The organism is Actinomadura rugatobispora, assembly GCF_055379765.1.
This window is the reverse complement of record NZ_AP029191.1, coordinates 5,617,122-5,672,880: the sequence shown is the minus strand read 5'-3', so window position 1 is coordinate 5,672,880 and position 55,759 is coordinate 5,617,122. Positions and strand designations below refer to the sequence as shown.

General features: G+C 71.9%; 54 protein-coding genes (1 of these 54 running past the window's edge). 24 read left to right on the top strand and 30 right to left on the bottom strand.

Annotation, left to right across the window (positions count from 1 at the left end):
* Positions 1–47: 47 nt before the first annotated feature.
* Together ACZ466_RS25305 and ACZ466_RS25300 are read right to left on the bottom strand one after the other, a co-directional pair.
* Complete coding sequence (locus ACZ466_RS25305) at positions 48–1,256, bottom strand: hypothetical protein (protein WP_378281552.1); 1,209 nt, start codon at positions 1,254–1,256, stop codon at positions 48–50.
* Between the two features lie 22 nt (positions 1,257–1,278).
* The gene (locus ACZ466_RS25300) at positions 1,279–1,695 is read right to left on the bottom strand and encodes an ATP-binding protein (protein WP_378281553.1); all 417 of its coding nucleotides are present in this window, start codon (positions 1,693–1,695) and stop codon (positions 1,279–1,281) included.
* Between the two features lie 124 nt (positions 1,696–1,819).
* On the opposite strand from ACZ466_RS25300, the gene ACZ466_RS25295 reads away from it, so the two are divergent.
* From ACZ466_RS25295 to ACZ466_RS25285, 3 genes are read left to right on the top strand one after another with little or no spacing between them, the layout of a single operon-like run.
* On the top strand, positions 1,820–2,668 hold the full coding sequence (locus ACZ466_RS25295) for a helix-turn-helix domain-containing protein (RefSeq protein ID WP_378281554.1): 849 nt from the start codon (positions 1,820–1,822) through the stop codon (positions 2,666–2,668).
* Positions 2,659–2,844 carry a DUF397 domain-containing protein gene (locus tag ACZ466_RS25290; protein ID WP_378281555.1) on the top strand — a complete coding sequence of 62 codons (186 nt, stop codon included), beginning with the start codon at positions 2,659–2,661 and terminating at the stop codon, positions 2,842–2,844. The genes ACZ466_RS25295 and ACZ466_RS25290 overlap by 10 nt, the downstream gene beginning before the upstream one ends.
* A gap of 15 nt (positions 2,845–2,859) precedes the next feature.
* Positions 2,860–3,036, top strand: coding sequence for a DUF397 domain-containing protein (locus tag ACZ466_RS25285; protein ID WP_378281556.1), 177 nt, complete (start codon positions 2,860–2,862; stop codon positions 3,034–3,036).
* A 164-nt stretch (positions 3,037–3,200) separates the two neighbouring features.
* On the opposite strand, the gene ACZ466_RS25280 is transcribed toward ACZ466_RS25285, so the two are convergent.
* Positions 3,201–3,566 (bottom strand): MerR family transcriptional regulator, encoded by a 366-nt coding sequence (locus ACZ466_RS25280; RefSeq protein WP_378281684.1) that lies wholly within the window; start codon positions 3,564–3,566, stop codon positions 3,201–3,203.
* 1,058 nt (positions 3,567–4,624) lie between these two features.
* On the opposite strand from ACZ466_RS25280, the gene ACZ466_RS25275 reads away from it, so the two are divergent.
* Both ACZ466_RS25275 and ACZ466_RS25270 read left to right on the top strand, forming a co-directional pair.
* A complete protein-coding gene (locus tag ACZ466_RS25275; protein ID WP_378281557.1) occupies positions 4,625–4,798 on the top strand; it encodes a hypothetical protein in 174 nt (57 codons plus the stop codon).
* Positions 4,799–4,893: 95 nt separating this feature from the next.
* Complete coding sequence (locus ACZ466_RS25270; protein WP_378281558.1) at positions 4,894–5,370, top strand: hypothetical protein; 477 nt, start codon at positions 4,894–4,896, stop codon at positions 5,368–5,370.
* Between the two features lie 303 nt (positions 5,371–5,673).
* Here ACZ466_RS25270 and ACZ466_RS25265 read toward each other — a convergent pair whose 3' ends face one another.
* Both ACZ466_RS25265 and ACZ466_RS25260 read right to left on the bottom strand, forming a co-directional pair.
* Positions 5,674–5,952 (bottom strand): hypothetical protein, encoded by a 279-nt coding sequence (locus tag ACZ466_RS25265; protein WP_378281559.1) that lies wholly within the window; start codon positions 5,950–5,952, stop codon positions 5,674–5,676.
* A gap of 12 nt (positions 5,953–5,964) precedes the next feature.
* Positions 5,965–7,347, bottom strand: a complete 1,383-nt coding sequence (locus ACZ466_RS25260) for a TRAP transporter large permease subunit (RefSeq protein ID WP_378281560.1) — start codon at positions 7,345–7,347, stop codon at positions 5,965–5,967.
* A 231-nt stretch (positions 7,348–7,578) separates the two neighbouring features.
* Here ACZ466_RS25260 and ACZ466_RS25255 point away from each other — a divergent pair, with 231 nt between their 5' ends.
* The 3 genes from ACZ466_RS25255 to ACZ466_RS25245 all read left to right on the top strand — a co-directional run bounded on the left by ACZ466_RS25255 (position 7,579) and on the right by ACZ466_RS25245 (position 10,171).
* Positions 7,579–8,328 (top strand): GntR family transcriptional regulator, encoded by a 750-nt coding sequence (locus ACZ466_RS25255; RefSeq protein ID WP_378281561.1) that lies wholly within the window; start codon positions 7,579–7,581, stop codon positions 8,326–8,328.
* 101 nt (positions 8,329–8,429) lie between these two features.
* Positions 8,430–9,818: an acyclic terpene utilization AtuA family protein gene (locus ACZ466_RS25250; RefSeq protein ID WP_378281562.1), complete on the top strand. Its 1,389-nt coding sequence runs from the start codon at positions 8,430–8,432 to the stop codon at positions 9,816–9,818.
* Positions 9,819–9,847: 29 nt separating this feature from the next.
* Positions 9,848–10,171 (top strand): DUF4387 domain-containing protein, encoded by a 324-nt coding sequence (locus tag ACZ466_RS25245; protein ID WP_378281563.1) that lies wholly within the window; start codon positions 9,848–9,850, stop codon positions 10,169–10,171.
* A gap of 166 nt (positions 10,172–10,337) precedes the next feature.
* On the opposite strand, the gene ACZ466_RS25240 is transcribed toward ACZ466_RS25245, so the two are convergent.
* The 3 genes from ACZ466_RS25240 to ACZ466_RS25230 all read right to left on the bottom strand — a co-directional run bounded on the left by ACZ466_RS25240 (position 10,338) and on the right by ACZ466_RS25230 (position 14,224).
* Positions 10,338–10,556: a hypothetical protein gene (locus tag ACZ466_RS25240; protein WP_378281564.1), complete on the bottom strand. Its 219-nt coding sequence runs from the start codon at positions 10,554–10,556 to the stop codon at positions 10,338–10,340.
* A gap of 63 nt (positions 10,557–10,619) precedes the next feature.
* Positions 10,620–11,570, bottom strand: a complete 951-nt coding sequence (locus ACZ466_RS25235) for a helix-turn-helix domain-containing protein (RefSeq protein ID WP_378281565.1) — start codon at positions 11,568–11,570, stop codon at positions 10,620–10,622.
* Between the two features lie 176 nt (positions 11,571–11,746).
* The gene (locus tag ACZ466_RS25230) at positions 11,747–14,224 is read right to left on the bottom strand and encodes an MMPL family transporter (RefSeq protein ID WP_378281566.1); all 2,478 of its coding nucleotides are present in this window, start codon (positions 14,222–14,224) and stop codon (positions 11,747–11,749) included.
* A 71-nt stretch (positions 14,225–14,295) separates the two neighbouring features.
* Between ACZ466_RS25230 and ACZ466_RS25225 the strand changes: the two genes are divergently transcribed.
* The gene (locus ACZ466_RS25225) at positions 14,296–14,949 is read left to right on the top strand and encodes a TetR family transcriptional regulator (RefSeq protein WP_378281567.1); all 654 of its coding nucleotides are present in this window, start codon (positions 14,296–14,298) and stop codon (positions 14,947–14,949) included.
* On the opposite strand, the gene ACZ466_RS25220 is transcribed toward ACZ466_RS25225, so the two are convergent.
* Entirely contained in the window at positions 14,939–16,582 is a 1,644-nt protein-coding gene (locus ACZ466_RS25220) for an IS200/IS605 family accessory protein TnpB-related protein (RefSeq protein WP_378281568.1), read from the bottom strand. The two genes, ACZ466_RS25225 and ACZ466_RS25220, sit on opposite strands and share 11 nt — an antisense overlap.
* Before the next feature lie 453 nt (positions 16,583–17,035).
* On the opposite strand from ACZ466_RS25220, the gene ACZ466_RS25215 reads away from it, so the two are divergent.
* Positions 17,036–17,377, top strand: coding sequence for a hypothetical protein (locus tag ACZ466_RS25215; protein ID WP_378281569.1), 342 nt, complete (start codon positions 17,036–17,038; stop codon positions 17,375–17,377).
* A 144-nt stretch (positions 17,378–17,521) separates the two neighbouring features.
* On the opposite strand, the gene ACZ466_RS25210 is transcribed toward ACZ466_RS25215, so the two are convergent.
* A complete protein-coding gene (locus ACZ466_RS25210) occupies positions 17,522–18,262 on the bottom strand; it encodes an alanyl-tRNA editing protein (protein ID WP_378281570.1) in 741 nt (246 codons plus the stop codon).
* Positions 18,263–18,343: 81 nt separating this feature from the next.
* On the opposite strand from ACZ466_RS25210, the gene ACZ466_RS25205 reads away from it, so the two are divergent.
* Positions 18,344–19,222: an SGNH/GDSL hydrolase family protein gene (locus tag ACZ466_RS25205; RefSeq protein ID WP_378281571.1), complete on the top strand. Its 879-nt coding sequence runs from the start codon at positions 18,344–18,346 to the stop codon at positions 19,220–19,222.
* Between the two features lie 38 nt (positions 19,223–19,260).
* Here the strand turns inward: ACZ466_RS25205 and ACZ466_RS25200 are convergent, their stop codons facing one another.
* The 4 genes from ACZ466_RS25200 to ACZ466_RS25185 all read right to left on the bottom strand — a co-directional run bounded on the left by ACZ466_RS25200 (position 19,261) and on the right by ACZ466_RS25185 (position 21,836).
* Positions 19,261–19,593, bottom strand: coding sequence for a DUF2516 family protein (locus ACZ466_RS25200; RefSeq protein ID WP_378281572.1), 333 nt, complete (start codon positions 19,591–19,593; stop codon positions 19,261–19,263).
* A 122-nt stretch (positions 19,594–19,715) separates the two neighbouring features.
* The gene (locus ACZ466_RS25195; RefSeq protein ID WP_378281573.1) at positions 19,716–20,180 is read right to left on the bottom strand and encodes a hypothetical protein; all 465 of its coding nucleotides are present in this window, start codon (positions 20,178–20,180) and stop codon (positions 19,716–19,718) included.
* Complete coding sequence (locus tag ACZ466_RS25190) at positions 20,177–20,704, bottom strand: helix-turn-helix domain-containing protein (protein ID WP_378281574.1); 528 nt, start codon at positions 20,702–20,704, stop codon at positions 20,177–20,179. The genes ACZ466_RS25195 and ACZ466_RS25190 overlap by 4 nt, the downstream gene beginning before the upstream one ends.
* A gap of 160 nt (positions 20,705–20,864) precedes the next feature.
* Entirely contained in the window at positions 20,865–21,836 is a 972-nt protein-coding gene (locus ACZ466_RS25185; RefSeq protein ID WP_378281575.1) for a neutral zinc metallopeptidase, read from the bottom strand.
* A gap of 123 nt (positions 21,837–21,959) precedes the next feature.
* Here ACZ466_RS25185 and ACZ466_RS25180 point away from each other — a divergent pair, with 123 nt between their 5' ends.
* The 5 genes from ACZ466_RS25180 (at position 21,960) to ACZ466_RS25160 (ending at position 26,430) form a co-directional block, all read left to right on the top strand.
* The gene (locus tag ACZ466_RS25180; protein ID WP_378281576.1) at positions 21,960–23,732 is read left to right on the top strand and encodes a DUF2207 domain-containing protein; all 1,773 of its coding nucleotides are present in this window, start codon (positions 21,960–21,962) and stop codon (positions 23,730–23,732) included.
* Between the two features lie 60 nt (positions 23,733–23,792).
* A complete protein-coding gene (locus tag ACZ466_RS25175) occupies positions 23,793–24,029 on the top strand; it encodes a hypothetical protein (protein ID WP_378281577.1) in 237 nt (78 codons plus the stop codon).
* Between the two features lie 65 nt (positions 24,030–24,094).
* Positions 24,095–24,808: a FadR/GntR family transcriptional regulator gene (locus tag ACZ466_RS25170; RefSeq protein WP_378281578.1), complete on the top strand. Its 714-nt coding sequence runs from the start codon at positions 24,095–24,097 to the stop codon at positions 24,806–24,808.
* Entirely contained in the window at positions 24,805–26,046 is a 1,242-nt protein-coding gene (locus ACZ466_RS25165; protein ID WP_378281579.1) for a CynX/NimT family MFS transporter, read from the top strand. The genes ACZ466_RS25170 and ACZ466_RS25165 overlap by 4 nt, the downstream gene beginning before the upstream one ends.
* Before the next feature lie 117 nt (positions 26,047–26,163).
* On the top strand, positions 26,164–26,430 hold the full coding sequence (locus tag ACZ466_RS25160) for a hypothetical protein (RefSeq protein WP_378281580.1): 267 nt from the start codon (positions 26,164–26,166) through the stop codon (positions 26,428–26,430).
* A gap of 78 nt (positions 26,431–26,508) precedes the next feature.
* On the opposite strand, the gene ACZ466_RS25155 is transcribed toward ACZ466_RS25160, so the two are convergent.
* Positions 26,509–27,336, bottom strand: coding sequence for a beta-keto acid cleavage family enzyme (locus ACZ466_RS25155; RefSeq protein ID WP_378281581.1), 828 nt, complete (start codon positions 27,334–27,336; stop codon positions 26,509–26,511).
* A 19-nt stretch (positions 27,337–27,355) separates the two neighbouring features.
* Here ACZ466_RS25155 and dtd point away from each other — a divergent pair, with 19 nt between their 5' ends.
* Positions 27,356–27,787, top strand: a complete 432-nt coding sequence (dtd, locus tag ACZ466_RS25150; RefSeq protein ID WP_378281582.1) for a D-aminoacyl-tRNA deacylase — start codon at positions 27,356–27,358, stop codon at positions 27,785–27,787.
* Here dtd and ACZ466_RS25145 read toward each other — a convergent pair.
* The 4 genes from ACZ466_RS25145 to ACZ466_RS25130 form a co-directional block, all read right to left on the bottom strand.
* The gene (locus tag ACZ466_RS25145) at positions 27,784–28,287 is read right to left on the bottom strand and encodes a hypothetical protein (protein ID WP_378281583.1); all 504 of its coding nucleotides are present in this window, start codon (positions 28,285–28,287) and stop codon (positions 27,784–27,786) included. The genes dtd and ACZ466_RS25145 overlap by 4 nt on opposite strands.
* Before the next feature lie 80 nt (positions 28,288–28,367).
* Positions 28,368–29,369, bottom strand: a complete 1,002-nt coding sequence (gene ygfZ / locus ACZ466_RS25140) for a CAF17-like 4Fe-4S cluster assembly/insertion protein YgfZ (RefSeq protein ID WP_378281584.1) — start codon at positions 29,367–29,369, stop codon at positions 28,368–28,370.
* A 39-nt stretch (positions 29,370–29,408) separates the two neighbouring features.
* Positions 29,409–29,837, bottom strand: coding sequence for a Fur family transcriptional regulator (locus ACZ466_RS25135; RefSeq protein ID WP_378281585.1), 429 nt, complete (start codon positions 29,835–29,837; stop codon positions 29,409–29,411).
* A 310-nt stretch (positions 29,838–30,147) separates the two neighbouring features.
* Positions 30,148–30,633 (bottom strand): heme-binding beta-barrel domain-containing protein, encoded by a 486-nt coding sequence (locus ACZ466_RS25130; RefSeq protein ID WP_378281586.1) that lies wholly within the window; start codon positions 30,631–30,633, stop codon positions 30,148–30,150.
* Positions 30,634–30,787: 154 nt separating this feature from the next.
* Between ACZ466_RS25130 and ACZ466_RS25125 the strand changes: the two genes are divergently transcribed.
* Both ACZ466_RS25125 and ACZ466_RS25120 read left to right on the top strand, forming a co-directional pair.
* The gene (locus ACZ466_RS25125; RefSeq protein ID WP_378281587.1) at positions 30,788–31,150 is read left to right on the top strand and encodes a DsrE family protein; all 363 of its coding nucleotides are present in this window, start codon (positions 30,788–30,790) and stop codon (positions 31,148–31,150) included.
* A 77-nt stretch (positions 31,151–31,227) separates the two neighbouring features.
* Complete coding sequence (locus ACZ466_RS25120; protein ID WP_378281588.1) at positions 31,228–32,247, top strand: TerC family protein; 1,020 nt, start codon at positions 31,228–31,230, stop codon at positions 32,245–32,247.
* Between the two features lie 31 nt (positions 32,248–32,278).
* Here ACZ466_RS25120 and ACZ466_RS25115 read toward each other — a convergent pair whose 3' ends face one another.
* Together ACZ466_RS25115 and ACZ466_RS25110 are read right to left on the bottom strand one after the other, a co-directional pair.
* Positions 32,279–33,004 carry a type 1 glutamine amidotransferase gene (locus tag ACZ466_RS25115; RefSeq protein WP_464043960.1) on the bottom strand — a complete coding sequence of 242 codons (726 nt, stop codon included), beginning with the start codon at positions 33,002–33,004 and terminating at the stop codon, positions 32,279–32,281.
* Positions 32,988–34,238 carry a Mur ligase family protein gene (locus ACZ466_RS25110; RefSeq protein WP_378281590.1) on the bottom strand — a complete coding sequence of 417 codons (1,251 nt, stop codon included), beginning with the start codon at positions 34,236–34,238 and terminating at the stop codon, positions 32,988–32,990. Before ACZ466_RS25110 ends, ACZ466_RS25115 begins: the two co-directional genes overlap by 17 nt.
* A 459-nt stretch (positions 34,239–34,697) precedes the next feature.
* On the opposite strand from ACZ466_RS25110, the gene ACZ466_RS25105 reads away from it, so the two are divergent.
* Entirely contained in the window at positions 34,698–36,029 is a 1,332-nt protein-coding gene (locus ACZ466_RS25105; RefSeq protein WP_378281591.1) for a hypothetical protein, read from the top strand.
* Positions 36,030–36,173: 144 nt separating this feature from the next.
* The gene (locus ACZ466_RS25100) at positions 36,174–37,073 is read left to right on the top strand and encodes a hypothetical protein (RefSeq protein ID WP_378281592.1); all 900 of its coding nucleotides are present in this window, start codon (positions 36,174–36,176) and stop codon (positions 37,071–37,073) included.
* A gap of 14 nt (positions 37,074–37,087) precedes the next feature.
* Here ACZ466_RS25100 and ACZ466_RS25095 read toward each other — a convergent pair whose 3' ends face one another.
* The 9 genes from ACZ466_RS25095 to ACZ466_RS25055 all read right to left on the bottom strand — a co-directional run bounded on the left by ACZ466_RS25095 (position 37,088) and on the right by ACZ466_RS25055 (position 51,351).
* Entirely contained in the window at positions 37,088–37,447 is a 360-nt protein-coding gene (locus tag ACZ466_RS25095) for a hypothetical protein (RefSeq protein ID WP_378281593.1), read from the bottom strand.
* A gap of 13 nt (positions 37,448–37,460) precedes the next feature.
* On the bottom strand, positions 37,461–39,314 hold the full coding sequence (locus ACZ466_RS25090; protein ID WP_378281594.1) for a hypothetical protein: 1,854 nt from the start codon (positions 39,312–39,314) through the stop codon (positions 37,461–37,463).
* 109 nt (positions 39,315–39,423) lie between these two features.
* Positions 39,424–42,303, bottom strand: coding sequence for an ATP-binding protein (locus tag ACZ466_RS25085; protein WP_378281595.1), 2,880 nt, complete (start codon positions 42,301–42,303; stop codon positions 39,424–39,426).
* A gap of 351 nt (positions 42,304–42,654) precedes the next feature.
* Positions 42,655–44,802, bottom strand: a complete 2,148-nt coding sequence (locus ACZ466_RS25080) for a hypothetical protein (RefSeq protein ID WP_378281685.1) — start codon at positions 44,800–44,802, stop codon at positions 42,655–42,657.
* Between the two features lie 169 nt (positions 44,803–44,971).
* A complete protein-coding gene (locus tag ACZ466_RS25075) occupies positions 44,972–46,438 on the bottom strand; it encodes a hypothetical protein (protein WP_378281596.1) in 1,467 nt (488 codons plus the stop codon).
* A 62-nt stretch (positions 46,439–46,500) separates the two neighbouring features.
* Positions 46,501–47,916: an acyltransferase family protein gene (locus tag ACZ466_RS25070; protein ID WP_378281597.1), complete on the bottom strand. Its 1,416-nt coding sequence runs from the start codon at positions 47,914–47,916 to the stop codon at positions 46,501–46,503.
* Positions 47,913–48,836 carry a glycosyltransferase gene (locus ACZ466_RS25065; RefSeq protein WP_378281598.1) on the bottom strand — a complete coding sequence of 308 codons (924 nt, stop codon included), beginning with the start codon at positions 48,834–48,836 and terminating at the stop codon, positions 47,913–47,915. The genes ACZ466_RS25070 and ACZ466_RS25065 overlap by 4 nt, the downstream gene beginning before the upstream one ends.
* The gene (locus ACZ466_RS25060; protein ID WP_378281599.1) at positions 48,829–50,019 is read right to left on the bottom strand and encodes a hypothetical protein; all 1,191 of its coding nucleotides are present in this window, start codon (positions 50,017–50,019) and stop codon (positions 48,829–48,831) included. The genes ACZ466_RS25065 and ACZ466_RS25060 overlap by 8 nt, the downstream gene beginning before the upstream one ends.
* A gap of 36 nt (positions 50,020–50,055) precedes the next feature.
* Positions 50,056–51,351, bottom strand: coding sequence for a hypothetical protein (locus tag ACZ466_RS25055; RefSeq protein ID WP_378281600.1), 1,296 nt, complete (start codon positions 51,349–51,351; stop codon positions 50,056–50,058).
* A gap of 298 nt (positions 51,352–51,649) precedes the next feature.
* On the opposite strand from ACZ466_RS25055, the gene glf reads away from it, so the two are divergent.
* The 3 genes from glf to ACZ466_RS25040 all read left to right on the top strand — a co-directional run.
* Positions 51,650–52,819 (top strand): UDP-galactopyranose mutase, encoded by a 1,170-nt coding sequence (gene glf, locus ACZ466_RS25050; RefSeq protein WP_378281601.1) that lies wholly within the window; start codon positions 51,650–51,652, stop codon positions 52,817–52,819.
* Entirely contained in the window at positions 52,816–54,843 is a 2,028-nt protein-coding gene (locus ACZ466_RS25045; protein ID WP_378281602.1) for a glycosyltransferase, read from the top strand. Before glf ends, ACZ466_RS25045 begins: the two co-directional genes overlap by 4 nt.
* 106 nt (positions 54,844–54,949) lie before the next feature.
* Positions 54,950–55,759: the 5' portion of an ABC transporter permease gene (locus tag ACZ466_RS25040; RefSeq protein ID WP_464043959.1), read on the top strand. 219 nt of this gene lie beyond the right edge of the window; only the first 810 of its 1,029 coding nucleotides appear in the window; the start codon lies at positions 54,950–54,952; the stop codon falls past the right edge of the window.

The following is a 55,759-nucleotide window of genomic DNA, read 5'->3' as shown; positions in this document are numbered from 1 at the left end:
TGCCGGGTGCACCGCGACGCTGCCAGAACACCCACCACCCCAAAAGATCAGTCAACCGCCCCGAGACCAGCATGGCCTTGGGCCAGCCAACGGTTCAGCCCGGCGGCGACCTCCTCCGGATCTCTGACCCGGAGAGCGATCCCGCGATACGGCTCGCCGCGCCGAGGGATCCAGGGAGGGCCGGTGAGCTGCCTGTCCGCCCCGAGCCTCCAGATCCAGTTGCCCCACCGCAGACGCCTTCCCGGCAGGACGATGTCCTCGCGAAAGAGCACGCTGAGGTTGAGGCGTTCGCGGAACGGGCTGAGGTCGGCGCCGCCGGATTCCGGGCGCTCACGCGCCCTCGGGATCGGGTGCACTCCGGCGATGTCCGCCCGCCGGATCCGCGCGACCTTCCAGAGCAGCACACTGTCCCAGATCAGGAAGTCGTCCTCGGACAGCCAGACGCGCGGCCGCACGAAAGCCATCCTCAGGATCTGCACCGCCACGAGGGCCAGGAGGGGAGCCACGGAGATCAGCATCCACAGGCCGGCCACCACCTCCTCGGGGTGGGGGTCGAACGCGAGTATCTCCAGCGCGATCTGAGGCGACGCCCACGTGAGCAGAGCCACAAGCGGCACGGCGGCGAGCCACAGGAGGGTCTTGGTCCGCGACCGGGCCATGGGCACCATCGTCGGCGATCCCGGTCGCGCCAGCGGGCCCCAGCGATCCCGGGTGACGAGACGGGCGACCGCGGCACGTCCCGACCGCGCGAGATCGATGAAGCGCGGTAACCGGGACCATGGAGTTTGCCGTATCACGATGGGCAGGAGCACGGCCCCCGGTACGCCGAGCAGCAAGGTGAGCATCGAGGCCCCGACCAGGGTTCCGTTGTCCGCGGAGCCGCCCACCGCGTACACGAAGTCGCGGGAATCGACGTCCAGCGCTGCGACCTGTGTGCCGCGCTCGATAGAGCCGTCGTCGACCCCCCGGAGCTCGACGCCTTGCAGCTCGACGATGCCGCTCCGGTCGGCGATGAAGGATCCGTACCACGAACATTGCGAACCCCGCGAGCAATGCAGGTAGGCGGCGATGAAAACGCCTTCGCGCCCCTCACCGTCGTTGAAACGTGCGGTCGCCTTGGAGTCGCGGACAGCCGCCCCGAGGCCGATGGCCGCCCATATCAGCATCGAGATGACCGCGAACCAGTACAGAGCCAGCGGACGGCCATGGCCTTTGGGGGCAACCATAAACAGACCCTCGCACGACAAGCCGATCACGTGAAGCGGGAAAGCGACGACGTCAGCCCTTGATTCTGGCCCAGACGACCTTGCCGCCGCCCTCGACGGGACGCACGCCCCAGGCGGCCGTGACGTCCGCGACCGTCGGCAGGCCCCGTCCGCCCGTGGCCGCGTGGTTCTCCGGCAGGACGTCGGGGAGCCGATCTCCCGCGTCGTAGACCTCGATCAGCGGACGTCCGTCGGCCCCGATCGAGAGCCGGAGGATGATCGCGCCCGCACCGTGCAGGTGGGCGTTGGTGATCAGTTCCGAGACCACCAGGCGCGCCAGGTAATGGTCGTGAATGCCCCATTCCGTGAAGATCCTGGCAGTGAATCCGCGTGCCTGGGACGGCGCCCGGTCGGTGGATTCGAGGATGAGCACGGGCGCATTCCGATCTTGGATCTCGGGCCCGGTCGCGACGTTGCGAATGTCGATCATGGTGAATGTCCCCTGAGGCGTGCCTCGTTCCAGTGATATGGCTGACATTTAAGTGACGAGAGTCTTACACTCCGTAGTAAGTGGAGGTAGTGGTGACAAACCTCGGGCGATCATCACGCCCGGTTTGCTGGCCACTTTCGAGCAGTTGGGAGATGATGAACCCGTGGCCCCTCGACAGAAGCGCGCCAATGTGTCACCGGCCCTTCGTGCCTTCGGACGGCGGTTCAAGCGGTTCCGCGAAGCGGCCGGCCTCTCTCAGGAACGCCTGGGCGTAAGGGCCAATCCAGGGAAGGGGGTCACCGGCCAGTACATCTCACAGGTCGAGGCGGGCAAGACCCGCTGCACGCGGGAGTTCGCCGAAACCATGGACCACGAACTCAACGCCAAGGGCGAGCTCATCGAACTCTGGGACGACCTCGTCACCGACGCCGCCTTCCCCATCTGGTTCGACTGGCCCCCCGTCGAGAACGAGGCCGTCCACCTGGACTCGTTCCAGGCGATGGTCATTGACGGACTACTACAGACCCCGGCCTACGCCTCGGCGCTTCTGTCTGGCGACAAGGAAGCGGCGGAAGCGCGGATCAAGCGTCAGAGCATCCTCACGCGAGAGCAGCCAGCGCCCCCCTCACTGGCGGTGCTTCTCGACGAGAACGTCCTCCATCGGGATATCGGCGGACCAGAGGTCATGCGTGACCAGCTCGAATACCTGGTCAGCCGCATCGGCCCCTTCCTCACAGTGCAGGTCGTCCCCGCCACCGGACATCTCGGTACAGCCGGAGCATTCAAAATCGCTACGCTGGAGGATCGTACGGAGGTGGCGTACGTGGAGACGTCCGCTCGCGGGCTCACCATGAGCGAACCCGAGGATCTCGCAGCCATGTCGAGAACACTCCTGCAACTTCGCTCGCTGGCACTGCCTCTGAACCAGTCGATCGATCTAATTCGTAGGACCGCGGAGGAAAAATGGAGCTGACACAGTACCGGTGGCGTAAGTCCAGCTACAGCGCCGCAAATGGCGGCGACTGCATCGAGGTCGCCGACCTCCCCACCGCCATCGGAGTCCGCGACAGCAAGGACCCCGATGGCCCTCAACTCCACATCCCCCACGACGCCTTCAAGCAGCTCACCAAGGCCATCAAGAACCTCTAGACAGAGGGGAAGCTGATGCGAATCGCATGGCGCAAGTCCAGCTACAGCGGCGGCAACGGCGGCGACTGCATCGAGGTCGCCGATCTCCCCACCACCATTGCCATCCGCGACAGCAAAGACCCCCACGGCCCCCACATCCACATCCCCCACGACGCTTTCCGGCGGTTCGCCGAGGCCATCAAGAGTCTCTGAGGCGAGGCGCGAGCGCCCCGTTCCGCGTTGAGTGCGGAGCGGGGCGTTGTCATGTCGGCGGGTTCTGGCGGTCCACCGGGCTTGCACTCAACTCAGGTTGAGTGCAAGCCGCCCAGTCGACGGCGCAGCGCCGCAACAATCCCACTTACGCCAGGGCCGACGGCCTATCGGGGTGGGTCCTGCCGGGGTGGGCGTTCCTGCCGGAGTTGGACGTTGAGGCGTTGTGCCTCGGCGAGCTGGTCTTCCAGGATGATGATGCGGCAGGCCGCCTCCAGCGCGGTGCCCTGGTCGATCAGGTCGCGGGCGCGCTGGGCCAGGCGCAGCTGGTAGCGCGAGTAGCGGCGGTGCCCGCCGGTGGAGCGTTGCGGGACGATCAGCTTGTTGGCGTCCAGGCTGCGCAGGAACGCCGGAGTGACCCCGAGCATGTCGGCGGCGCGGCCCATGCTGTAGGCCGGGTAGTCCTCATCGTCGAACTTGTCGTCGAGAGTGTCGTCTGAGTCGCCCTGCGGGGCGGGGTGGTCGCCGGCCATCTCCGGCTGGGGTGCTTTCACGAAACCTTCCGTACTGCCTGGGAACCGTGGGCGAGGTAAGCAACGAGGGCCCCGACGCCGAACCGCGGCGCCGGGGCCCAGAGGTACAACACCATCTATCCGGCCCTGAGGCCGGGCTTCTTCCGCGTCAGCCGCCCGAACGAGGGGCGGGGATGCGGGGATCGCGGTTGCGTGACCGTAGACCACCATCCCATCTGTGGAGCTGCGGTACCCGCGCGACGTGACTGGAGCCGCTTGCGGGCGATCCTGATGGCGCCGAACCCTCCCTTCCTCGACTTCACTTCGTGCTACTGCGTGTTCTTCTTGCTGCCGCGGCCCGGTGGCCGCGGGGCGGACCGGCTGCCAGAGCCCCTTGCCTTGCGTTGGCCCCGGCACGCCCGGTCCGCTCATCCATCGCTTCGGGCAGTTCGTCCTCTACCCGTATCTCATGGACTTGTTCGTCGTCGATGACAGGAACACTACCCAATCCCGGACGGAAAATCTACTCCGGTCACTGCAGAGTTTCGTAGATCACAAGACACGGATCTCTCCGTCGGACCACGCCCCGATCGCCTGCTCCGGGGATCAGGTCCTGGTCGGGCCAGCACCCGACCCGGTGGCCTCTGCGGGACCGCACGCAGCACCGCGACCTTCTCACCGAGGATCATGAGGCCGCGCAGGGCTTCGGGAGAATAAAATGCGGTCGGGCTTTGTCGGGACGGGCGCCGTGGAGGTGGCAGGCTGACCGATCTGCACCGGATCGACCTTCCCGGCCTGGTCGGCGACGAGCCGCTGGGGTTCCTCGCCACCATCGGCCTGACGACGCAGCTGATGGAGACCTGCTATCTGAGCTGGGACCCGGACGACAGGCACGCGATCCTGCACTGCCACCGGCCCGCGAGTGTCGCCGACCTGGTCGCGATACTGGTGGAGCGGCTGCGGGGTATCGGTGAGGGGCAGGCGCTGCCGCACACCCGCGGGTTCCCGATACCAGGCGGCGCGGGGCGCCGGACCCGCTGCGGGTCACGCCCGCCGGCTACCGGAAACTGTCCCGCGGCATGGGCGGATCCTGGCTGGCCGCAACGATCACCGACCAGGACACCGACGCGGCCGGCCACTGCCTGGTGAACCCGCTCATCGCCGTCCGAGGCCGGCAGACCATCGGGAGCTTCTGGTACTACCCGATGCTGGAGGTGCGGCGGGATCCCGAGCGGCGCTCACCGAAGCGCTGACCGGCTGGCGACGCGTCGAGGGCTCGGAGGGATGGCTGCTCGACCACCGCGCGTCCTACTCCACCGACCCCGGGCTGCGCGGGCCCGGTGGGAGCATGGCCGTTCCCGGTGCCACCTGGCTGGCCACGCTGGCCGTGCAGAACTTCGGCTATCCGCAGTACGGCAGCCCTGATCTGCCCCACGGCCTGCCCTCCGGCTGGTTCCGTGTCGACGGCGTGGAGGTCTTCGCCTGGCCGCTGTGGACGCTTCCCAAGGGCGACATGACCTCCGTGTGGAACGTCGGCTGGAACAACGGCGGCTGGAAGTTCGCACGGGCGTCCGGCGGCGGGCTGAAGGCCACCATCAGCCAAACGCACGGCGTCCCCGCCCCCAACTCGATCGACCACATCGTCGATCTCGACATATTCGCCATGTGCGCCGCCGCGCGCCCCCGTGGAGGCGGCCCGCTGACCCCCGTCCCCGTCATGGTGGAGCGCGTCCCCTCGGACTATTCGGAGTACTCGCCTTGGAAAGGCTGGGACTGGGACGTCCCCCACGTGGGCGAGTACCCGGGCAAGTACGGCTGGGGGTGATCCTGCGGCCTGCTGTCGGCCTGACGGCCCCGCCTCACTTCAGGTGCCGGCCTCCACCGCTCGGCGCGGGCCTCCTCGGCGGCGGCGGAACGGGGCCGGTCACCGCACCCGGGGAGCTCGATGGTGGCCGCGGCGTAGCCCTCCGCCGGGGTGGCCGAGCAGGATCAGCGGGGCCGGCGCGGACGCGAATCCGGGCGTCCACAGGATGCCGGGGATATCGCCGAGGGTGAATTCGCGCTCGAGGACACCGTCGTCGAGGCGCTGTTCGGAAGTGAATCGCAGGACGGACTCGCCGGTCAGCGGTCAGGTGGTGGACGGGTCGTCCGGTTCGGGCTCGCGGCGGTCACCCCGGGTGGTGAGTGCGTGCTCGCCGGAGACGTAGATGCTGATCAGGCCGAGGAGCACCGCGAACGCCGCGACGAGGATGCTCCAGTCGGCGATCGTGGCTCCCAGGTCGCTCAGCGCGGCGCCCGCGGAGCCGCCGACGGCGAGCGCGGCAAGGAAGACCACGGCCAGGACGGCCGCGAGCAGGGTGGCCACGAACGCCAGCGCTCCGTAGCAGATGGTGAGGGTCTTCTTCACGGTCGCTCCTGATCAGAGTCCGGCGACCGGGAGTAGCCCGGCCAGCAGGATCATGGACATCAGCAGATGGGCGCCGATCCAGATCAGCGCGACCTTGGCGGTCTTGCCGAACTCCGAGCCGGCGATGCCCATCGTGACGAACAGGCCCAGGGCCAGGGGCGGGGTCATGCCCTCCAGCGCCCCGGTCAGTGCGGGCAGCATCAGTGCGGGCAGCAGGGGGTCGGCGCCCGCGGCGGCGAAGGCGGTCACCATGGACCCGCCGAGGATCGCCACCTGCGCGGTGCCCGGCAGGACCATGCCCAGGACGCCGAAGGCCAGCGGGAGGACCACCACCAGCAGGGTCAGATCGAGGTCGAGGCCGGTGAACCAGCGCTCGATCTCCGCCTCCGCGTCCAGGCCGGCGAACGCCTCGGAGATGCTGTAGGCGAAGAAGACCGTGGCGGCGACCGGCACGACCTTGCGCAGCGAGCCGCGGAAGATCTCCAGCACCGGGCCGGGGCGCAGCCGTCCGCCCGGCAGGGACGCGCGGCCGATGAGCAGGGCGTAGGCCGCGGCGATGCCAGGGGTGAACATCAGGACGGCGGAGGAGAAGTTCTCCGCCCCGTCGGCGCCGAGCCTGGCGGCCAGCTGGTCCTCGGCCAGAAAGTCCACGACCAGCGGGATGAAGATCAGCACCGGCAGGATCAGGGCGGGCCAGCCTTCCCGCCAGGCGTCGGCGAACCGGGGCCGTTCCTCGACCGGGACCGGGGCGACCCGGGTGACCCGGCAGATCACGAACAGCACCACGAGCTTCTGGAGGAGGAACCACAGGCCGATGGTGGCGGCGCCCAGCGTCCAACCGCTCATGCTGATCTCGCCCGGGTACAGCCGGTCGAAGACGCCGTAGGAGAGGAAGATGATGCCGGCCGGGGGGATGATGTTGCCGAGCATGCTGGCCGACATCTCGATGGAGGCGGCCATGTGCGGCTTGAATCCGGCGCGCTTCATCATGGGGATCGTGAAGGCGCCCACGGCCGCGGCGTTGCCGGGGCCGCTGCCCGACAGGGAGGCCATGAACGCGCTGGCCAGCGTGGCGACATAGCCGGAGCCGCCGCGGAAGCGCCCGATCGCGGCGAGCATGATCTTCACGATCCGGCCCACGACGTCGGTGGCGTCGAAGACCACGGCCACGACCAGGAACGTGAAGATGACGTAGAACAGGCTGTCCTGCGCCGGGTGGACCAGGTACTCCCAGAGCCGTCCCCACTGGCCGGAGAGCGCCACGAGAAGCACCAGCCCGAGGGCCATGTTCTCGTACATCGGCCGCTTGAAGACGAGGAACATGACGCCGATGAAGGCGATCAGGGCGATCAGCAGCATCAGCGCATCGGGCAACCCGAACAACGCGCCTCCCACGGAACATCGAAGGTACCAGTGGTAATACTGGTTATGTCCTAATGACGGGGGGACCGTAGCACGGCACTGGGCAGCAACAAAAGACCCTTCTTGTCGACCGCAATCGTCTTCCTGTGTACCTACGGACCGCGGGTGCTCGGGATCGATGGCATCCTTGGATCGCGCAGGTCATGGTGTGGTACGAACCTCGGCCGACCGGCACGACCGGCCGAGCGGGCAAGGGAGCGGCGGTTGGACAGGGGCAGCGGGCGTCCGCTGTACGCGCAGCTGGTGGCGGATTTCCGGGAGAAGATCCGGACGGGGGAATGGCCGCCCGGCGGGCAGCTCCCCTCCGAGCGGGAGCTGTGCACCCTGTTCGCGGTCAGCCGGATCACGGTCCGCCGGGCCATCGAGATCGGCGAGCGGGAAGGGCTGCTGCACCGCGTCCACGGCGTGGGAACCTTCGCCGCCCGCGCGCCGATGGAGCAGGCGCTGGACCGCCTGCACAGCTTCGAGCAGACGCTGGCCCAGCGCGGCCTGGTGGCGTCCACCTCGGTGCACGCCGCGACCGTCACCGTCAGCGACCTCGCGCAGTCGAGCGTGCTGCGCCTGGACCCCGCCGCGCCGGTGACCAACCTGCAGCTGATCGGCCGCGGCGACGACGAGCCCATCGTGTTCTACGACAGCTACTTCCCGCCGGACGTCGGCGAGGAGATGACCGCGGCGGCCAGGCGGGCCCACGAGGCGGGCACGCCGTTCTCCACGCTGGACCTCTACCGCGACCAGGCCGGCACCAGGCCCGACCGGCTGGAGCAGGCGTTCGAGGCGATCGTGGCCGACCGGCGCCTGGCCGGACTGCTGTCGATTCCCGAAGGATGGCCGATCCTCCAGGTCACCTCGGTCATCTCCAGCGCCGGTCGGCCGGTCGAGTACCGGATCGCCTGCTACCGGGGTGACCGGTACCGGTTCGCCGTCGACCGGAGCCTGCCCGCCTTCTCCTGACCGTCCCGCACCGCCCCCGCCCTGAGCTGGGCGTACTCCCGCACGTTGACACCGGAGCGGACGTGATGCCACGCTGGCTCTGGTGGTTATAACCACTAGAGATGAGGTATTACATGCTGTCGGAACTCCGCATCGTCAGCCCCAACGGGCACCTCGGCTTCGCGCCGACCAAGGAGGAAAGCTTCCGCATCGCGGCCGCGACCCGGCCCGACTACTACTGCTGCGACTCCGGCAGCGACGACATCGGCCCCGCGGCGCTCGGCTCCGACCGCTCGGTGAGCATGTACGAGTGGCAGAAGCACGACCTGGAGTTGATGCTGCTGGCGGCGCGCGAGCAGGGCGTCCCCATGCTCGTCGGCTCGGCGGGCGACTGCGGGACCGACAGCCGCGTCGACATGTTCGTGCAGATCATCAGGGACCTCGCCGCCGAACACCGGCTTCCGCCGTTCAAGCTGGCCTACTTCTACTCCGAGGTGGGCACCGGCGACCTGCGTTCCCGGATGGACCGCGGCGTGGTCTTCGAGGGCCTGGACGGGCGCTCCGACCTGACCGCCGAAGATCTGGAAGGCACCACCCGGGCGGTGGCCGTCGCCGGGGTCCACCCGTTCCTGGAGGCACTGCGGGGTGGCGCGGACGTCATCATCGGCGGGCGGTCCAGCGACTGCGCGGTGTTCGCCGCGCCGGCGATCCACGAGGGCTTCCCGCCCGAGCACGCCTACTACCTCGGCAAGGTCCTGGAGTGCGCCTCGTTCTGCGCCGAGCCGTACGGCGCCAAGGAGAGCGTGATCGGCACCATCACCCACGAGGACGTCAAGGTGACCGCGATGGCGCCGCACCAGCGCTGCACGGTCGCCAGCGTGGCCGGGCACGCGATGTACGAGCGCTCCAACCCCCACGACGAGTACTTCGCCGGGGGCAGGCTCGACATGTCGGACTGCCGCTACGAGCAGTACGACGAGAGGACCACCCGAATCACCGGCCAGCGGTACGTCCCGGTCGACGGCGACGTCAAGGTCAAGATCGAGGGTTCGGCCTGGATGGGCGAGAAGTTCATCGGCGTCGCCGGAATCCGCGACCCCTACACGATCTCCAACATCGACACGGTGCTGGACCTGGTGCGCGGCGAGGTCGCCGCGCAGTTCGGCGGGATCGACTACCGCCTCAACTTCCGGGTGTACGGGAAGAACGGCGTCATGGGCGACCTGGAACCGGTCACCGAGATCACGTCCCACGAGCTGTGCGTGCTGGTCGAGGGGATCGCCCCGACCAGGGAACTGGCCGAGAGCGTCACCCTGATGGGCACCCGGCAGATCTTCTACGCCCGGCTGCCCGAGGTGAAGGGCACCGCGGGCACCGCGGCCTTCGTGGTCGACGAGGTACTGCCCGCCAGCCCCGCCTACGCCTGGTCCATCAACCACACGGTGCCGGTGGGCGACCCGATGGAACTGTTCACACTGAAGATCGTGGACGTCGACGGGACGGCGCGGTGACCGGCCCACTCGAGAGCGCAGGAGCGAGCATGCCCACCCGGACCCTGGCCGAGCTGGCCAAGACCATCCGCAGCAAGAACGCCGGGACCGACCGGATCACCTTCGACGTGATCTTCCCGTCCCGCGATGTGTACGAGCACGTCAAGCGCAGCGGAGCGGTGACCCGGGAGACCGTGGCGGCGCTGTTCAGGGTGCCGGACGAGCGCATCGTCGACTTCGTCACCTTCGACCCCGCGTACGCGATCAAGTTCACGCTGGCGCGCTCGGCCCCCAGCGGCAGCCCTGGCGAGGGCGACATCTTCGGCTGCCAGCAGTACCCGCCCCTCCTGGACATCGTCGTCCCGGCGCCCTGATACTCCAGTGGCAAGTCGCGATCTTCAGCGTTCTCGGGTCTGTTGTCGCGGGTAGCGGCGTATGCGGGCGCGGGCTTGGTGGCGTCGGCGCCACCGCGACCAGGACCGGCGACGGCGCCGGTCCGGGCGCGTGGCAGCGGCAGCGGTATCGCGGCCGGGATGTTCCTCAGCCCTGGGCCCGCTGGGAGAACCAGGCCGTGGCGGTCTTGGTGTTGAGGAGTGCGAGTTCGACGCCCGCGATGATGCCGACGGCGAGGGTGACCACGATCCAGGCGATGCCCGCGACGATCCAGGTGACCGTGACGGGCACGCTGAGCGCGACCGCGGCGACCACACTCCCCGGGCGCTTCACGGCGGAGCGGTCCCCCTGGGGAGTCAGGTGCATCTCTGTTCTCCTTGAAATATCAACTACTGGGCCGAGCGTAGCATCCCCGCGGCTTCGGGGGGATCATGTCGCGCGGAGGACCTCGTCCAGGAAACGGGCCGTGTCGTAGGGACTGGTCGCGGCCATGCACAGAGTGTTCATGGCGCGCAGATAGGCGTCGACGTCGGGCTGCTTGTCCAGGTAGAGGGCGCTGGTCAGGTATTCCATGAACACCACGTCCGACATGCTGGGCTCGGCGAACCGCAGGATGGTGAACGGGCGGCCCGCCGCGGCGTTGTCGACGGCCCCGAACGGCACGACCTGCAGGGTGACGTTGGGCCGGCCCGCCATGTCGATCAGGTGCCGGATCTGCCCGCGCATCACCTCGCGGCCGCCCAGCGGGCGGCGCAGCACCGCCTCGTCCAGCACCGCCCACAGCATCTGGCCGGACGAGTCGTTGAAGCGTTCCTGCCGGGTCATCTTCAACCCCACCCGGCGCCCGACCTCCTCCTCGGGGGCGTCCGGGTAGCCGAGCCGGACGACGGCGGCGGCGTACTCCTCGGTCTGCATGAGCCCGGGGACGAACTGCACCTCGTAGGTGCGCATCAGCGCGGCGGCGCCCTCCAGGCCCACGTAGGTCTCGAACCAGTCGGGCAGTACGTCGCCGTAGCGGTGCCACCAGCCGGGCGAGTTGGCCTCCCGCGCCAGTCGCAGCAGCAGGTCGCGCTCTTCGGTGTCCTCGACGCCGTAGAAGGTCAGCAGGTCGGCGACGTCCCGCTCCTTGAAGCCGACCCGGCCCAGCTCCATCCGGCTGATCTTGGAGTGCGAGCCGCGGATCTCGTATCCGGCGTCCTCGGTGGAGATCCCGCGCGCCTCGCGTAACCGGCGCAGCTGCGCGCCGAGCAGGATGCGCAGGACGGTGGGTCCGCCCTCCGTCGGAAACCCGATACGCGACTCGGCCACCGCGACGGCCCGCGTCCCGGCCGGGGCCAGGCGCACGGGCGTCAGAGCCTCGTCATCGGACGGGTGACGCATACGGGAAAGCTCGTCACCGTGCCGCATCGGGCTCCTCCTCCCCCGGTCGCCACCGCCCTCGGTCGGCGCCGGGCCCTCGAACGTTATCGCCCCCGCCTCACCCGGCGGCACCCCACCGCGTGATCGGCCCCTCCTTGCGGTCCCCCCACCAGGCCGGACGTGCAGGAAATCGACGCTCAATCGCCGGGCTCCGCATCCCTTTCGGGGGCCGTGGCGCCCACCGGGACCCTGGCCCGGCGGAGGGCGACCGGCCCCGCGTCCCGGAAGGCGAAGACGGGCCCGTCGGCCCCGCGGCCGTCGCCGTTGCGGCGCGCCGTCCACGCGTACCGCGAGGGGACCGCGGGAGGCCGCGGCTCCTCGGTGCGCTTCCTCCGGCCGGGGAACCACCAGTTGGCGTGGCCGAGCAGGCTCATCAGGGCCGGGACGAGGACCAGCCGGACGATCGTGGCGTCCACCGCCACCGCGACCGACAGGCCGAGCGACATCATCTTCACCGTCGGGTCGGGCTGGGGCATGAAGCTCAGGAACACGAAGATCATGATCAGCGCGGCGGAGGTGATGAGCCGCGCGGTGGCGGCGATGCCGGTGACCACGCTGCCGTGCGGATCGCCGCTGCGGTCGTACTCCTCCCGGATCCGCGACAGCAGGAACACCTCGTAGTCCATGGACAGGCCGAAGATCAGCGCGAACATGAACAGCGGGACGAACGACATGATCGGCGTGGCCTGGTCCACCCCGAGCAGCTGGATGCCCCAGCCCCACTGGAACACGGCCGTCACCACGCCGAACGAGGCGCCGATCGACAGCAGGTTCATCAGCGCCGCCTTGATCGGCACCAGGATCGACCGGAAGGCGATGACCAGGAGCACCAGCGCCACGCTGACGACCGCGACCACCACGGTCAGCATGCGGCCGCCGACCATGTCGGCCATGTCGATGATCGCCGGGTTCTCGCCGCCGAGGTAGACGGCCGCGCCCGGATAGGCCGCCTTGGCCGCCGGGAGCTCCACGCCCCGCAGGCGGTGCACCAGGTCGCCGGTCGCCTTGTCGTGCGGCGCCCCGGACGGGATGACCTGCACGGTCGCGGTCGTCCCGGTGATGACGGGCTCGGCGACGAACGCCACGCCCGGCACCTCCGACACCCGGCGCTTGAGGTCCTGGGCGAGCAGGACGGCCCGCCGGTCGGGTTTCTTGGTGAGGTCGGGCGCGCCCTTGACCTGCGGGGTCGTCCCCCCGGGCGGGGCGCTCGGGCTCGGGGTGGGCGAGGCGGGCCCGGTGATGCCGGACAGTCCGGTCAGCCCGGGGTCGGCGGGCTCCTCCTTCCTCTTCTCGTCCTTCTCCTTGGGCAGGGTCGGCGGCTTGACGCGCTCCGCCTGCCCCGGGACCTTGGCGACGACCACGAACGGGCTGTAGTGCCCGGCGCCGAACTCCTTCGCCACGACGTCGTAGGCCTGCCGGGCCGCCATCTGCGGCGAGGAGGTGCTGTCGGCCATCACCCCGAACCTCATGCTGAGGGTCGGGATCGCCATCACCAGCAGGAGCAGGGTGGCGACGATCGCGTACGGCCAGGCCCGCCGGTCCACATGCCGGCCCCAGCGCTCCCACCGCTGCGAGGAGCGGTCCGGACGCACCCGGGGCAGCCGGTAGCGGTCGATGCGGGTGCCGATGGCGGCCAGGACCGCGGGCAGCAGCGTCAGCGCGGCCAGCACCATGAGGCCGACCGCGACCGCCGACGCCAGCCCGATCCGGCCGATGAACGTGATGCCGGACAGGAAGAGCCCGCAGATGGCGAAGACGACCGTCCCGCCCGCGAACACCACCGCGTGCCCCGCGTGCGCCATCGCGCGGCCCACCGCGGTCTCCACGTCGTCGCCCGCGGCGAGCTGCTGGCGGTAGCGGGTGACGATGAACAGCGCGTAGTCGATCCCGGCGCCGATCCCGAGCATCGCGGCGACCATCGGCGAGATCGGATGCACCTCGAACAGCCCGGCGGCGAGATGGATCACCGAGTAGGCGACCACCATCCCGCACAGCGAGATCAGGATCGGCACGCCCGCCGCCAGGTAGGAGCCGAAGGCCAGCAGCAGGACGACCATCGCCAGCATGATGCCGGCGCCCTCCTGCGGGCCGCCCTTGGGCTGGTTGAGGAGCATCGCGGTGATGCCGCCGAACTTGACGTCCAGCCCCGCCATCCGGGCCGGCTCCACCGCCTCGTCCAGCGCGTCGAGGTCGGCGTGGCTGACATCGCCCATGTCGCCGGTGAAGTTCACCCGGATCGCCACCGCGTCGTGGCTCTTCATCCCGCCCATGCCCGTGACGTACGGGTTCTCGGCGAAGGCGACGCGATCGAGCTTGGTGATGTTCTCGATGGACTCGCCGACGACGAGCGCCACCCGCCAGTCCCCGGGGCTCGACTCCGGGGTGGAGTGGAAGACGACCGTGGCGGTGGGGCCGGAGATCGCGGGGAAGTCCGCGCGCATGGTGTCGATCGCGCGCTGGGTCTCGGTGCCCGGCAGGGTGCTCTGCTGGACGAAGATCCCGCCCTGGACGACCCCCAGGACGCCCGTGCCGGCGATCAGCACGGCCCAGATCCCGAACACGGCCCAGCGCCTGCGCGCGCAGAGACGTCCCAGCCTGTCGAGGAATCGCGCCATGACCGCAGAAAAACACGGCCGGTGAATGATTGCAACCGTTGCAAAAATGCAGTCATGGTAAAGTGAGTGACATGCGTCACGTGGACGAACCGGAACTCGCCCGAGGGGCCGGCTCCGGCCTGCGCGAGCGCAAGAAGCGGCGCACCCGCGAGGCCCTCGGCTCCGCGGCGCTGAGGCTGTTCGCCGAGCGCGGCTACGAGGAGACCACCATCGCCGACATCGCCGCGGCGGCCGACGTCTCCCCCCGCACCTTCTTCAGCTACTTCCCCAGCAAGGAGGACGTGGTCTTCGCCGAGGTCGACGACCGCCTCGAGGAGGTCGCCGACCGGCTGGCCCGCCGCCCGCTCGGCGAGCCGCCGCTGGAGGCCCTCCGCACCGCCATCGTCGAGGTGATCGAGGCGCTGGTGTCCGGGGTCGGCGAGTACGGCCCCGTCCAGGTCCGGCTGGCGCTGGAGCGTCCCGCCGTGCGCGCCCGCGCGCTGCAGCGGCTGATGGACGTCCAGGAGGTGATGGAGGCGCTGCTGCGCGAGCTGTGCCCCGGCATCGGCGAGATCGACGCGGTGGCCGCCTCGGGGGTCGCGGTCGGCGGGATGCAGGCGGTCATCATGCACTGCCGCCGGCACGGCTACGACCCGCTGTCGATGCGCGCCGCGCTCGACCGGGGGCTGGCCGTCGTCGAGAACGGGCTGCGCTCCGTCGACGTCCTGACCGTTCCTAGAGACTGAGCATGAGTTGCACGTGCTCAGTCGAACGCCCCGAACGGTCTTGGGCGTTCTGGTCGACCGCGTTCCGGTCGCGTCCAGCGCCATCGGATCGTGTCCGTGGTCTGGGTACGCGTGGGCGGTTTCCCTCGTTCTCCCGGTCACCGGGTCGGGCCTGGGCGGTCCGATGCCCCGCACCATCGCTCTGGTGGTGCGGGGGCGGTGCCGTCCGTCGCCTGATCCGGTGACCCAGGGAACGTCGTCCGATCGCCACCGCTGCGGCGTCGTGCCGTGTCGCGGGGCGCTGCTTGGTGGTCAGCGGCTTCTGCCAGTGCTCGGCGCCCCACATCGAGGTGTACGCCGGGTCGACGGCGATCACGCCGATACCGGCCTGGGCGCACATCGACAGCAGGCGTGCGCGCAGGCGGCCGGTGGGGATGCCCGAGATGAGCTGCCGGAACCGCTTGCGGCGGCCGTGCTTCTCGCGGGTCTTGGAGCCGGTGAAGTCGAGGTCTTCGATCGCGATGGCCCGCACGCCGGTCGCCTCGGCCCAGTGCAGGAGACGGGTGAGGGCGTGACGGAGTTGAGCGTCACGGTGGTCGGCGGTGCCGGTCAGGTCGTAGTCGAAGCGGCGCGGGGCGCCCATCGGGTTGCCGTGCGAGTCCAGCAGCCGTGCGGCCAGGTGGTCGGCGTTGGTGTCCACGCCGATCACTCCACCGGCCCGCAGGGCGTCCAGCGGGATCACGGGGAGGTCTTTGCGGGTCCAGGACGCATCCAGGTACCAGCGCCCGCGCTGCGGGTCGAGGTGGATGCGGTAGGCGACGGCCCGGTTCGCCTCGATGCGGTCGCGCCACTCGGCGCCCCGGTGCCGAAAGGACACCTTCGAGGCCAGGACGTACCGGCCGTGCCGGGCGTTGGCCAGGTAGGCCAGCGGCGCGGGCAGTCTGATGCTGACCTCGCCATCGGGGGTGACGCGGATGGTCTCGTTGCCGAACCTCTTGCCCGATTCCCCGTCGGCGGTCAGGAACCAGCGCGCCGCCTCCCACCGGGCCCGCCACGCCTGCTCGCTCAAGCCCGCCTCGGTCAGGTGGTGACGGGTACGGGCCAGGCGCCTGCCGCCCCGCACCACGCGCACCGCCCCCGACTCCCAGTCGGCCCGGGCCCGTGCCAGCCGGTCGCGCAGGATGAGCAGGCGGCGGGACTTGGCGAACCACTCGCGCCTCGACCGGTACCCGCCCGGCGCCCGCTTGGCCCCCCTGGCCCCCAGAGGAAGGGACAACCGGTGCTCAAGGGTGGCGATCCCCGCCTCCAAGCCCCGCAGGTGCGCGAGTTGGCAGCGCCGGGCCAGGGCGTACTGGTCGTGGGTGGACTTGGTGATCGCGCCCGCCCAGCGGGAGGAGGCATCGGCCGTGAGCGCCTGCTTGCGCACCGCCCACGCCGCCGGGGACCGGTCCGCATTGGCGGCGCCGTAATGGCGCAGATCGCGGGACGCCAGTGAGCCCAGGTGCGCCCCGACCGCACGCAGGACCTCCTCGTCCCGGCCCGACAGGCGCAACCGGTCACGGATCGCCACCCCGGCCGCCTCGGTGACGACGAAGGATGCGGCGATCGGCCGGAACGGCGCCCGCCGCGCACCCGGGGTGGCCGTGAGTGTCACTCACGACACGGTACGTCACAACATTCGAACGCGCAGTCGAATCACCTCGCCGCGTTCTGTCCAAGCCGACCGAGGCCGCCGAGAAGGCACCGCAACGCACTCATCAGCAGTTGCACACACTTACGCACACTCAGGAACCAGCAGTTGAGAACCCTCCCGGTGGAGAGCCGGGGTGAAACGGGGAGCGGCGCAAAGAGTGCTTCATGAACGACTCGATCTCCGCACCGCGCTCCGGAAGGGCCGGTCGCGTCGGGCCGGAGGCCGCAACGCGCCGCCCGCCTGACGCGGTGGAGAACGCGCCGCCGTCCCGGCGCCCGTTCGGGCCGTAAGCGATGATCTAGCCACGACCGCAGACCGCTTGGTGGAAATGCGACAAATGCCCGTGTTCGACTGGATAGAGAAGAAAGCGGGACGCGGACGCGCCCGCGACATCACACGGGAGGCATTTCTGCGATGACGACGACCCTGGGAGAATACGTCCAGCTCGAACAGGAGCAACTCGCACCCGCCACGGTAGGGCGCGTCGAGGCCGCACCCGCGCAGTTCATCGGCTTCGCCGATTTCACCGCGCAGGGGAAATTCATCAAGCCCCTGACGACACCCCCGGGCATCGTGGGCCCCGGGTCTCAGGTCATGGTGTCGATCACCGAGATCGACGGCTCGAACACCCCCTTCATGGGCAACGCGTTCATGCAGGTCTTCAACATCGTGCCGCAGAGCAACCTGATCAGGGTGGCGTGCCAGCTCTTCTGGGGCGACCCGCTCCGGGTCCGGCTCAACGTGGTGATCTTCTGATCACCGGGCCGGTCCCGCCGCTCTCCTAGGGCGGGTCCGGCGCCCGATGGGCATCTGGTGGCGACTTCCCATTGGATGCCCATCGATATATGCAGACAGGAAGAGGAAGGTCCATGGCCGGCACGCCGGAACGGCGCGGCCGGCTCAGTCGGAGATCTTGATGCGGAGGCGGCGGAAGCCCCGGCCCTTGTTCTCGACCTTGGCGACCGTGATGCGGCCGATCTGCTTGGTGGAGGCGACGTGCGTGCCGCCGTCGGCCTGGGTGTCCAGCCCGACGATGTCGACGATCCGCACCTCCCGCACCTCCGGCGGCACCAGGTTGGTCGCGGTGCGGATGATGTCGGGGATCTCGAACGCCTCGGCGCGCGGCAGCGACGTCACCTCGATCCGCCGGTCCGCCTCGACCTCCAGGTTGCAGGCGTCCTCCACGGCCTGCTTGAAGCCCGGCGGCACCTCGCGGAGATCGAAGTCCATCCGCGCGGACATCTCCTCCATGTTCCCACCGGTGACCAGGCAGCCGTAGTCGCGGAAGACGACCCCGCACAGCAGGTGAAGACCGGAATGGGTGCGCATGAGCGCGGTGCGCCGATCGTCCTCCACGGCGCAGCGGACGCCCGTTCCGGCCGGCGGGACCGGGTCGCCCTCGACCGGGATGAGTTCCAGATCGTCGCTTTTGCGTACTCCTGCGATGCGGGTTTGGACACCCTGCCACAACAGAACGCCATGGTCCGGTGGCTGACCGCCGCCGCCGGGATAAAATGCGGACCTGTCGAGGATGATCCTTTCGGGCCCCGCCTCCAGGACGACCGCGTCCCAGTCGCGCAGCGACTGGTCGTCCAGCTCAAGCCGGGCTGTTCGCCCGTGTGAATGAGTGCCCGTCGTCATACTCGTCACCCTAAGGGCCGCGCGGGGGCGCGCTCCCGATCTTGTCCGTTCCGACCGCGGATTCTACGGAGGGCTTGCAGCGTGCCCCGACTGGTCTGGGCCGCCGTTGCGGCGGTGCTGGTGTTGAGTGCGTGCCTGGCCGCCGCCCGGCTGGGCGGCCCGGAGGGCACCGGCCGCGCCGGCGGCCCGGGCACGGGCGCCGCGAAACCGGCCGAACGCCGCGCGCCCGTGGTGTTCTTCCTGGGCGACAGCTACACCGTCGGCATCCGCGGGATCAAGCCGGAGGGCGCCTACGCCGCCGAGACCGCCCGCCTCCTCGGCTGGCAGGTGGTGGTGGCCGGGCTGGCCCGCACCGGCTTCGCCGGCAGCGGCGGCACCGGCAAGACCTTCACCTCGCTGTTCAACGAACAGCTGTCCTGGCGGCCCACCCCCGACATGGTGGTGCTCTCCGGCGGCCACAACGACGTCCGCCAGCCGCCCGCCAAGGTCGCGCAGAAGGCGCGGCTGCTGATGGAGACGGTGCGCAAGCGCTGGCCCCGCACCCAGCTGGTGCTGATGGGCCCGCTGTGGGGCGGCGACCCGGGCCCCAAGGCGCTGAAGGTGCGGGACGTCCTCCGCGAGGCCGCGGCCGAAATGACGGTGCCGTTCGTCGACCCGCTGGCGGGACGGTGGATCACCGGGAACGTGCGCAAGGGCACCGGCAACGCCGACCGCCTGATCCGCTCCGACGGCACCCACCCCAACCCGGCGGGCAACCTGCACATCGCCCGGAGGCTCGTGGCCGACCTGCGGTCGATGCGCCTGGACAGGCCCGTGCTCGGACGGACCAGGGTCACCTACACGCCGCCGTCGCCGGCCGTGCCGTCCCCGGGACCGACCGGCGGGCACGACCAGGCGATCCCCGGCGACGGCGACGAACCGGACGAGGTCGTGCCGCGTCCCAAGCGCGCCCGGCCCTGACGCCTCGGCGGGGCCGCGCGGCTCACCTGCTTACCGGTTCACCAGGGGCCGTACGGGCCGGAGCCGGAGTTGCCGCCCTTGCCCTTGTTCTTGTACGGCTTCACCGCCGGCTTCACGTCCGCCAGGTAGATCGCGGCCACGATGAACGCGGCGATCGGCAGGAACGACAGCAGGTGCAGGAACCTCGTCGCCCCGCCCAGGCCCACCACGGCGGCCACCACCAGCAGGATCAGCCAGAGCTTCTTGGTCTGCTTGTCGGCCGCCGGGAAGGCGCCCTCGGGCACCCGCAGGATGTCGACGAGGGCCACGACCTCGAAGACGAACGCGACGATCGCCAGGAACCAGAAGAAGTAGTCGAGCCCCTCCAACATCCGTGATCACCCGTTCTGTCGCCGTGGACCGTGTGCCCACCCTAGTCAACGACGAAGCCCGGCCGGTTGATCCCGGCCGGGCCTGTTCATCCGTTCGGGGCCGTTCGCCCCCGCGGAGCGGCTCAGCTGCCGCTCTTCTTCGCGGCGGTGCCCGTCCTCGTCCGCGACTGCGCGGGCTTGCGACGCTGCGCGGGGCGGCTCTTCGGCGCGGGCCGTTCGGTGATCTCGGCGACCTCGGCGGCCTCGCGGTGCACGACCTTCTTGCCGCGCTCGGCCAGCTCGTCGATGAACTCGGCGGTACGGGTGCCCACCTGGGTCACGTACGACACCGCGGCGCCCGGGACCTCCCTGACCTCGAGCCTGCCGACGTTGTCGCGCAGCTCGCCGCGGTAGCGGCCGACGGTCTCGCGGACCTGATCGCGGTACTTGTCGAGGTTGCCGCGGACCTCGCCCTGGTACCTGTCGACGGACTCGCGCGCCCTGCCGACCTGCTCGGGCATCTCGCGCAGTTTCTCGGCGGCCAAATCGCCGGCGCCCGCGACGGTGTAGAACGCCTTGTTGTCGCGGAACGTGCTGGCAAGCGTCATCCGACCTCGTCCTTTCCTTGTTCCTTCCGCGGCCCCTTCTTCCGGGCCCGGCGGTGCGTTCCCTCTTCTTCCGGGGCGCCCTGTCGCGCCCCCGGGGTCTCTGGCGATGCCTCGTCCTGCTCGCCGGCCTCGACCGCTTCCTCTTCGGCCTCGACCGCCTCGACGGCCTCGGCGACCTCACCGGCCTCGTTCTCCTTGAGGAAGGAGACGTAGATGTCGAGCAGCACCTGCTTCTGCCGTTCGGTCAGGATCAGGTCGGACCGCACCGCGGCCTGCACGTCGGTGTCGGCCTCGCGGTGCTCCAGGATCCCCGCCTGCACGTACAGCACCTCGGCGGAGATCCGCAGCCCCTTGGCGATCTGCTGCAGGATCTCGGCGCTCGGCTTGCGCAGGCCGCGCTCGATCTGGCTCAGGTACGGGTTGGAGATCCCCGAGACATCGGCGAGCTGGCGCAGCGAGATCTTCGCCCGCGTGCGCTGCTCCCGGATGTACTCCCCGATCGAGCCGACCTTCGAACTCGCCATGTCCTCCACCCTGCGTCATGGGTGCTTGCAATTGCAAGCACTCGGGCCGGCGCCCGGCCGTGATGATGCTCACATGCCGTGACCACATGATCGCAGAGGTGTGATCGCCGTTACTCTCCGGGGCCCTGACCAGCCCGGACGTCCTCCCGGACGCGTGCCTTCAGTCTACGTCCGCGGACGGCGCCGTCCAGGTGTTGCACACCGCCAGCCGCTGGTCGCGGTAGCCCTTGACGACCCAGCCCGCGTAGTTGCGGCCCGAGCCGTGGTCGCGCTCGCCGGGCGGCTGCCGCTCGTCCCCCCGGCCCCGCACGTCGGCGAGGAGCGCCTCGTACTGCGCGCGGGTCATCGGCAGCGTCCGCCGCTCCGCGCCCAGGAACGCGCCCGCGAAGCACTGCGCCTGCAACTCGATGCGGCGGCTGGTCTCGGTGCGCGCCTCGACCGCTTCGGCGCGTTCCATCGCCTGCTGCCCGTACAGCAGGATCCCCGCGCGGTCCTGGACGTGGTGCGCGTACTCGTGCGCGACCACCCGGGCGAACACCGCGTAGTTCGACAGCGGCTCGCCGCCGGAGGTCTCGACGATGTGCTCCATGCCCACGTACATGGTGTTGTTGGCCGGGCAGTAGAACGCCGAGGCGCCCGGACTCGGGTACGTCCCGCACGGGCTGCGGCCCGGGGCGTCCCAGAAGACCCGGCTCGGCGGGCCGTAGGGCATCCGCGCCTTGCCGAACTGGGCGCGCCAGGAGGTGTCCAGGCAGTCGCTGAGCATGTTCATGAACCGGCGCATCGAGTCCGCGCCCGGGTCGATGGCGGGCAGCCGGCAGTTCACCGGGGTCAGCTCGCCCGTCGCGTACAGGCGGCTCTGCGTGGCCGCCTCGCGGCTCGCCGGCGCGCCGGGGCGCAGACCGGATGCGGTCAACCCGCCGTCCCCGCCGCCGAACGCCGTAAAGCCCAGCACCACCCCCACCACCAGGGCGGCCAGCCCGCCCAGGGCCCCCGCGGCCGCCGCGCCCGCGGCACGCCGCCGCGGCGGGCGGCGGCGGGGTTCGTACCGGTAGACCGTTCGCGCACCCCGGTCCGGCAGGCCGCGCGGTGCCGCCGGAGCGGGCGCCGGTGGGGGTCGATGGCCTGCCATAGCGGAAAATCATTGCACACGCGGCAAAGAGGAAGGAACGACCGCGCAGGTCAGCGCCAGGGACCCCCGGCGGACCACCGCGCCCCACCGGCCGTCCACCCGCAGCCGCTACGATTTGCGGCCATGTTGGGTCGCTTGCGGCCAATGGTCGCGTCCCTGGCCATCGCCGCCCTCCTTCCCCCGCTCGCCGCCACCCCGGCGGCGTCCGCCGACGAGCCCGCCGGGGCGCCGCCCGCGTCGGCGGCGGCACCGGAACGGGTGATCAAGGACGAGGTGGCGCTGCGCGTCGGCACCGGCTCCGTCGCGCGGATCAGGGAGACCATCACCTACGAGTTCGGCGGCGGGCGGTCGCTGGAGCGCACGTTCGTGACCAGGCGGCACGAGAGCGTCACCCACGACCGGGTGTTCCGGATCGGCGGCGTCCGCGCCTCCAGCCCCGACGGCGGGCCCACCCGCGTCGCGGTGTCGGAGACCGGCACCCGGACCCTCGTCAAGGTCACCGGCGACGCCCCCCTCACCGGCCGCCGCACCGTCGTCCTCGACTACGAGGTGCGCGGCCTGGTGACGCCGATGGGCTCGGTCGAGGAACTGCGCTGGACGGCCGTCGGCGGCTGGAAGGTCCCGGTGAACGAGGCGCGCGTCACCGTCGACGGCGGCGCCATGATCCGCAACGTCAACTGCTTCGCCGGCCCGCTGGGCAGCGCCATCGGCTGCACGCAGTTCTACACCAACCACACCCACACGCAGGGGATCTTCAGCCAGCAGCAGATGCTGACCGGCGAGTACCTCACGGTCGTGGTCGGCCTCCCCGGCGGCGCCACCGGCGGCACGCCCATCTACGAGCGGCGCCGCACCGTGGCGACCGCGTTCTCGGTGAACGGCGTCACCGGCGCCGCCCTGCTCGGCCTGCTGGCCCTGCTGGCCGGCGGGATCGGCGGGCTCTACCTGCTGCGCGGCCGGGACGCCCGGGTGGTGGTGCGCAAGGCCGCCGAGGGCGACCACGCGCCCGTCGCCGGCGCGGAGTTCGAGCCGCCGGACGGCGTGCGCCCCGGCCAGATCGGCACGCTGGTCGACGAGCGCGCCGACGTCATCGACGTCACCGCCACCATCGTCGACCTGGCCGTGCGCGGGTACCTGCTGATCGAGGAGGAGGACCGGGCGACCACCGGCCGGCTGGACTGGGCGCTGCGCAAGCTCGACCGGCAGGCCCCCGACGACCTGCTGAAGTACGAGCGGCTGCTGCTGGAGGCGCTGTTCACCGGTCCGGGCGGGGAGCCGCGCGAATCGGTGAAGCTGTCGGAGCTGGGCGGGACGTTCGCGACCCAGCTGGCCCGGGTCCGGTCGGCGATGTACGACGACGTGGTCGAGCAGGGCTGGTTCGCGCGCCGTCCCGACACCGTCCGGTCCCGCTGGACGATCGCCGGGATGGTGCTGACCGGCCTGGGCGTGGCCGGCACGATCGCGCTGGCGCTGACCACCGACCTGGCGCTGGTCGGGCTGGCGGTGATCATCGCGGGGGCGGCGCTGGCCTACGGCGGGCAGTACATGCCGGCCAAGACCGCGCGCGGCTCCACCGTGCTGGCGCACACCATCGGGTTCCGCGCGTTCCTGGAGCGCGGCGAGATCCCCGACGGCGCCGGGCTGCCGGACGGGCACGCGCTGGGCGCCCGGCAGCGGATCGCGCTGTTCTCCCGCTTCCTGCCGTACGCGGTGGTGTTCGACGTGGTGCCGAAGTGGGCCGAGACGGTCGAGGACGCGGGCGAGCGGGCCGAGGGCGCCGACAACCTGTACTGGTACGAGGGCCCGGCCGAGTGGGACCTGTCGAAGTTCGCCGAGTCGATGCGCACGTTCACGCTGGCCACCTCGGGATCGATCTCCCAGTCCCGGGGGTTGTGAGGGTTCAGGGACGGTTCGTGTGGTCATGCCGGGTAGGGGCCTTGGTGGAGGTGTGACCACATGCTTGCCGACGCTTCCCCTGTCGGGGACACCACCCTGCTCATCGTCGGCCCCCTTGTCATCGCCCTGGCGCTGGCCTTCTGGCTGGGCCTGACCGCGTACGCGGCGCGCAAGCGGGCCCGCATCGACCGGATGCGCGGCGCGTCCGCGCACCGGGGGGTGGTGCAGGGCGGCGTGATCGAGGGCGATCCGTCCCAGCGCAGCCGCCGCGACGAGGCGCCCCGCTCCGGCGACTGACCGTCCGGCGGCGGGCGTCCGCGGGGACGCTGGACTCCATCCGTAAGATGTATGACATCTGACCGATGGGAGGCCCCGTGGCGCTGAGCCCCGTTCCCGGCGGATCCACCGTCGACGCCGTCCTCGACCAGCTGCAGGCCCAGGTCAGCGGCGGCGGCTGGCGGGTCGGCCAGCGCATCCCCGGCGAGCACGACCTCGCCGCCCAGCTGGGCGTCAGCCGCCCGGCCGTGCGCGAGGCCATCCGCGCCCTCTCCCACGTCGGCGTCCTGGAGGTGCGCCGCGGCGACGGCACCTACGTGCGCAGCAGCGCCGACCCGCGCCCGCTGCTGCGGCGGATGGCCCGCGCGACGCTGCGGGACGTGTTCGAGGTCCAGCTCGCCTACGACGTGCAGGCCGCCCGCCTCGCCGCCCGCCGCCGCACCCCCGAGGACCTCGACCGGCTGGCCGTGCTGCTGTCCGCCCGCGACGAGGCCACCGACGCCGGGACGTTCGGCGCGGCCGACGCCCGCTTCCACTCCGCCGTCGTCGAGGCCGCCCGCAACCCCGTCCTCATCGAGGCGCACCGGTTCTTCCTCGACCGGCTCAGCGACTCCATGCGCGCCATCCGGCTCGACCGGGAGGTCCCCGAGGCCGGGCCCGCCGCGCACCGGGCCGTGCTGGACGCCGTCGCCGCCGGCGACCCCGACGCCGCCGCCCGCGCCGCCGCGGCGGTCGTCGAACCCACACTGGCCGTCCTGGAGGACCTGGTCACCGGTTCCGAACGGCCGGAGGAGCGGTGAGCGGCCGCCGCGCGACCACCGCGCTGCACCTGCTGCTGCTCGTCCTGGTCGCGGTCAACCTGCGCCCGGCGATCGTGGCGGTCGGGCCGCTGCTGACCGAGATCCAGCGCGACTTCGACCTGTCCGGGACCGCGGCCGGCGCGCTCACCACCCTCCCGCTGCTGTTCTTCGGCGCCTACGGGCTGGTCGCCCCGTTCCTGCGGCGCTCCCCGCGCAGCGAGACGCTCCTGGTCACCAGCATGGGACTGCTGGTGGCGGCGCTGCTGCTGCGGCTCCTGGACGCCCCCGCCGCGCTGTTCGCCGGGTCGCTGGTCGCCGGGATCGCCATCAGCGTCGGCAACATCGCGATACCGGCCATCATCAAGCGCGACCACCCCACCTCGATCACCCTGGTCACCTCGGTTTACACGGTCGCGATCACGACCAGCGCCGCGACGTCGGCCGCCGTGGTCATCCCGATCGAGCACGCCCTGGACAGCGACTGGCGGCTCCCGCTGGCCCTGCTCGCGCTGCCCGCCTCCCTCGCCGGGCTGGCCTGGCTGCCCCGGCTGCTGCGCGCCCCCGCGCCGTCCGCGGCCCCCGGGGCCACGGCGGGCGGGGCGGCGGCCGTCTGGCGTTCCCGGCTGGCCTGGCACGTGACCTTCTTCATGGGCGTCCAGTCGCTGCTGGCGTACGTGACCGTCGGATGGCTGGCGACGATCCTCCAGGACCGCGGCATGCCGGAGGCGACCGCCGGATACGTGTTCGCGCTGAGCAACCTGCTCCAGGCGTTCGGCTCCCTGGCGATGCCGCTGCTGGCGCGGCGGATGCGCGACCAGCGCCCGCTCGTCCTCATCGCGGTCTCGCTGACCCTGACCGGGTTCGCCGGGGTGACGTGGGCTCCGGTCGGGTCGTCGTGGCTGTGGGCGTCGGTGCTCGGCGTCGGGCAGGGCGTCGGATTCGCCACCGCGCTGTCGCTCATCGGCCTGCGCGCGCACGACGCCCGCGTCGCCGTCCAGCTGTCCGGGATGGCGCAGGGCTGCGGCTACGTGATCGCCGCGCTCGGGCCGCTGGCCGTGGGCGCCCTGTACGACGCGACGCACGGCTGGAACGTGCCGATCGTCGCCGTGCTCGCGGTCACCGCCGCGCTGGCCGTCCCGGGGCTGGCCGCCGGACGGGACCGCACGATCGGCTCCGGCGCCCCGCCGCCCGCCCCCGCCCCGGCGAGTCCCGAAATCTCACCGCAAAGAGGTAGATAACAGTTCAAGGGCTGGGCGGCAGACGCCGAGACCATGCATGCGCGCCCGTTTTCGGGGGATTTGACCTTCGCGGGCCCGTCCCTGGGCCCGCGACGTCTCCCCCTGGAGGTGGCACGCATGGAGAAGATGATCCTGGCCGCCAACGCCGTCCACATCACCGCCGGGATCGGCCTGGTCATCGGCCCCCTGATCCTCGTCGTGGCCCTGGTCATGTGGCTGCGGATGACCCGCCGCGCCGGATCCAGCAAGATCGAACCCGACAAGTTCCACGACCAGGACTCCCACCGGGGACCCGAGCAGGGCGGCTACTACCGCTACACGCCCGGCGTCTACTCGCACAGCTACCCGCCCGGCAAGACCAAGTACAAGGACATGCCGCAGTAGGCGAGCGCCTCAGGCGGGGGCCGGCGCCCCGGGCGCGGGACGGATCGCCCCTGATCGCGAGAGACGACCCTCGGGGGGTCAGCGGCGTTCCGTGGCCAGAAGGCTCCGGGCTTCGGCGGTGGACATGGGCGGGCGCTGGGCCAGGGCGGCCAGTTCGGCGGCGCGTTCGACGAGCTCGACGTTCGCGATCACCGGGCGGCCCTTGGCGTAGGTGAGGGTGTCCTCCATGCCCACGCGAAGGTGGCCGCCCGCCGAGAGCGCCGCGTACATGACGGGCAGGCTCGTACGTCCCACACCCGTGGCCGACCAGGTGGCGCCCTCCGGCAGCGCGTCCACGGCGGCGACCAGGGTACGTGCGTCGCCGGGCATGCCCCCCGGAACGCCCATCACCAGGTCGCAGTGGACGTGCCCGCCGTACGGGGCACCGTGCTTGTCCAGCAGCCTGTGGAGCGCGGCGACGTGCCCCAGGTCGAACAGCTCGAACTCCGGGACGATCCGCAGCTCCTGGGTGCGCCGGTACAGCTCCACCATGAACGGCCACGGGTTCATGAAGACCTCGTCGCCGAAGTTGACCGTGCCGCAGGTCAGCGAGCAGCCGTCCGGGCCCGCCTCCAGGACGCGGAGCCGGTCCTCGTACGGATCGGTGACCGCCCCGCCCGTGGACAGCTGCACGATCAGCCCCGTCGCCTCCCGCAGCGCGTGGACGGTGTCGCGCAGCCGCGCCAGGTCGAGCGTCGGGCGGGCGTCGCCGTCCCGGATGTGCACGTGGATCACCGCCGCGCCCGCGGCCTCGCACTCCTTGGCCGTCTGGACGAGTTCCTCCAGGGTGACCGGCAGCGCCGGGACGTCCGCCTTCGCGGACTCGGCGCCGGTCGGGGCCACCGTGATGAGCGTCGTTGCTCCCATGCGGGCAGAATGCATGGTCATGAGGGCTGTAGTCCAGAGGGTGAGCGAGGCGAGCGTGACCGTCGGGGGTCGCGTGGCCGGGGCGATCGAGGGTCCGGGACTGCTGGTCCTGGTCGGCGTGACGCACGACGACACGCCCGAACACGCCCGCAGGATGGCGGCCAAGCTGTGGGGGCTGCGGATCCTGGAGGGCGAGCGGTCCTGCTCCGACGTCGGCGCCCCGCTGCTGGTGATCAGCCAGTTCACGCTGTACGGCGACGCCCGCAAGGGCCGCCGCCCGACCTGGATCGCGGCCGCGCCCGGCCAGGTGGCCGAGCCGCTGGTGGACGCCGTCGTCGCCGAACTGCGCGCGCTGGGCGCCAAGGTGGAGACCGGCGTCTTCGGCGCCGACATGCAGGTCGCCCTCGTCAACGACGGGCCGATCACCCTGATCGTCGAGATCCCCGGCTAGGCCGCGTAGCCGTAGACCATCCCGGCGACCGTCACGAGGGTCCCGGCGGCGGCCAGCAGGATCAGCAGCCGGTCGACCTGCGCCAGCCGTCCCCGCACCGCCGGGGACACCAGGACCTGGCCGGTCTCCCGGTTCGGGTCCGGCGCGGCCTTGCGGCGGAACCGGTTCCGCATCCCGACCAGCCGCCACAGCGCGTCGTTCTTCACCTGCTGGTGCTCGTCACGGCAGGCGAACAGGCGGCCCCGCGCCCGCTCCCGGCACGAGAAGCCCTGCCGCGTCCTCACCCGGCAGAGCGTCGGGACCAGCATGAGCTGGTACAGGCACCACCCCAGCAGGCCCAGCAGCGCCATCCGCCACGACCACAGCCACCACGACAGCGCCGCCCACGCACCGAACAGCGCCCACCAGACCAGCGCCGACTCGCGGCGGCGGCGCCGGCGGCGCCCCGGTTCGCCGCGCCTCTGGAGCGGTGGCTCCTCGTTCCCCGGCGTCGCGACCATCGATCGGGACCCACCTTCCCCTGAGGGCGGCCGGACAGCTTTCGTCTACGAAAGACGATTTTGCCCGGGTCCCAGCCGGTTCACCCTCGATTCGCCGCGTGTCGCCGAAAGTCGATCTTGGCGTTGGCTCCGGTGTCCGGGGACACCACGACCTCCTGCGCCGCGGCCACCCCTCCGGCCAGCAGCTCGGCGTCCACCGGGACGTTCCGCTTGACCAGCGCCAGCGCGACCGGCCCCAGCTCGTGGTGGCGGGACGCCGACCCGACGAACCCGACCGCACGGCCGCCGGGGACCTCCACCGGGTCGCCGTGCGCGGGCAGCCGGTCGACGCTGCCGTCCAGGTGCAGGAACACCAGGCGGCGCGGCGGGCGGCCCAGGTTGTGCACCCGGGCGACGGTCTCCTGCCCCCGGTAGCACCCCTTCTCCAGGTGCACCGCCTCCTCGATCCAGCCCATCTCGTGCGGGATCGAGCGGTGGTCGGTGTCCAGCCCGAAACGGGCCCGGTGCTCGGCGATCCGCAGCGCCTCGTACGCCCACATCCCGGCCGGGCGCAGCTCCTCCGCCAGAGCGGGCAGGTCGTCCCGCCGGACGATCCGCGCCACCAGCCCGGCCACGTCCGGCATGTCCGGCGCCGCCCCCGCCACCTTGGCGCCCTCCGGGACGGTCACCACGGCGTAGGCGTCGCTGACGTCCTCGACCTCCACCTGCCGCATGAACCGCATCCGGTCGAGGAACTCGGCCAGCGCCGGCGCGGTGCCCGGCTCCACGTGCGCCCACACGGCCTCGCCGTCGTCCACCAGGTGCAGGTGGTGCTCCACGTGGCCGTGGGGGCTCAGCAGCAGCGCCTGGGTCGGCTCGTTCGGCGCGAGATGCTCCATATGCTGGCTCAGCAGGCTGTGCAGCCAGCCCAGCCGGTCGGGCCCCGACACCCGGACGACCCCCCGGTTGCTCCGGTCGACGAACCCCGTCCCCGCCTCCAGGGCGCGCTGTTCGTGCGCCGGCTCACCGTAGTGGGCGGCGATCTCCTGGTCGGGCGCGTCCGCGCGAACGGCCCCGGGCAACTGCGACAGCGGGCTCTCCATGAAGCCCAGATTATGCGCCGCGAGGGCGGACGCGTCCGTTCAGGTCGCCGCGTTCTCGGGACGGCACTCCCGGCACCGCCCGTACACGGTCAGATGGTGCACGTCGGTCTCGAACCCGAACGCGCCCTCCAGCCGCCCCGCCAGCCCGGCCGCGGCCTCCGGATCGACGTCGTTGACCGTCCCGCACTCGCGGCACACCAGATGGATGTGCTCGGCGTTGGCGGCCAGGTGGTAGTTGGGCGGGCCGTGCCCCAGGTGGGCGTGCTTGACGAGCCCGAGCTCCTCCAGGAGCTCCAGCGTGCGGTAGATGGTGGAGATGTTGACCCCGCGGGCGGTGCGCTGCACCTCGGTGCAGATCTCCTCCGGGGTCGCGTGTTCGAGGTTGGCCACCGCCTCCAGCACCAGCTGGCGCTGCGGGGTGACGCGGTACCCCTTGGCCCGCAGCTCCTCCTGCCACGTCTCGGACATGCTCTGAGTCTATGTGCCCGGGGTCACCGATGAGATCGGGAAAAACCTGCTTGCCCAGATCGCGGACCCTCGCATAACGTGCGAGTACGCGCGAAAGGAGGTGGTCCAAAATCGTGATTGATTCTGGGACTCGCGAGGTGACTGTCCGCTAGTCGCCGTTCCGCCTCGTACCCGTCTCCCATGGAGGCGGTGCAGCCGGTCGGTGACCGGCGAATACCAGGCAGTTACCCGATCCCCGGACCAGATGGACCAGTCCTGTCCATCGCCCCGCCGCCCGGCGGGAAGGTCCGGGGATCGTTTTTTCAGGGGGTCAGGAGACCCGCTTGAGCTGCGCCGAGAGGTGCGACTGGAGGTCCTGGCCCATCGCCGCCATGTCGTACGCCCAGCCCAGGTCCTCGCCGATCAGCCCGTACAGCCGCTTCCCGCCGACGACCTCCTTGGCGCTCTCGGTGCGCGCCACCACGTCCGTCACCAGCTCCACCCGGTTGAACGCCACGTTCCCCACGTAGATCTCGACGATGCCCGTCGGATGCGCCAGCGTGACCTCGACCTGGTGGCCGGGCCGGGGACGCCAGTAGCCGGTCTCGGTGGCCAGCGGGCGGCCCAGCGAACCGTCCTCCTCCAGCAGCCAGGTGCGGCTGGCGTACACCAGGAACGGCTTCCCGATATGGGTGAAGGAGACCTCCTGCCCGAAGCGGAACCCCTCGATCGTGGGATAGCCGCCGACACCGGCGCCCTCCCACGTACCGAGCAGGAACTCCAGGGGTTCGAGGTCGGGGTGCAGCTCAGGCTCCATGGGCATCGAGCGTATCGGCGCCGCGGGCTACTTGAGCCGGGCCAGCCGGACGACGAGCAACACCGCGGCCAGCGCGACCAGGCCGCAGAACAGGATCAGGACTCCCGCGTTCACCATCCCCACGGGTCCCGACCCTAAGGGTTACCCTCGCGGTATGGCGAGATCTCTGGTGATCAAGGCGACGGCGGGACTGGACGGACCCGAGCGGTGCAACCAGGCCTTCACGGTGGCGGCGGCGGCCGTCGCCAGCGGGGTGCCGGTCTCGCTGTGGCTGACCGGCGAGTCCACCTGGTTCGCGCTGCCGGGCCGCGCCGAGGAGTTCCGGCTGCCGCACGCCACCCCGCTGGAGGACCTCCTGGCCGCCGTGCTGTCCGCCGGCCGCGTCACCGTCTGCACGCAGTGCGCGGCCCGCCGCGAGATCGGGCCGGACGACGTCATCCCCGGCGTCCGCATCGCCGGCGCCCCCACCTTCGTCGAGGAGATCACCACCGAGGGCACCCAGGCCCTCGTCTACTGAGCCGCACTTACCTGTCCTTGGCGGTTGATCTCCCCCCGAACGGACATAAGCAGACCGTGGGGAGGGAGTGAAGCGGCGTGATCGAGATCCCCCTGTGGGCCTGGGTGGCGACGATCGCACTGATCGTCGCCCTGTTCGTCTTCGACCTCCTGGTGGCCGTGCGGCGCCCGCATGCCGTGGGGCTGCGGGAGGCCGCCTTCTGGTCGGTCTTCTACATCGCGGTCGCGGTCCTGTTCGGCTTCGGCGTGCTGGCCGTGGCGGGCGGGACGGCCGGCACCGAGTACTTCGCCGGCTGGATCGTCGAGAAGAGCCTGTCGGTCGACAACCTGTTCGTCTTCGTCATCATCCTGTCCCGGTTCGAGGTGCCCGCCGAGTACCAGCAGAAGGTGCTGCTGTTCGGCATCGCGGCGGCGCTGATCCTGCGGACGATCTTCATCGCGGTCGGCGCGGCCGCGATCATGATGTTCTCCTTCACCTTCCTGCTGTTCGGGCTGGCGCTGATCTGGACGGCCGTCCAGCTGATGCGGCACCGCAACGAGGAACCCGAGGTCGAGGACAACTGGCTGGTCCGGCGCAGCCGCAAGATCATGCCGGTGACCACCGACTTCCACGGCGGCCGGATGTTCGCGCACGAGGACGGCCGGCGCGTGATGACGCCGCTGCTGCTGGTCCTCATCGCGATCGGCAGCACCGACCTGCTGTTCGCGCTCGACTCCATCCCGGCGGTGTTCGGCGTGACCAGCGAGCCGTTCCTGGTGTTCACCGCCAACGCGTTCGCGCTGCTGGGCCTGCGCGCCCTGTTCTTCCTCATCGAGGGCCTGCTGGAACGGCTGGTGTACCTGTCGATCGGCCTGTCGCTGATCCTGGCGTTCATCGGCGTCAAGCTGATCCTGCTGTTCCTGCACGAGGACGTGAACAAGGCGATCCCGGAGATCCCGACCCCGCTGTCGCTGGTGGTGATCCTGCTGATCCTCACCGTGACGACCGTGGCCAGCTTCCTGCGCGTACGGAACCACCCGGAGGAACGCGCGCACGCCGGATCGCTCCGCAAGCGCAAGCGCCCGGAAGAGGAGGAGGCCGCCCCCCGGACCGCGTGAGACCACGGCGGCCCGGGGTACGCGTGGTGCGTCAGGCGGGGAGGACGGCGTTCAGGCGTTCTTCGCGGAGGCGGCCCGCCCAGGAGTCGTCGATCGGCTGGAGCTCCTGGCCCACCGCCCAGCGCAGCAGCAGGTCGGCCAGGCCCGGGTTGCGCACCAGGGCGGGGCCGTGCATGTACGTGCCGAGGACGTGGCCGTTGTAGGCGCCCTCGAAGCCGCCGGTGCCGTTCCCGACGCCCGAGAGCACCTTGGCGAACGGCTTGACGTTCTGGCCCAGCTGGGTGACGCCCTGGTGGTTCTCGAACCCGGTGATGCGCGGGACGTTCAGCTCCGAGGAGACGTCCCCGACGATCTCGCCGACCGCGCGCCGCTCGCCCCGCCCGCTGCGGAGGTCGAGCAGCCCCAGGCCCTGCACGGGCTGGCCCTCCTCGCCGCCGAACTCGTGCCCGAGCAGCTGGTAGCCGGCGCACACCGCGAAGACCACCGCGCCCCGGCCGACCGCCTGCGCCAGGCCGCCGTCCCGGCGCAGCCGGTGCGCGGCCAGGATCTGCGGGCGGTCCTCGCCGCCGCCGAGCAGGAAGATGTCGCCGTCGGCCGGGACCGGCTGGTCGGAGCGCACGTTCACGGTCTCGGTCGGGATGCCGCGCAGCGCGGCGCGCCGCTCCAGCACGATGGTGTTGCCCTGGTCCCCGTACGTGCTGAGCAGGTCGGGGTAGATCCAGACGATCTTCAGTGGACGGTTAGAGGACACGGCCATACCTCGTTCGGATGTCCTGGAACGCTGTGTAGTTGGCGATGACGTCGAGGCGGCCGGGGGGGACGGCCATCACGGCCTGCTCGATGTCGTCCACCACCGCGAACTGCACCTCGGCGGCCTCCAGCCGGGCGGCCAGGTCGATCCGGCGCTCGCCGGTGACCCAGACCGGGCGGCCGCGCAGGATGCGGTAGTCGACGTCCCACAGCCAGGAGGTGTCGCGGCCGTCCGGACCCTGCGCGTTGATCGACAGCGCCACCGGGCCGGGCGCGGGCTCCAGGACGTCGAACGCCTCCAGCCAGCCCGCCGGGTTCTTCGACAGCAGCAGCCGGATCTGGCGGCCCTCGTGCTCGACCGTGGTGTAGCGGCCGGCGACCGAGCGGACCTCGCTCAGCAGCGGCAGCGCCTGCTCCGGCGGCACCCCGAACTGGCCGACGACGGCGAGCGCGATCACCGCGTTGGACCGGTTGGCGCGGCCGGGCAGGGCCAGGCTCGACAGCGGCAGGACGCGGCCGTCGGGCGCGGTGACCTGGTCGCCCTTGAGGATCCAGTCGGGACGCGGCCGGGCGAAGTGGCACTCGCGGCAGGCCCAGTTGCTGTTCTCGTCGGTGTCCTCGCGGTCGAGCGGGCCGCCGCACTCGGGGCAGCACCAGGAGTCCTCGCGCCAGTGCTGGCCGGCGGCCACCCACGTCACGCTCTTGGCCGTGGAGGCGCCCCACGTGACCAGCGGATCGTCGCAGTTGGCGATGACGTGGCTCTGCGGGCTGGCCTCCAGCGCCTTGCGCCACTTGCCGGCCAGCAGCCAGATCTCGGCGGCGCGGTCCATCTGGTCGCGGCTGAGGTTCATCAGCGCGACCACGTTGGCCCCGGTCTCGGCGAGCACCATCGGCACGTACTTCTCGTCGCACTCCAGCACGCCGTAGCGGGCGCCGGGCGCGGAGGCGAGGGCGGAGACATGGCCGGTGGGCATGTTCGCGCCGAACGCGTTGGTGGCGACCTCCCCCAGCGGCGTCATCGCCGAGGTGATCAGCCGGGTGGTCGTCGTCTTGCCGTTGGTGGCGCTGACGAGGACGAGCTTGCGGTCCCGGGCCAGCCTGGTCAGCAGCTCGGGATCGAGCCGCAGGCCGATCCGGCCCCCGATCACCGATCCGTCACCCCGGCCCGCCAGCCGGGACATCCTCGCGGCCGTCCGGCCGAGCGCGACGGCCAGCTGCGAACGCAGCGGAAGATCGCTCATGGACTCCGTCTTCTCCGGTTTGGGCCTCTGAAACCGTTCCGAGCCTAGCCGTTACGGCGCACTCCCGTAGCGGCATGGCGGGGACGGAGGGTGGCGGTGATCACCCGGGGGCGTCCCCGGGAATGGGATGAATATCACATGACTTCTCGTAAACCAACCCGACAGATCTTGACCTGTCCTGAGATGTCATGATTCGGTGCGACCCCCGGCAGCGGCGGCACAATGGGGTCTCAGATCCCCATGTCCGCGCCCAGAAGCGGCGTTACCCAGTACTTTGTCGGGAGCCCTGCGGTCCGGCGGGGGAAGACCCGTCCCTACTCCGGCGGGCGAAGGCGGCGACAAGGCGAGGTCTGAACGATGCAGTGTCCGACGTGCGGTACGAACACGCCCGGGACGCTCGGCAGGTGTTCGAACTGCAACGCGCCGATCGACCAGCCGGGGGTGCCCCTGGGAGCGCCGATGCCGATGGCCGACCCGTCGGCCCTGCCCAAGGCCGACCCGGATGCCGAGGCGATCGGCGACAAGACGATGGTGGTGCCGCCGCCCAACCCGTCCTGGACGTCCGAGGCGGCCCCGCCGGCCCCGCCCGGCTCCGGCGCGCTGCCGCTGGCGGGGACGCCGAACATCGCCGACTCGCCCAGCGAGTCGACCGCCCCGTGGGCGTTCGACGCCTCCGACGACAGCGGCGGTTTCGCGGCGGCCCCGCCGCCACCGCCGCCCGCCTGGGGGGCGGCGGCCGAGCAGCCGCCCGCTCCGCCCGCGCCACCTGCTCCGCCCGCCCCGGCCGAGCCGAGCGGGTCCGAGTCGATCGTGCCGGAGTCGTGGTACGCCCGTCCCCGCAAGCCCGACGACCAGCAGGCACCGGACCAGGGCCTCCAGCAGTGGGCACCGCAGCCCGGCGCCGACTCCGGGGACACGACGATGCTCGACTCCCCGTACCCGAAGGCCCAGGGCCCGGCCCACGCCACCCAACTCGACCAGCCCTACATGAACATGGGCCCGCCGATGGGCCCGCCCGACTCGTCCCTCGGCCCGCCGATGAACCCGTACGGCTCGCAGGGGCCCTACGGCGGTCCTCAGGGGCCGATGGGCAACGACATGGGGCCGCCCGGAGGCATGGGGCCCGGAGGCATGCCCGGCTACCCGCCGCCGCCGAGCGGTTCGTCCGGCAAGGCGAGCAAGCCGCTCCTCATCACCGTCTCCGCCCTCGTCGTGGTGGCGCTGGTCTCCGTCGGGCTGGTGCTGTGGCCCAGCGGGGAGGAGAAGAAGCCCCCGGCCGCCAAGCCGTCCACCCCCGCGCCCAGCAACACGCAGGTGGCGCAGAAGCAGCCGATCCCGCCGGCGGCCCGCCAGCAGGCCGTCGAGGTCAACAAGCTGCTGAACGACAGCGCCGCCACCAAGCGGCAGCTGTCCGCCGCGCTCCGCGGCACCGCCAAGTGCGAGACCCTGCCCGCCGCCATCAAGGGCTTCCAGGTCGTCGCGCAGCGCCGCACCAACCAGGTCCGCCGCACCCAGGGCCTCAAGCTCGACCAGATGCGCAACGGCGAGCGGATGCGGGTGACCCTGCGGCAGGCGTTCCAGGCGTCGCTCGAAGCCGACCAGCGGCTGCTCGTCTGGGCCGGCGCGGCCAAGAAGAAGTGCCGCGGCAAGCCCCGCCCCGACGTGTCCCGCGCGCCCGGCCGAATCACCGCCGAACGCAAGGCGACCATCGCCAAGAAGCAGTTCGTCACGCTGTGGAACCCGGTCGCCAAGACCCACTCGCTGCCGCCGCGCATCTGGAACGGTCTGTAGCAGGGGTCCGGTAACAACCGGATTGCTCACCGTCCCCAGAGGGCGGCCGTTCCGGCGCGGGCACAGTATGTTGTGTGCGTCGAGCTTCACGGGGAGGGTCTAGGGATGCGGTGCCCCAACTGCGGTAGCGACACGACCCCGGCCTTGCCGCGCTGCACGCGGTGCAACGCGCCCCTCGGGGACCAGGGCGACGCCACCGCCCCCGACCCGGGGCAGTACCCGCACGGTCCACTCGGTTCCCCCGCGCCCCCGCCCTGGGGCCCGTCCGGCGGCGGTCCGGCCGGCGACCCGGGGTGCTGGCCGTCCTCGCCCCCGCCCGCGTCCTCGCCGCCGCCCCCGATGCCGCCCCACGGGGACCGGGACGGCGAGACCACCATCTCGCTGTCGGACGAGCCGTGGGACAACGACCAGTGGGTCGAGCCGGAGATCTGGAACCCCGACCAGATCCGCAAGAAGAGCCCGCTCCCCTACGTCCTGCTCGGCGGCGGCGTGGTGGCGCTGCTCGCGATCGCGCTGGCCATCGTGTTCTGGCCGAGCTCCGGCGGCACCGGCACACCCACCGCCAACACCCCCGCCTCGGCGGGCGAGCAGAGCCCCGGGTCGGAGAGCCAGCCGGTCAGCGACTCCCCGAGCGACTCCGGCGACGCCACCGACCTCAACCGCCAGGCGGGCCAGGTGGACTCGCTGCTGACCGAGATGTCCAGCACCCGTTCCGAGCTGGGCTCCGTCGTCACGTCCGGCTGCACGACCGCCGGCCTCGAACGCATCCGCAACCAGCGGCAGGAGCAGCTCGGCAAGGCCAAGGCCCTCGACGTCTCCGCCCTGGAGAACGGCACCGCGCTGCGCGACGCCCTCGTCCGCGCCCTGGAGGCGTCGGTCCAGTCCAACCAGCGCTACCTGGACGTGGCGCCCGGCTGCCCGTCCGACGACGACGTCGCCCCCATCAACGGCCAGGCCAGCCAGGCCAAGAGCGACTTCATCGGCTACTGGCGCCCCAACGCCGAGAAGGCCGGCCTGGACGTCCGCGGCCCCGACGACATCTGACCGTCCTCCCCGGCTCAGCGGAAGCCGAGGGCTCCAAGGGCCGCTCCCACAGCCTCGGCGAGCACGGCCACGCCCGCGACCCGACGGCCCAGGCGTTCCATGGCGCCCGCGATCCGCTCCTCGTCGGGGTCGGTCTCGGCCAGCTCGCGGCGCACGTCCTCCAGGTCGCGGCGCGCCCTGGCGCCCTCGGGAAGCCGCTCGCCGTACTGGTCCAGCAACTGCTCGACCCGGTCCAGCGCCACGGCCGCCTCGGTTCCAACGGTGGTGTTGACCTGCTGGTTCTGCGTCACGCTGTCGCCGGAGGCGATCTGGCCGGAGACCCTGGCGCTGCCGCCGATCACGATGCCCCGGTCGCCGCCGTGCTCGGTCGTCATACCCGCTCCTCGCTCAGGGGTTGATGCCCGGACCGCCGCGTCCACCCGGGGCGCCGGAACTCCGCGTCTGGTCGATGCGCGCGTTCCGCCCGCCGACGGCCATCTGCCCGCTCACCGTCCCGCCGGTCATGATCACGCCCTGGTTCAGGATCACGCCCGCCTGGGCGCGGTAGGCCGACACGTCGATGCCGCACTCGGTGCCCAGGTAGTCCAGCAGCGCCTCGTTGACCCGCCGCTCGATCAGCCGCGTGTACTTCTCGACGTCGTACTCCTGGAGCAGGGTGGGGAAGCCGGCGTCGGCGGCCAGCTCCCGCACGCTGATCCGGGCCCCGTAGTCGTGCACGAGGTCACGGGTAGGGTGCCGGGCCAGGTCGTTGGCGAGCGCCGCCCGCGCCATGCCCCACAGTGCCCTCCACACCCGGAGCGGGGCGGTCAGCGGCGCGTGGAAGACATGCGGCCGGCCCGCTGTGAACGCCTTCCAGAACAGCTTTGGGGCACCCCACCCGGGGATCTCGTCCACGACGCGGAACTCCGGCCGGACGGGTGGCAGCACCGTCACCGTGAACTGGCCGTACAGCATCCTGCCCTCGACGGCCAGGTACAGGAACGCCGACAGCCCGACCTCCTGGCCGTCCTCGGGCGCGACGAGACGGCCGTCGCGCACCCTGACCGGCTGTCCCTGCACGCCGATCGTCACGCGCTGGAAGCAGCGGATCCCGGCCTGCGGGTGCCGGATGAGCGCCTCGATGGCCTCCTGGGCCTCCCTGGAGTAGGGCCGTCCGGAGACGGCGTCGATGAGCGGGTGGCCCTGGTAGGTGCCGTTCTCGGTCGCGGCCACGGGACGGGGGCGCTGCGTGCTGCGGCCGGGCGCGACCACGTGCCAGTCGATGCCGAGTCCGGTCACGCGCTCGTTGCCCGGCAGCGGTACGCGGTGGTCGCGGGTACCGCCGTCGCCGCGCATCTCCGCGAGCCGCTCGCTGACGCGCTCGTGCATCACGACCGGGTCCACGGGCGGGTACGTCGCCGATCCTTCCGGCGGCCCCAGGGTGGACGCTCCGCGGTCCAGCTCCAGCACGACTGACCAGGCACGTCCGCCGGGCCCGTCCGGATGGCCGGCGCCCAGGAACGGGTTGTCGCCCGCGAACAGCGTCACGTTGCCGTTCTGTGCCACGCGGACGTGCTCCACCGCGCGCCGGAACCGTCCCCCACCGGCGCCGGGCCCCGGGCCGGACGCTCCCGGCCCCAGATCGCGGCCCAGGAGGTGGAAGACGACGGCGAGGTGGCCGATGACCCCAAGGGCGCCGACGACCGTGACGACGAGACCGAGCGCGAGCAAGTACGCGACGAGCGGGAGGAACAGCCCGCCACCCGCGTCGCCCACCGTGTCCGGTGCAAGCTCGTCGACCAGGTTGGAGAGGACACTCCCCAACATCACAGCGCCCAGGGCGCCCAGCAGCAGGATGGCCGGCAGCGCCAGCACGGTCCGCCGCCACCGGGCCAGCCCGCGCCACCGGACACGCAGCAGTAGGGTGCCGTAAGCGAACAGCATGAGGCCCGGCACGACCAGCAGTGGTGCCGTCACGCACAACACCAGCAACGCCACCGTCATCCCGCCGTCGCGCGCGAGGCGGAGCAGCCGGGAGCGCCGCGCGTGCCGGATGACCGGGTCGAGGTCGAAGCCGTAGGAGGGGGCGACGGCGCGATCGGGCGCGTGGACGTACTCCCTGATGACCAGGTCGCAGATCCGCTTGTCGAGGTAGACCGCCGCGCACAGGTAACGGGTCAGGTCCCCCGGCGGACGCGGCTCAGGGACGACGCCGTGGTCGAAGAAGGCCCCGGTGGTCCGCTCGCCCGTCTGCACGCTCAACGCCGACTCCTCCGCGGTCAGTGAGTAAAGCGTCTGTCAGGTAAGGCCCCGAGGGCAAGAAAATAACGCCCGCGGCCCGGCGATGTAAGCGAATGACGGCGAAACGTGGTCAGCCTTCGAGGAAGGGGAGCCCCCGGGACGGGTCCTCGAACGGGGTGATGAGGCGGCTCGGCCAGCTCAGGACCGGTTCCAGCCAGGCGGTGGCCTCCATGGTCTGGGCGACGTCGGCGATCCGCTCGTCCTCGTCCATGCCGATCGCCACCACCGCGAGGTCCTTGTGGAAGCCCTCGTGGCCGTCGTCGCCGCCGAGGGCGGTGAGGGCGATGGGACGGTTGCGTTCCAGCTCCATCGTCAGGGGGTGGCGGCGCAGGGCGCGGAGGCGGTGGCCCAGCTTGGGCTCGGGAGGCTGCCTCAGGCCGGGCAGCTGGTACTCCAGGGGCGGTGCGGGCGTGTGCTTGTCGGGAGCGCCCATCCCGTAGGGGAAGAGGCGTTCCAACTCGTGCAGCCAACGCAGCTGCGGGATGACCCAGTTGGGCCCTGGGAGCGTCCCTGTGAGGCTGTCGTCGCCCCCCAGGAGCTTCTGCGCGACCTCGGCGACGGCGGCCGTCAACTCCGACGGCAGGAACGCGTGGCGCAGCGCCCACGAGCGGCGGGTCACGGCCCGCTCCAGGACGGTCGCCAGCGTGCACTCGCGCAGCCGCGGCGTGAGGCGCGACCAGGCGCGGCCCAGGTCGGCCGGCACCGCGGGCAGCGGACGGTTGACCACGTGCGCCAGGACGAGCGTGTCGGCCCACAGGCGCAGCCACGCCCAGTCCGGGTGGCTCGCCAGCAGGTCCGCCTCGCGCAGCTCGTACAGCGTGCACGCCCGCCCGGAACGGCACTCGCAGCCGCACGCCGCCGAACGCCGGCCGTCCACCGGGGGCGGCGGGCCCGGCAGGACGGCCTCGCGGCCCTCGCCCAGCGGGATGCGGACGCGCAGCGGACGGTCCATCCCGTCGGCGAACACGGCCGCGACACCGGGACGCAGCGACACGACCTCGCGCGACTGGTCCTCGTCCAGGTTCATCGCCGCCCCGACCTGGTGCCGGTCGTCGAACGCCGGCAACCGGTGCACGACCTTCAGCGCCGTGTTCTTCACCACGTCCGGGACCAGCTTGGTCGGGATCTGCTCGGCCACGATGATGCCCTCGCCGTACGCGCGGATCTCCGCCAGCATCCCGGCGAACAGCTCCACGGCGTGCGAGCTGGTGCGCTCGGGGCCGCGGTTGCGCAGCAGCCGGTGCGCCTCCTCGATCACGATGACGTGCCGCAGGCCCGGCGCCCCCGCGCCGGTGCCGCCGCGCCGCTCGCGCATCCGCAGGTGCTCCACGATCCGGATGATCAGCGTGCCCATGAGGAACGCCTTGTCCTCGTCGTTGGCGACGTCCTCGATGGCCAGCACGATGTTGTCGCGCAGCATCCCGCCGACGTCGGCCGGATGGCCGCCCTCGAAGAACCGGCCCGCCGAGCCGATCCGCAGCGACCGCAGCCGCACGTCCACGAAGCCCTGCACGTCGGCCATCAGCTCGCTGCCGTACCCGACGTCGCCGATGACCTGCAGCGCGGCCTGCTGGAGCTGCTCCAGCGTCGGGACGGCCGGCTCGATGAGGGAGCCGGGGACGCCGCCGCCGGTGACCACGTCCCAGCCGTTGGCCTCGTACACCCGCTGCAGCGCCTGCGCCATGATCTGCGGGAACGGCTCCTCGGCGTCGAACGCGGCCTGGAACAGCGCCCGGACCATGTCGATGTGCGCCTGCACCGGGTAGCCGGGCTCGGGCGCGAGCGGGTTGACCGACAGCGGCACCGAGGCGGGGTCGGACGGGTTGACCACGGTGACGGGGCCGCCGAGGTCGCGGATGCGGCCGGCCATCGACGCGTACTCCGACTTGGCGGGCTCGATCGCCAGCCACGGGATGCCCGCCCGGGTCAGCTGCTCCAGCAGGTGCCGCACCGTCTGCGACTTGCCCGCGCCGGTCGCGCCGGTGACGAACACGTGCCGGTTGAGCGTCGAGCGCGGGACGGTGAAGCGGCCGACCTCGCGGTCCTGGCCGTCCAGGATGGCGCCGAGCTCCAGCGGGGTGCCGGACGCGGCGGCCGGGTCCTCGGTCTCGGAGGTCACGTCGAAGTAGCCGGCCTCCAGCACCCGCAGCCCCGGCACCTCGCGGCGCGGCAGCCCGGCGAGCGCGGCCAGCGCCCCCGCGGTCGCGACGAACGGGAACCCCTGGTCGGCCTCGACCACGGCGCGCGGCGACACGGGCGCGGGATCGGGACGCAGCATCTCGGCGAACGTCCCGCCGCCGTGCCCGGACCGGAGCCGGTACGGGTGGTGCCCGAGCTCCATCGACCCGACCAGCACCGGCGCGATCTGCGCCAGCTCGGCCCGGTCGGCGGCGCCCGCCAGCACCCTGACCTGCCACAGCCCGGCCTCGCGGAAGGCGTCCAGCTCGGCCAGCCGCTGGTCGGCGCGGGCCACCGCGAGCCGGGCCTGCTCGTCCTCGCCGCGCCGCAGCATCCGCAGCTCGTGGTGCAGCTCGCGCATCTCGGCGTCCAGCCGCCGCTCGTCGCACGGCTCGGCGACGACGAACCAGCCGAACGGCCGCTCCATCAGCGTGACCAGCGTCGACTCGAACAGGCTGGCGCCCGCCTCGCCCCGTCCGACCTGCGGGGCCAGGCGCCCGGGGCAGCGCGTCCACACCATCCGCTCGGCGACGCGCAGCCACCGGTCGCCGATCGGCACGCCGCGTGCGCCGCTGGGGAACAGCAGCCCCTGCCGCCCGCCGGGGCCGGGCGCGACCGGGCCCGCGTTGGTGATGAGCTCCAGCGGGGCGCCGCCGCCGGGCGACAGCCAGCCGACCGCGAACGGCTGCTGCCGCCGCGCCGCCGACAGCGCCGCGGGCAGCACGCTCACGAAGTCCCATTCGGCCGACGCGGGCCGCTCAGGCGCGGGCACGTCCGAGATCCGATACCAAGGACCGGGCAGCAGCGTCGAAGGCTGCCCGCCCAGATGCGGCGGCGGTGCGGACGGGTCCGGCGGCCCGTGCTGGGACCCGTATGGAGGCCGGTGCGGGGGCATGGTCACCCCAGCATCCTTACCTCCAGGCGGCGCAGGCGCCACCGGCTGAGGGCTTTACCAGACGCCGACCCCAACCGCCGCGATCGCGTGCGAAGCCGGTTTCGAGCCTGCGAGAAACCGATCGCGCAGCGAGCCGCCAGGCGAGTCGGAGCGATGCAGCGATCGCAGCGTCGCCCGGAGAAGGAGGGCGTTCTACGCCCGACGCCGCAGGGCGACCAATAAACACAGCTACGGTGGGTCGGCGGCGTGTTTGCCGTTCGGTTTCAGGGGCGGGACGATGCGCGTACCGCGCACGCTCGCGCCGCGCGGGTTGGTCCTCCGGGGAAGGGCGTGGCGGGCCCGTGACGACCAGGGGAAGCCGGGCGCCCGCTGGCCTGTGGGGGCCGCCAGCGGCTCCTCGGGAGCGGTCTGCTCTTCGGGCACGGCGGCCGGGTCCTCGGCGGTCTCGGCGGGCTCGGGCGGCTCGTCGCCGCCCTCGTCGTCGCCCTCGTCGTCGTCGCAGCGTTCCCGCTCGCGCAGGTACTCCTCGAACTCCATGACGTGCGCGGTCGGCAGCGTCATGATCCCGGGATTGGCGTCGACCAGCAGGATGCGGCGGCCGGTCGCGCTCGCGTGTGTGAAGACCATCGCCGTCGGCGGCAGCCGCTGCAGCTGCGGCGGCTCGATCCGCAGCTCCCGGAAGCCCTGCTTGAGCTCGCCGCCCTCGCCGCGGCGCCGGTCCTCGGTGGCGGCCAGGGTACGGCCCCACGCGGTGGCCGAGCTGATCCCCTCGACCAGGGCGGAGTCGTCCGGTGCGGGGCCGGGCAGCGGGGACCAGGCGGGGTCGGTCAGCTCGTCGCCGCGCGAGCGGGCGTAGGCGACCGTGCTGGCGTAGCTCTCCCCGGTCATGTCCGACAGCGACTCCCCGGCCGCCTCGGTGATCTCGGCGACCAGCAGCGGCTGCTCGGCGCCGATGTGCTCGGCGGCGATCCGCGCGTCCTCGGGGTTGCCCAGCCGCATGAACCCGACGGCGGCGTGGCCGCGGCGGCCGAGCCGCTCGCGGACGTGCGCCGGGATCGACCGGTAGAGCAGCACCAGGCCCGTCCCGGTCGCCTCGCAGGCGTCGATCAGGCGGTCCAGCACGTCGCCGCGCAGCTTCTCCGCCCCGCACAGGAACAGCGTGTGCTCCCACCGGCCGCCGGGCGGCGACTCGCGGATCCGGTGGGTGAGCGCGGTGGTGACGAACGTGCCGAGGACGCGGTTGGTCAGCACTCCTGCCCGGCGGTCCATGGACACCACGTGCAGCCGCGACGGGGGAAGCCGCACCGGCTCGGCGGCCAGCCGCTCCAGCTTGCGCAGTTGCGCCTCCAGCGCCCAGGCGCGGCGGACGACGATCCGGTCGGTGGCGTCCCGTCCGAACAGCGTGGTGAGGCGGGTCAGCTCCTCGTCGGTGAGCAGGCCGCGGCGCAGGTCGTCGCGCGGGTCGCCGACCTGGGCCAGCACCCGCAGCGCGGCGGTGATCCGGGGGATCGTGGCGCCGTCGCCGAGCACCTCGATGATCCGCTCCAGGATGGAGTTGTCGAACGACAGGTCGCGGGTGCCGTCCTGCTCCTCGCCCGCGCCGACCACCAGCGACAGCACGTCGGCCATCGCCTCGCGGCTGAGCCCGCGGGTGAGGTCCATCCGCGGCAGGTCGGCCGGCAGCACCCACACCAGCGGGTCGTCGCCGCGGGCCGCGGCGACCCGGAGCAGGTCGTGCGCGACCGCGCCCTCGGACAGGTCGATGACGGTGAGGCGGCCGCCGCCGGCGAGCCGGGCCGCGCCCATCGTGGTGACGGCGGCCGACCAGCCCGCGAGGGTGCCGCCGACCACGTCCACCCGGTCGACGCCGGGCGGCACCGCGACCGGGTACCACTCGCGCTGCCCCGCGTAGGCGCGCTGCCGCTCCTCCCACTCCTGGTAGGCGGCGACGTAGTCGGACGCGGCCGCGTCGCGTTCGCGCTGCCAGGCGGCCCGGACGCGCTCGCTCTTGAGCCGTTCCTGGACGAGCCGCGCCCGCACGGCGCGCTCGTCCTGCCACAGGGCGTACCCGGTGATGCCCAGGATGACGGCGCACGCCACCATCGCCACGCCCGCGAACGCCCACGGCACCGCGCCGAGCACGCCGCACAGCAGGAACAGGGCCATGCCCACGCCGCCGCCCATCGCCGCGATCCGCAGCGGCCGGCCCGCGAGGTACTCGCCGGGGCGCCGCTCGGGCGGCGGCGCCGGAGGCGCCTCCCGCGGTTCCGGCCGGCCCGGGGGCGGCCCCGGGTCGGCGTGCACCTGCGCGTAGCGCCAGCCGACGTAAACGCGGTCGGGCTGGACCAGCCGCGTCATCGCGGAACCGCTCGCCATCTCCGTCACGTCGAGAGACCCCTGGGTGTTACGGGAAGGTATGGAACGCCTGGGGTTCGGGTTGGTTTCCTACACCGCACAGAGTAAAGAGGATCCGTGATTTACGCGCCCCGTTCAACCGAACAGTGGCACCTATGACCGACTTTGAACGCCATTTCGGTCATGAAGGTCACCTCGGGGAAAGATCGGGCAAGGCGCCGCCACCGGCGCCCGCCCCGGTCTTGGCCGCCTCCGGGACCGGCATGGCCGCATCCGGCCGCGGCCTCGTCCGGCGCGGCACGGCCAGCGCGGCGGCCACGCAGGCCAGCGGTATCACCGGCGGCTGGTAGCGGTAGTCGAACAGCACGGTCGCCGCGGGCACCACCGTCATCGCCAGCGCCAGGGTCCACGGCAGCAGCGCGGGCCCGCCGCGCCGCCGCCACCCGGCGGCCACCCCGACCAGGCCGACGGCCAGCAGGCCGGTGATGAGGGCGCCCCGCATGTAGACGTGGTCCTGGTAGCCGCGCAGGAACCCGGCGTACGGCTCGACGATCCGCGTCGTGTTGCGTCCCGCGTCGTAGGCGGGGACGTCCGCCTTGATGAAGTTGGGCAGCGGCTTCTCCTCGCGGCCGAACTCGTAGTACACATAGGTCTTCTTGTCGGGGAAGACCGGCCGCGTCCAGGAGAACCCCAGCCGGAGCTCCTCCCACACGGTGGCGGTGTAGTCGCCCGGCTGGTTGCGGATCGCCCGCAGCGCGAAGTCCCGGGCGATCTCCTCCTGCTCGGCGGAGAACCACGGCGGCAGGCTCGGATCGCTGCGCAGCACCGACTTGCCCGCCCAGATGTAGTAGTGCGAGGCCGGGCGCTTCTCGGGCGGCAGCACCGGGCACAGCACCCGCTCACGCCGCGGCGGCGGCTCGTCGAACTCGTCGCAGTCGACGAACGTCATCGCCCGGCTGTAGAGGAAGATCCCGCTGCTGTTGGTGATGGCGAAGCGGTCGTGCTCGGAGTGGAACCACGTCGCGTACAGGGCCAGCGGCACCGCCGCGCCCGCCGCCGCCAGGACCACCGGACGCCAGCCCGCGCCGCGCACCACCAGGTAGACCAGCAGCAGGAGCAGCAGCGGCAGCGCGATCGAGCGGGTCAGCGCCGCCAGCGCCAGCAGCACCCCCGCCAGCGCCGCCGCACCCGCGCGCGGCACCGCCCGCCACATCGCCGCCGTGACCGCCCCCACGAGCAGCGCCGTGAACAGCGTGTCGGACATCACCATGTGCTCGAGCTGGAGCTCGTAGGCGTCCAGCAGCACGGGCGCCGCCGCCAGCGACGCGCCCCAGCCGGGCAGGCCGAACCTGCCGCGCAGCAGCGCGTACACCATCACCGCCACGCCCAGCCCCATCAGATGCTGCAGCACGACGACCAGCTCGAAGCTGTGGAAGGGCCGCAGCGCCCAGAGGAAGAAGGAGTAGCCGGCGGGCCTGGCCGGGGACGGCTCCGGCTCCAGCGCCCCGGCCATGTACTCGAACGAGTCCGGGAACCACATCGTCCACCGGTAGCCGAGCACGGTCACCACGCGCAGCGCGACGCCCAGGGCCAGCAGCAGGAGGAACGGCCAGTGCGCGGCGGCGAAGGACCGGGCACGGGATCCGGGGGAGATCATCTCGCCGCAGCATAAGGCTCAGCCCGCTCCGGGGCCAGGGTCGGCCCACGTTCAGCGGCCCGTCAGGCGCCCCTCGGCGGACCATCGGACGGCGGCGGGCCGTACGGCGACGGCGGCGCCGACGGCGGGGGCCCGTGCACGGCCACCGCCGGATCGGGCCACCCGGCCGCCGGGTCCGGATCGGCAAGGACGTGCCTGCCGCGCGGCACCCGGCCGGTCTCGCCGCCGTCGCCGCCCGGACGGGCGGGACGGGCGGGAGCAGCGGAGGCGTCCGTCCCCTCCCCGCCCGCGCGGATCTGCGCCAGCGCCCTCTTCAACCGGGGCCGCAGCATCCGCTGCAGCGGCTCCTCGACCACCTTCTGGACGAGGTACGCCGCGGCCAGCGAGGTCAGGATCGCCAGCGCCAGCACGTTCCACTTGGAGTAGTACGGGAACAGCGTCTTGATCAGCGGCCGGGACACCGTCTCGTGCATCAGGTACAGCGGGTAGGTCAGGCCCCCCATCACCGTGAAGCCGCGCCAGCTCATCCAGCGCAGCTTCCCGGTCGCGACCAGCGCCATCACCAGGAACAGCACCGCCAGGATCGTCGGGATCAGCCACTCGTCCACGCCCGGCCACCGGAACGCCTCGTCCGGCCGCTTCACCGAGAAGTGCGTGCTCAGCCCGTAGCAGCCGAGCACGATCAGCCACAGGATCAGGTTGGACCCGAACCGGTGGATCAGGTAGAACGCCATCCCCGCGATGAAGAACGGCGCCCAGCCGGAGATCAGCAGCGAGTTGACGAACGTGCCGCCCGCCTCGACCGCGAACGCCGCCGCCAGCAGCCACGTCACCATGAAGATCACGCAGCGGGCGTAGGTGAGGCCGACCCCCACCAGGATCGCGACCAGCACGTAGAAGTGCAGCTCGGTCCAGAGCGTCCAGTACAGCACCTCGATCTTGGGAACGTGCCAGCCGTCCTGGAGCATGGTCAGGTTGGGCAGGTAGCTGCGCGCCACGCCCAGCTCGCCGGTGGTGCCGGAGTGGATCCCGGTGGCCAGGAAGATCACCAGGCCGAGCGTCACCGCGAACCAGTACGCCGGGAACAGCCGGGTGAGCCGGGACACCGCGAAGTCGCCGACCTGCCGCCCCCACACGCTCATCAGGATCACGAACCCGCTGATCAGGAAGAACAGCTCGACGGCCAGCAGGCCCTCGCGGGTGAAGTCGGAGATCTCGTGGAACAGCACCCGGGCGTCCTGGCCCCACGCCGCCGTCGGCACCCCGGTGAAGTGGTAGACCATCACGACCGCGGCGGCGATGAACCGCAGCAGGTCCAACTCGCGCAGCCGCGACCGGACGGCGGGCGGGGCGCCCGTGCCGGTGTCGGGGCCGACGGCCTTCGCGCGGCGTCCGGCACGAGCGCGCGCGCCACGGCGACCGGGAGTGGGAGCGGGGCTGGGAACGGGAGCGGAGGCGGGGGGCAGGGGCGGGCTCATCGCGTATCGAGATCTCCGAGGGCTTCGTCGTTGGACCGCGGGCCCGCGCGCAATCCCGCGGCGACACCGCGGAACAGCCCCCGGCGCAGGACGGCCCGGTCCTGGGAGCGCACGAAGGTCAGCGTCCACCTTCGAGCGGTCGAGCCACCGTAGAGCACGCGCTCGCCTGTTGTCAGCCCGTCACTGCGGGTGAACAACCAGATCTTGTTGCGGACCTCGTAGAAGAAGCGCTCGCCCGGGTCGACGTCCGTGGACCCGAACGTCCTTGTCTTGTGCACGACCACGCTGCCCCGGCACAGCACGCCCGTCCGGCCGCGCAGCAGCCGGGTCGTGAACTCGAAGTCGTCGTTCCAGAGGAAGTAGTCGGCGACGGGCAGCCCGCGCTCCCGCACCGCGTCCGCGTCCACCAGCACCGACACGAACGACGCCGAGCGGATCGGCACGCACCCCGCCGCCTCGGCGGCCCGCACCTCGGCGGCGGGCGCGCGCGGCTTGGCCCGCGGCGTGTTCATCGGATGGTCGCGGCCGTCCGTCCACACCACCCGGCTCGCCACCAGGACGGGCGGGCCCGGGACGTTCGCGCGGGCGTCCAGCAGCGCGGCCAGGGCGCCCGGCTCGGGGACGGTGTCGTCGTCCATGAGCCAGACGAGGTCGGCGCCGCGGTCCAGGGCCAGCCGCAGCCCCGCCGCGAACCCCCCGGCGCCCCCGGTGTTGCGGGACAGCGCGAGCAGCTCGGCCTCCCCGAACCGCTCCCGCACGAGATCGGCGGTGCCGTCGGCGGAGGCGTTGTCGACCACGACGACGGCGTCGGGGACCCGGGTCTGCGCCCGGACCGCCTCCAGCGCCTCGACCAGCAGCTCCCGCCGGTTGTAGGTGACGACGACCGCGACCACCCGCGGCGCGCCGCGCCCGTCACCCACGGGCGCCGCCCCCGGGGCCGCGCAGCCGTCCGGCGGCGCGGCGCATCACCGACGACCGCGCGGCCGGTGCCGCGCTCAGCCGCGACAGCTGCTCGCGCACCTGCGCCAGCTCGTGGTTGATCTCGGCGATCTGGGTGCGCTGCCGCGACTTGGCCAGATCGCGCAGCAGCGCCTCGATCACCTCGATCGCCACCCCGGTCAGCACGGGCGCGTCCACCGGCTCGGCCGGGACCGCGCCGCCGAACTCCGGCATCAACTCGGCGAGATCGCCCACGACGTCGTAGCCGGCCGCCTCCAGGCCCTCGACCATCTCCCGCGACCGCGTCCGCATCCACGGGTGGTGCCGCACCGGCACGACGATCTCGGCATGCCCCTCGGCGCCCTCGCGCCCGGTCAGCAGCGTGTTGGCGACGTGGCGGCGGACCAGCGGCTCGTAGTCGCCGCCCAGCGACGTCCCCAGGCGCTCGTTCAACCGGCGGACCAGCTCGGCCTCGGCCAGGCCCAGCGGGTCCTGCTCGCGCACCGCGGCCAGGTCGCACCACTCCGGCGCGATCCCGGCGAGCTCGGCGAAGCGCCGCCACAACCCGCCCCCGCCCCGCTCCCTGCGCGGCGCGGTGATCACGTGCACCCGCCCGCGCGGGACGGCCGCGCCCCACGCCCCCAGCACCCGCACCGGGTCGTGCAGGCCCCAGAACATCTCGCCGAACGGCTCCGGCGCCTCGATGCCCTTCATCACCAGGTCGTCCACGAACTGGTCGAAGGTCACGGTGTGCTCGTGCTTGACGTGCTCCTGCCAGTCGGCCGCCATCTGCCGCGCCAGGTCGCGGGCGGTGAACACGATGTGCACCTCGCCCGGCCCCAGCGACTCGACCGCCCGCCGCGCCTGCGCCTCCGTCGCCCCGCCCAGCAGCTCGTGGGACAGCACGACACGGTCGCCCTCCCACTCGCGCACCCGCTCCGCCACCCGGTCCCACACGCCGTTCCAGGCGGGGTCGCGGTGACCGCCCCAGGACATCTCGCGCAGATCCATGGTCGCCGCGAAATGCTGGTGGGGGCCTTCGAGGGGGTAGCAGACCCCGTGCGCGGCCAGCACCGGGCCGCTGTGCCACAGCGCCTCCTGCAACGCCCCGGCACCCACCAGCGGCGCCCCGATATGCAGGAAGATCTGCTTCTCAGTACTCATTGCCTCGCCTCCGCTCGGCGGCTCGCACTCATTGCCTCACTTCCGTGTCTCGGATGCGGGGGTGTTGGCGGGGGACGTGGCGGAGGGCGGCGGGGAGGGGCGGCGGGTTGTCTCGGCGAATCGCCAGTATGCGGCGCGGGCGCTCATGACCAGGCGGTTCCGCTCGCTCAGGGTCCGTACGACCTGCTTGACGGGGGACGCCGACAGCGCCTCCAGGTGCGCGGCGTCCTCGCGCAGCCGGGCGACCTGCTCGCGCATCAGGTCGGCCGAACCGTCCTCCTCCCCGGCGCCGTGGCGGTGCTGCACGGCGCACTGCCGCAGCAGCTGCGCCAGCGCGTCCAGCGCCGCGTCCAGGATCTCGGCCTCGGGGACCTGGTCCGGGTCGGAGAACGAGGAGCCCCCGGTCGGCCCCGGCAGCAGGTCGCCGAGGTCGCCCACGACGCGGTATCCCGCTTCTTCGAGCGCCCCGGTCATCTCCCGCGAACGTTCCAGCACCCACGGCCGGTACGCCTCCGGCAGCCGGATGCGGGTGGCCCCCTCACGCGCCGTCAGCACCGACTGGGCCAGGTCGTGCTTGACGTACACGTCGTGCACGGGCCACTCGACGGTCTCGCGGGACGCCAGGTTGATCCGGCGGACCAGCTCGGTCTCGGCGACGCCGAGCGAAGGGTTGGCGAACACCGCGGACGTGTCGAGCTGCGTCGCGTCCACGCCCACGACCTCGCAGAAGCGCTCCAGCAGCAGGCCGGTGGGAGCGCCCGGCGGCGGGAGCGTGACCACGTGCACCCGCTCGGGCGGGACGTCCCGCGCCCAGCGCTCCAGCACCCCGGCGGCGTCCTGCATCCGCCAGAACTCGCGCACCCACGGCGACCGCGACGCCTCCGGCTCGCGCAGGCCGGTGACGAAGTCGCCGAAGGTCATGGCGGAGCGGTTCTTGACGTCCTCCTGCCAGTGCGCGGGGATCTGCCGGGCCAGGTCGCGGGCCGTGTAGACGAGATGGACCTCGGCGAAGTCCAGGTCGGCCATCGCGCGGCTGACGTGCCGGGGATACGCCGAGCTCAGCAGTTCCTGGGAGATGACCGCGGGACCGTCCCAGGCGCGGACCTCGTCCACCAGCCGGGACCAGGCGCCGCGGGTGACCGGGTCGCGGTGGCCGTCGAAGAACGCGCCGCGCAGGTCGAACGCCGCCCACACGTGCGCGGAGAAGTCGTCGCCGCCCGGGTACAGCACGCCCTCCGCCGCGAGGAGCTCGCGGTTGTGCCACATCACGTTCTGGAGGTAGGTGGTGCCGCTCTTGGGCGCGCCCACGTGCACGTACACGACCGGGGTCACGGACCACCACCCAGCGGGTCGGGGAGCGACGGGACGCTCGGAGGGACGGGAAATGGATCACCAAGGCCGGGAACGGCCCGCGCGGGCATCGGCCAGCGGGTATCTTAGCTGCGCACTTGCCCTTTAAGTCCCGTTCTCCGCATCCGTCCCCGATCAGTCACCGGCTCCCAGGTAGCACCAGGTCATCCCCACAGCATGGCATTCATCGCACCGCACCCCGCCCGGCGGGTCGACGGGAACGGCCCTCCCTCCAGCCGACATCGCTCCAGCCGACAACGCCGTCCATCGGGGTCCCCACGTGAATGTTGATCTTGTAGTCGCCGGGTCGGGCTTCTTCGGCCTGACCGTCGCCGAGCGCTGCGCGTCCGACCTGGGCCTCAAGGTCCTGGTCGTGGACCGCCGCGACCACATCGGCGGCAACGCCTACAGCGAGCCGGAACCGGAGACCGGAATCGAGATCCACCGCTACGGCGCCCACCTGTTCCACACCTCCAACGAGCGGGTGTGGGAGTACGCCAACCGGTTCACCCGCTTCACCGGCTACCAGCACCGGGTGTTCTCCACGTTCAAGGGCCGGGTCTACCCGCTGCCGATCAACCTCGGCACGCTCTGCTCCTACTTCGGCCGCGCGTTCACGCCGGACGAGGCGCGCGCTCTCGTCGCCGAGCAGGCGGCCGAGGTCAGCGACCCGTCCAACCTGGAGGAGAAGGCGATCTCGCTGATCGGGCGCCCGCTGTACGAGGCGTTCATCCGCGGCTACACGGCGAAACAATGGCAGACCGACCCGCGCGACCTGCCCGCCGAGATCATCACGCGGCTGCCGGTCCGGTACACCTTCGACAACCGGTACTTCAACGACACGCGCGAAGGCCTGCCGGTCGACGGGTACACCGCGTGGCTGGAGCGGATGGCCGACCACCCGGACATCGAGGTGCGGCTCGGCACCGACTTCCTCGACCTGCGCGACGACGTCGTCGGCAACGTGCCCGTCGTCTACACCGGCCCGCTGGACCGCTACTTCGGCTTCGCGGAGGGCGAGCTCGGCTGGCGCACCCTGGACTTCGAGCTGGAGGTCAAGCCGACCGGCGACTTCCAGGGCACCCCGGTGATGAACTACGCCGACGAGGACGTCCCCTACACCCGCATCCATGAGTTCCGTCACTTCCATCCGGAACGGGACTACTACCCGGGCGACAAGACGGTCATCATGCGGGAGTACTCCCGGTTCGCCGGACGGGGCGACGAGCCGTACTACCCGATCAACACCGCCGAGGACCGCGACCGGCTGCTGCGCTACCGGACGATGGCCCGGCGGGAGGACGGCGTCCTGTTCGGGGGCCGCCTGGGCACCTACCAGTACCTCGACATGCACATGGCCATCGCGAGCGCGCTGAACATGGTCGACAACCGGCTGCGGCCGCACTTCACCGAGGGTGCGCGGCTCGCCAGCGGAGGGACGGACGAATGACCACCGACGCCGAGCTGCGCGTCCTGCATCGCGTCGTCATGCCGGTCGACCGCGACCAGGACATCCTGAAGCTCTACCTCGAGGGCAACATCGTCCGCACGCAGCAGGCCGACCACGCCGACGCCGGCGCGGCGGCGGTGGCGCCCGCGTCCGGGCCGGACACGGAGCCGGCGGAGTTCCAGCCGGCCGAGCACTGGGACGGGTCCGACCGCGAGGACGAGGACGAGGACGACGAGCCGGGCGGCCCCGGCCACGACCGCCGCCGCGTCGTCGTGCCCGCCGGGCGGCGCGTGTCGTTCCTCACCTACTTCAACGCCTTCCCCGCCAGCTACTGGCGGCGCTGGACGCGGCTGGAGGAGGTCGTGCTGCGCGTCCGGGTGCGGGGCGACGCGAAGATCCTGGTCTACCGGTCCAACTCCAAGGGCCACTCGCAGCGGCTGGAGTCGCTCGAGGTGCACTCGGCCGCGGCGGAGGAGCGCCTCTTCACGCTCCCGCTCAAGCCGTTCGTCGACGGCGGCTGGTACTGGTTCGAACTGGTCGCCGGAGAGCGGCCCGCGGTGATGGAGCGCGCCGAGTGGTGCGCCGCCACCGACGCGCCCCAGGGCCGGACCAGCATCGGCATCACCACCTACAACCGGCCCGACTTCTGCGTCGAGCAGCTCGTGGCGCTCGGCCGGGCCACCGACGTCCTCGACGTCATCGACGAGATCTTCGTGATCGACCAGGGCGAGAAGCGGGTCGAGGACCACCCCGGCTTCGCCGACGCGGCCAAGGCGCTGGAGGGCCGGCTGCGCGTGATCGACCAGGGCAACCTGGGCGGGTCCGGCGGCTTCGCCCGCGCCATGGACGAGACCGTCCGCGCCGGCACCAGCGACTACGTGCTGCTGCTGGACGACGACGTGGTGACCGAGCCGGAGGGCATCCTGCGGGCCGTCACCTTCGGCGACCTGACCCGCAAGCCGACCATCGTCGGCGGGCACATGTTCAGCCTGTACGACCGGTCGGTGCTGCACGCCTACGGCGAGACGCTCGCGCCGTACCGCTGGTTCTGGGGGCCGGCGCCGCACACCTTCCACGGCCACGACTTCGGCTACCACCGGATGCGGGAGACCGCCTGGCTGCACCGCCGCATCGACGTGGACTACAACGGCTGGTGGATGTGCCTGATCCCGACCGAGGTCATCAAGGACGTCGGGCTGTCGATGCCGATGTTCATCAAGTGGGACGACGCCGAGTACGGTGTGCGGGCCCGCGCGGCGGGCCACCCGACGGTGTCGCTGCCCGGCGTGGCCGTCTGGCACGTCCCGTGGCACGACAAGGACGACACCATCGACTGGCAGGCCTACTTCCACGAGCGCAACCGGCTGGTGTCGGCGCTGGTGCACTCCCCCTACGACCGGGGCGGCAACCTGCTGAAGGAGAGCCTGTTCGTCTCCGTCAAGCACGCGCTGGCGATGCAGTACTCGGCGGCCGAGCTGATGCTGATGGCGATCGAGGACGTGCTGCGCGGCCCGCGGCACATGCACTCCTCGATCGTCACGAAGATGGGCGAGATCCGCGACTTCCGCAGGCAGTTCCCGGACGCCAAGTACGAGGAGGACCTGGAGGACTTCCCCGCGATCCGGCGGTCCAAGCCGCCGCGCAAGGGCCGCGAGGCCGCGCCGCCGCGCGACCGCAAGGGCATGATCAGGGCGGCGGTGGTCGGCGGGATCAAGCAGCTGAAGCCGGTGGACGCGGCGGCGTCCCGCAACCCGCAGGCGCTGGTGCCGCACATCGACCTGCGCTGGTGGAAGCTGTCGCAGTTCGACAGCGCGCTGGTGTCGGCGGCGGACGGCACGGGCGCGGCCTGGTACCAGCGCGATCCGAAGCGGTTCCGGTCGCTGATGCAGCGCACCAGCGCCCTGCACGGCAGGCTCTACAAGGAGTGGCCGCGGCTCACCACGGAGTACCGCGCGGCCATGGGCGAGCTGACCTCCGCGGAGCGGTGGCGCGAGACCTTCGAGTCCTCGCGCCCCTCGGTATAGGGGCCGCTCGTGACGGCCGCGCACTCCGACGTCCGTCCCGGGTCCGGGTCCGGGTCGGGGTCCGCGTCCCCGGACGGCCCCGGACACGGGCCGGCCGCGCCGACCCATGACGAAACCGCCGGCCAGGCCGACCCCGGCGCCTCCGCGGCCCCGCCCCCGGGCCGCGCGGGCGAGCCGGGCGGTCTCGGGGTCCCCGGCGGCGCGGGCGGGCTCGGCGGGTCGGGGGGGGCCGGGTGGCGCGGGCGGTTCGGGCGGCGGGGGGCACGAGGGCGTTCCGGGGCGGACGCGCGGGCTGCGCGACCCGGCCTCGGCCGGCGGGTTCCGCGAGGTCGTCCAGCCGCAGCGCCGCTACCTGCTGCGGCTGCTGGTGCGCCGGGAGCTGAAGGCGCGCTACAAGGGGTCGCTGCTGGGCCTCGGCTGGTCGTATGTGCGGCCCGCGATGTACTTCGCCGTGTACTTCTTCGTCGTCGGCGTCTTCATGGGCATGGACCGGGTCATCGAGGACTTCCCGGTGTACCTGTTCTCCGGCATGGTGCTGGTCAACCTGTTCACCGAGACGCTGCAGGCGGCGACCAAGTCGGTGCTGCACAACGCGCCGCTCGTCCGGAAGGTGTACCTGCCGCGGGAGCTGTTCCCGACCGCGTCGCTGCTGGTGTCGCTGGTGCACTTCCTGCCGGGGATGGCGATCCTGCTGGGCGGGTCGCTGGTGTTCGGCTGGCGGCCCACGCTGTCCGGGCTGGCCGGCGCGGTGGTGGGGCTGGCCATCGTGGTGCTGTTCGGGGTCGGGCTCGGGCTGCTGTGCGCGGCGGTGAACGTGTTCTTCCACGACATGGAGCAGGTCGTGGACATCACCATGATCTTCGTGACCTGGTCGGTGCCGATGATCTATCCGTGGACCCATGTCCGCGACCACCTG

Excerpts from the sequence above, each read along its gene's own strand:
- ACZ466_RS25235 (WP_378281565.1), bottom strand. The coding sequence starts at position 11,570 with ATGCGTCACCCGTCCGATGACGAGGCTCTGACGCCCGTGCGCCTGGCC.
- ygfZ (WP_378281584.1), bottom strand. The coding sequence starts at position 29,369 with ATGGAGAGCCCGCTGTCGCAGTTGCCCGGGGCCGTTCGCGCGGACGCG.
- ACZ466_RS25185 (WP_378281575.1), bottom strand. The coding sequence starts at position 21,836 with ATGGCAGGCCATCGACCCCCACCGGCGCCCGCTCCGGCGGCACCGCGC.
- ACZ466_RS25115 (WP_464043960.1), bottom strand. The coding sequence starts at position 33,004 with ATGGCCGTGTCCTCTAACCGTCCACTGAAGATCGTCTGGATCTACCCC.
- ACZ466_RS25240 (WP_378281564.1), bottom strand. The coding sequence starts at position 10,556 with ATGCACCTGACTCCCCAGGGGGACCGCTCCGCCGTGAAGCGCCCGGGG.
- dtd (WP_378281582.1), top strand. The coding sequence starts at position 27,356 with ATGAGGGCTGTAGTCCAGAGGGTGAGCGAGGCGAGCGTGACCGTCGGG.
- ACZ466_RS25200 (WP_378281572.1), bottom strand. The coding sequence starts at position 19,593 with ATGTTGGAGGGGCTCGACTACTTCTTCTGGTTCCTGGCGATCGTCGCG.
- ACZ466_RS25070 (WP_378281597.1), bottom strand. The coding sequence starts at position 47,916 with ATGAGCCCGCCCCTGCCCCCCGCCTCCGCTCCCGTTCCCAGCCCCGCT.
- ACZ466_RS25230 (WP_378281566.1), bottom strand. The coding sequence starts at position 14,224 with ATGGCGCGATTCCTCGACAGGCTGGGACGTCTCTGCGCGCGCAGGCGC.
- ACZ466_RS25190 (WP_378281574.1), bottom strand. The coding sequence starts at position 20,704 with ATGGCGAGTTCGAAGGTCGGCTCGATCGGGGAGTACATCCGGGAGCAG.
- ACZ466_RS25290 (WP_378281555.1), top strand. The coding sequence starts at position 2,659 with ATGGAGCTGACACAGTACCGGTGGCGTAAGTCCAGCTACAGCGCCGCA.
- ACZ466_RS25130 (WP_378281586.1), bottom strand. The coding sequence starts at position 30,633 with ATGGAGCCTGAGCTGCACCCCGACCTCGAACCCCTGGAGTTCCTGCTC.
- ACZ466_RS25195 (WP_378281573.1), bottom strand. The coding sequence starts at position 20,180 with ATGACGCTTGCCAGCACGTTCCGCGACAACAAGGCGTTCTACACCGTC.
- ACZ466_RS25300 (WP_378281553.1), bottom strand. The coding sequence starts at position 1,695 with ATGATCGACATTCGCAACGTCGCGACCGGGCCCGAGATCCAAGATCGG.
- ACZ466_RS25225 (WP_378281567.1), top strand. The coding sequence starts at position 14,296 with ATGCGTCACGTGGACGAACCGGAACTCGCCCGAGGGGCCGGCTCCGGC.
- ACZ466_RS25170 (WP_378281578.1), top strand. The coding sequence starts at position 24,095 with ATGGGAGGCCCCGTGGCGCTGAGCCCCGTTCCCGGCGGATCCACCGTC.
- ACZ466_RS25250 (WP_378281562.1), top strand. The coding sequence starts at position 8,430 with ATGAGGTATTACATGCTGTCGGAACTCCGCATCGTCAGCCCCAACGGG.
- ACZ466_RS25160 (WP_378281580.1), top strand. The coding sequence starts at position 26,164 with ATGGAGAAGATGATCCTGGCCGCCAACGCCGTCCACATCACCGCCGGG.
- ACZ466_RS25275 (WP_378281557.1), top strand. The coding sequence starts at position 4,625 with ATGGGCGGATCCTGGCTGGCCGCAACGATCACCGACCAGGACACCGAC.
- ACZ466_RS25210 (WP_378281570.1), bottom strand. The coding sequence starts at position 18,262 with ATGACGACGGGCACTCATTCACACGGGCGAACAGCCCGGCTTGAGCTG.
- ACZ466_RS25125 (WP_378281587.1), top strand. The coding sequence starts at position 30,788 with ATGGCGAGATCTCTGGTGATCAAGGCGACGGCGGGACTGGACGGACCC.
- ACZ466_RS25280 (WP_378281684.1), bottom strand. The coding sequence starts at position 3,566 with ATGGCCGGCGACCACCCCGCCCCGCAGGGCGACTCAGACGACACTCTC.
- ACZ466_RS25145 (WP_378281583.1), bottom strand. The coding sequence starts at position 28,287 with ATGGTCGCGACGCCGGGGAACGAGGAGCCACCGCTCCAGAGGCGCGGC.
- ACZ466_RS25110 (WP_378281590.1), bottom strand. The coding sequence starts at position 34,238 with ATGAGCGATCTTCCGCTGCGTTCGCAGCTGGCCGTCGCGCTCGGCCGG.
- ACZ466_RS25075 (WP_378281596.1), bottom strand. The coding sequence starts at position 46,438 with ATGATCTCCCCCGGATCCCGTGCCCGGTCCTTCGCCGCCGCGCACTGG.
- ACZ466_RS25135 (WP_378281585.1), bottom strand. The coding sequence starts at position 29,837 with ATGTCCGAGACGTGGCAGGAGGAGCTGCGGGCCAAGGGGTACCGCGTC.
- ACZ466_RS25155 (WP_378281581.1), bottom strand. The coding sequence starts at position 27,336 with ATGGGAGCAACGACGCTCATCACGGTGGCCCCGACCGGCGCCGAGTCC.
- ACZ466_RS25080 (WP_378281685.1), bottom strand. The coding sequence starts at position 44,802 with ATGGCGAGCGGTTCCGCGATGACGCGGCTGGTCCAGCCCGACCGCGTT.
- ACZ466_RS25175 (WP_378281577.1), top strand. The coding sequence starts at position 23,793 with ATGCTTGCCGACGCTTCCCCTGTCGGGGACACCACCCTGCTCATCGTC.
- ACZ466_RS25045 (WP_378281602.1), top strand. The coding sequence starts at position 52,816 with ATGACCACCGACGCCGAGCTGCGCGTCCTGCATCGCGTCGTCATGCCG.
- ACZ466_RS25215 (WP_378281569.1), top strand. The coding sequence starts at position 17,036 with ATGACGACGACCCTGGGAGAATACGTCCAGCTCGAACAGGAGCAACTC.
- ACZ466_RS25270 (WP_378281558.1), top strand. The coding sequence starts at position 4,894 with ATGGCCGTTCCCGGTGCCACCTGGCTGGCCACGCTGGCCGTGCAGAAC.
- ACZ466_RS25105 (WP_378281591.1), top strand. The coding sequence starts at position 34,698 with ATGCCGATGGCCGACCCGTCGGCCCTGCCCAAGGCCGACCCGGATGCC.
- ACZ466_RS25180 (WP_378281576.1), top strand. The coding sequence starts at position 21,960 with ATGTTGGGTCGCTTGCGGCCAATGGTCGCGTCCCTGGCCATCGCCGCC.
- ACZ466_RS25060 (WP_378281599.1), bottom strand. The coding sequence starts at position 50,019 with ATGAGTACTGAGAAGCAGATCTTCCTGCATATCGGGGCGCCGCTGGTG.
- ACZ466_RS25285 (WP_378281556.1), top strand. The coding sequence starts at position 2,860 with ATGCGAATCGCATGGCGCAAGTCCAGCTACAGCGGCGGCAACGGCGGC.
- ACZ466_RS25095 (WP_378281593.1), bottom strand. The coding sequence starts at position 37,447 with ATGACGACCGAGCACGGCGGCGACCGGGGCATCGTGATCGGCGGCAGC.
- ACZ466_RS25245 (WP_378281563.1), top strand. The coding sequence starts at position 9,848 with ATGCCCACCCGGACCCTGGCCGAGCTGGCCAAGACCATCCGCAGCAAG.